Origin of the sequence: Caballeronia sp. LZ016 (genome assembly GCF_031450805.1) — a bacterium.
Classification (GTDB): Bacteria; Pseudomonadota; Gammaproteobacteria; order Burkholderiales; family Burkholderiaceae; genus Caballeronia.
In genome coordinates this window covers 226,839-284,509 of sequence record NZ_JARTVY010000002.1, presented here as the reverse complement: position 1 = coordinate 284,509, position 57,671 = coordinate 226,839, and the positions used below count along the sequence as shown (strand labels likewise).

The window sequence follows — 57,671 nt, the reverse complement described above, 5'->3', positions numbered from 1 at the left end:
ACTTCGGCGTTCACCGCGCCGCGCGTCACGCTTGCAACGGTTCCGCGCAACTGATTGCGCGCCGACAGCTTCGCCGGCGCGTCTTCCATCAGCATGACCCACGACGCCTTGATGAGCGCGAACGCATCGCCGCCTTCTGCGAGGCCGAGCGCCTCGGTGCTTTCATGCGTGACGACGGCGACGATCGTCTGCCCGCCCGGCAAGCCGAGCGCGATTTCGTCGTTGACCGCGCCTCGCGTGATCCTCGTGACCTTCCCCGCCAGCTGATTGCGTGCACTCGTTCTCAATCCCAGTCTCCCGATAAGTCGCCAATCGTCCTCGAAGCCTTCGATGGCTTCGCCCACTCGCCTGAGAAACTTGCGATGCTCGCGCTCGACGGCGAAGTACGTGTCGATGATCCGCAACGCCGATGCGGTGAGCCGCGTTCCGCCGCCGCCGCGCCCGCCGGTCGCGCTAGCCACGAGCGGCTCGCCGGCCAGGTTGTTCATCGTATCGATGGCGTCCCACGCCGCCTTGTAGCTCATGCCGACCGCCTTCGCCGCCGCAGTGATCGATCCGGTATCGCGAATGGCGGCCAAGAGCGCGATGCGCGACGCGCCGCCGAGCGTCTCGTCGCCGCTTTTCAGCCAGACGGAGCCGCCGAATTCGAGCGGATCGCGAGGCGCGGGCGGGGTCGTCTTGGTCATCGATCGTCACGTCACGGGTCGCTGGAAGTGCGGCCGATTATATCGGCGCGCTGACGACATCGATTCATACGAGATAACAAAGGCTTACGCGTTCACGAAACCGACACGCGCGCCGGCAAACATGGCCTTTTCCGCAATGCCTCAGGCTCAAGGACGCGCCATGAACCAGATTGTCTTTCCCAACACCCGGACAAGCCGCACGCCGGGGCAGCGACTCGCTTTCCTCGTGTTTCTGCTCGCCATCGGAGCGGGCGCGGTGTACTGCATCATGCATTTGCTCGAAGATCTGGCGCCCGTGCGCGAATCGTCCGCGTTCCCGTACATTCTGCTCGGCATCGCGCTGCTCATCGCGCTCGGATTCGAGTTCGTCAACGGCTTCCACGATACGGCGAACGCCGTCGCGACCGTCATTTACACGCACTCGCTGACGCCCAACCTCGCGGTCGTCTGGTCCGGCGCGTGGAACTTCATCGGCGTGCTGGTTTCGAGCGGCGCGGTCGCATTCGGCATCCTGCAACTGCTGCCGGTCGAACTGATCATCGGCGTCGGCAGCTCGCAGGGCTTCGCGATGGTCTTTGCGCTGCTCATCGCGGCGATCGTCTGGAACCTCGGCACGTGGGCGCTCGGCTTGCCGTCGTCCAGTTCTCATACGCTGATCGGCTCGGTGATCGGCGTCGGCCTGATGAATCAGATGCTGCACGGGACCAACGGCACGTCGGGCGTCGACTGGAGCCAGGCGGCCTCGGTCGGCAAGTCGCTGCTCTTTTCGCCGCTCATCGGCTTCGTGCTCGCCGGTTTCCTGCTCTACGTGTTGAAGCTCGTCGTGCGCGTGCCGGCGCTCTACAAGGAACCGAAGAACAACACGCCGCCGCCGTTCTGGATTCGCTGCCTGCTGATCCTGACGTGCACCGGCGTTTCGTTCGCGCACGGCTCCAACGACGGCCAGAAGGGGATGGGGCTCATCATGCTCATCCTGATCGGCACCGTGCCGACCGCCTACGCGCTGAACAAGGCCGTCACGTCGGGCGAGACGCAGACGTTTCTCGCGGTCAGCCATAGCGCATCCGAGGCGCTGCAGCGTTATAGCGGCAATGCCTCTCCCGGCGCCGATGCGCGTGCGCGCGTCGAGCGCTACGTGCAGACGAAGACGCTCGCCCCTGACAGCGTCGCCTCGCTGAAAGCGCTGATCGATTCCATCGACGCGCAGATCCGCCCGAGCGAGACGATCGCGGCCGTGCCGGAAGGCAATGTCCGCAACGTGCGCAACGAGATGTACATCGCGTCCGAAGCGTTGCGTGTGATGGAAAAGCAGAACGCCCCCGCCTTCGCGCCGAACGACCGCGCCGTGCTCGATAACTACAAGCATCAGCTCGATCACGCGACGAAGTTCATTCCGACGTGGGTGAAAGTCGCCGTGGCCGTTGCGCTCGGCCTGGGCACGATGGTCGGCTGGAAGCGCATCGTGGTAACGGTCGGCGAGCGCATCGGCAAGACGCACCTCACGTATGGGCAAGGCGCGTCGGCGGAACTGGTGGCGATGATCACCATCGGCGCCGCCGATGCCTACGGCCTGCCCGTCAGCACGACGCACGTGTTGTCGTCGGGCGTCGCCGGCACGATGGCCGCGAACGGCTCCGGGCTGCAATGGCGCACGGTGCGCAGCCTCGCGCTCGCCTGGGTGCTGACGCTGCCGGTATCGATCGCGCTGGCCGGCCTGCTGTTCTGGATTTTCCGCAATCTGTTCTGAATCGACGCAGTGCAATTCTTTCAAGGCGCCGGACCAACTCTTTCCTTTTGACAACCGGCGCGGTCCGCGCAAGCGTCGCCAGTGACGCGCCGGGCCTTGCTTCATCAGGCTTTCACGCCGATGGCACGGATGCTGCTCAACGCTCCTTGTCGATCGCAACACCGGACGGCCTGGCGGCATCCCGCCTCGCTTCCGACGTGCGGCTGCCTGGGAGGCCACGTCGAGCCGGATGGTCGCGCGGTCTTTTATAAGGAGAAGTCAAATGACGATCGGAACCATCCTGTTGATTGTGCTCATCCTGCTGTTGATCGGCGCCATTCCGTCGTGGCCGCACAGCCGTAGCTGGGGTTACGGACCGAGCGGGATTCTCGGCGTCGTGCTCGTCGTGGTGATCGTTCTGTTGCTGATGGGACGCCTATAAGCGCCCCGCCGCCGGTTCAAACAAAAAGGGGCGCCCCGATGGAGCGCCCCTTTTTCGTTCGTCCAGCAATACGTCACACGCGCATGACCTGTCCGTTCGGGTCGATCTTGCGTGGAATGACGGGCTCCGCCTGCTTCGGCGAGCCGCCCTTGCGCGGCGGCGCGGCGACCGGCTGATCGATGGAAGCCTTGTCGGCCACCTGCTTGACCGCCGATGCACTCTTGCGCTTCTTCTTTCCGGCCGTGCGCGATGCGCCATGCGCCTTGCTCTTGCCCTTCACTACGTGAACTTCGGGCGGATTCCAGACTTCCGTGTAATGCGGCGCCGCCACTACCGGCGACGAACCCAGCACGAAAGCCATCGTCAGGAATGCGAGTTTCAAGTCGTTTCGCTCCATCGATTTATGCCCCTGTTGCCCCTAATGGTCCTGGCGCGCGCTGCGCGAGAGGATGGCGTCGAGCGAGCGCTCGGACGTTTCGAGTTCGCGCAATGCGTCGTCCAGGCGCTGCTGCGAACGAGCCACCGACCGCACGCCGTGCTCGAACTGCGGCTCGCCTCGCGTGGCGTCGAACGCGGCGTTCACCGCGCGCGTCGCGCGCATGAAACGTTCGAGCGCGGCGGCTTCGAGCGAATCGTTGCGGGAAATCATCGGCAAACTCCTTGTTGCAGACAAGCTGTACGAATATACAGTAAGCCGGCCTGCCGGCAAACAAAGCGCGCCGCCCGTGGTGAAAATGCCGAAGGCGCACTTGACCGCATACGTTTGCCTCTAGGCAGGAAGACGTGGCGTATCGCCGCACGCCGACCCTCGTCGCGGACGATTAAGGGCGGCTTAATTCTGCACGGACACACTCGACGCGCGATCAGGCCCGCCCGCCGCCTTCGGTGCGGCGCAGTCCACCGGACGAACCGGGCCGCCAACGTGAGGAATGTGCCATGTCCCGCAACGCCGTAGCGCGTCCGCCGTTCGCCAATCTTGCCCGGGCGATGCGCAGCCACACCGCGCTCAAGCTGAGCCGCTGCCGCCTGTCCGCGCCGATCCAGCCGCCGTGGGGTCAAGCGTATCGGATGGTCGAGTGGTCGCTGAAGAGCGATCCGCATCTGCAGCGCTGCATCGTCCCGGCAGATTGCACGCCATCCGATATCGCCGATGCGCTGAATTCGCACGTACCCGGCCGTCGCTACGGTCCGCGTGAAGACGAGGACTGACGAGCGCATCTCACGCACGGGCGAAATATCGCTTGTATAAATCCATATATGGACTACCATGCGTTAAGAGTTCCTTTGGAGACTTAACGACATGCCCCATGCCGCACGCGCCGCCTCTGCGGCGGCCGGCCAGCCGGCGCCGCGTTCCACGCCGGATATCGGCGACTTGTCCGCTGCCGGCCTGCGCGCTTTCATCAACATCGCCCGCGACTGGGCGTTGTCGGCCGATGAGCAGATCAAGCTGCTCGGCTCGCCCGGCCGCTCCACGTACTTCAAGTGGAAGAACACGCCCGAATCGGCGCGGTTGCCGCGCGACACGCTGGAGCGCCTCTCGCTGATTCTCGGCATCTACAAGGCGCTGCAAATCCTGCTGCCCGAGCCGCACGCCGCCGATACATGGGTCAGGCGTCCGAACACCGCGCCGCCGTTCGGCGGCAGGCCGGCGCTCGACCGCATGCTGGCGGGCAATATCAGCGATCTCGTCGCCGTGCGCCAGTATCTCGACGCGATGCGAGGCGGATGGGCGTGAACGACAAGCAGGCTGAATCGAACTGGCGGGCGCGCTGGCCGCACGGCGAACTCGACTGGTCGCCGGCGTATCGCGTGATCCCGACGCGTTTCCCGGCGGTGAATCTCTTCGACCGCGTCGCGTCGCCACAGGATTTCGACGCTCTCTATGCGCTCGAAGCGATGACCAACGACCGCCTGCGCACCGAGATTGGCGAACTCGATCTCGTGCCGCCCGGCGAACGCTGTTTCGGGCCGGGGTGCGGGCCGATCATGGCCGCTTTCACGCATTTGAATCCGAGCGGCAGCCGCTTTTCGGACGGCAGCTTCGGCGTGTTCTATTGCGCCCGCGAGCGGCGCACGGCCATCGCGGAGACGCGTTATCACGCCGGCCTGTTCCTCGCCGCGACCCGGGAAGCGCCGCTGCGTCAGCAGATGCGACTCTATACGGTGATCGCGCACGGCGAGGTCGTGGATCTGCGGGACGACCGTATCGCGCTGGCGGGTCTCGATCCGCGCATTCTCGCGCCGGACGACTACGCGCCCGGCAAGGCTCTGGGCCGCGCAATCCGTGCGGCGGGCGCGCCGGGGATCGCGTATCCGTCGGTGCGCGATCCCCAGGGCGAATGCCTGGCCGCCTTGCGCACGACGATGCTGCGCGACTGCCATCACGCCGCGTATCTCGAATACAACTGGAACGGCGATGCGATCGATTACGTGTTCGAGCTGAATCAGGTCGGCTAGGCGATCATCGGATCGCCACCGCCGTCGATGTCCGCGTGCGCGACAGCTTCTTCGTCGCAGGGCGGGCGGCCTTCGGCGCGGTCTTGCGCGCGACGGTCTCGATTGCCTGCGTCGCCGCGTCCTTCGCGCTGCCCTTCAGCGCACCCCCGCGCGCCTTGCGGCTCGATTCGGCGAGCAGGCCGGTGAGCCGCGTATCGCTTGCCGCAGCGCCCTTGCGGTTCTTCCGCGCCGCCTCGCGCGCCCGGCGCTTCGCTTCTTTCTCGAGAAAGATGACGAGTGCAGCCTCGTCGGTCTTCAGTCCGTGGCGACGCGACGCGGGCAGCGCCTCTGCAAGTTCGCCCGCCTCGAACGCCTCGATCACGGCCGGATGCACGTAGCACTTGCGGCAGACGGCCGGCGTGTTGCGCAGCAGTTGCGACACTTCCTTGATGGTCCCGACAATATGCTTGCGCGCCTCGGTCACTGTCTCCCACTGCAGCTTTCGCAGCGCCGCGAGCGCGAACACGCTGCCCGCCCACGTCCGATAGTCCTTCGCAGTGAAATCCGCGCCAGTGATCTCCCGCAAATAGTCGTTGATGTCGGACGAAGTCACGCCGTGGCGCGTGCCGTCCGCATCGAGATACTGGAACAGGTCCTGGCCGGGCAGGTCCATGCAGCGCCTGACGATCCGGGCGACGCGCGCATCGCTCACGGCGACGTCGTGCTCGATGCCGCTCTTGCCGCGAAACTTGAAGCGCAGCGTTCCCGCCGACACTTTCAGGTGCCGCTTCCTGAGCGTCGTCAGCCCGTATGAGCGGTTCTCGCGCGCGTATTCCTCGCTTCCGACGCGGATCAGCGTCGTGTCGAGCAGCCGCACGACCGTGGCGAGCACCTTGTCGCGCGGCATGCCGTCGAGCGCGAGATCGCGCGTGACGCGAGCGCGCAGCTTCGGGAGCACCGCGCCGAACGCGAGCATGCGCTCGTACTTGTTCGCGTCGCGGGTCTCGCGCCATTGCGGATGATAACGATACTGCTTGCGCCCGCGCGCATCGCGGCCCGTCGCCTGCAGATGGCCGCGCGAATCGGGGCAAATCCAGACATCGGTATATGCGGGCGGGATGGCGAGCGCGTTGATGCGCCGGATCTCGGCCTCATCCTCGATGCGCTTGCCCTGAGTATTGAAATAGACGAACGCACCGTCGATCCACTCGCGGGTATAGCCGCGCCGCGAGTCGTCGACGTATCGGAGGCCGGGTGGCAGATCGTCGATGATGGCTGCCGCGTTCCCGTGCTGTGCACCGCTCGTACTGCCAGCCCCGTTGCTTTCGATCGTCGCCACTGCAAGCCTCGCCTGTTTGCTTTCGATACATGGCGAGGAATTGAGCAACGGCCGTGCCTTTATGGCAGCGCCAGCTCCCGCGCGCCTTCCGACGCGGCCCATCGTTCCTTGACGGACCATCGTTCGTCGGTGCCGGCTTCGACGATCGTGAGCCGCCCTTCCGAGGCGAACGCGCCCGTATCGATGAAAATCTGCGAACCGATCTGGCGCACGGCGCGCATCGGCGTATGGCCGCAATACGTCGGCGAGAGACCGCGCTGCAACCCGGGGTCCGCATTGCCGAGCGCAAGGCCGCGGCCCCACAACATCTGGCTGCGCGTTTCGTCCGCGAACTCGGCGGCGTCCAGATCGGCGTCGCTGCCGAAGAACTCCGCATGCAACACGTTGAAGCGCCGCGCGCCCTCGCCGACGATGCGCACCAGCGGCAGCCGCGCGAGCCGCGTGGCGAGCGCGTGGAGCTGTTCGTCGGCGAGCGTTTCGGCCCATGATCCGCCGATCGCGTACCACGCCTGCCGGCGCATCGCCCCGGTCGCGACCGCGATCAGCGAATCCTCGTGATTGCCGAGCACCGGATAGAACCACGGCTTGTCGATCAGCTCGATGGCCGCGAGAGAATCCGTGCCGCGATCGATCAGGTCGCCGACTGAGAACAGACGATCGCGCGAGCCGTCGAAGCCGATCTCGCGCAACAGATAACGCAGCGCATCGACGCAGCCGTGCAGATCGCCGACGACGAAATCGCGGCCGATCTCATTGGCTGGATGCCTGCAGACGACGGGATAGGTAGGATCATTCATGCGTCGATCTTATCGCCGGCTCAACGGCCGGTGTGCGTGCTGGGTCGCTTTTCGCTGCGTTTTCGGCGGCGAGCGGCGAGAGCGTTTCGAAATGGTCTCCAATGGCGATTGTCGCGCGAAAGCGGGCGCTGCGGCCATCGCTCGCAGCATCGCACTGTAAGGCGCGTCAGTGATAATCGCTGACTTGCACGTTTCCCCGTCGAGACGATGAACCTTCTTCCGCCCGTGTTGCGCACGCGTCCGCGCGCCCTGATCGCCCTCGTGATCGGTTTCGGCGTCACCGCGCTGCTGCCGGGGCACGTGCGGCCCATCGTGCGCGCGCTCATCGGCTGGGACTCGGCGGTGTGGCTGTACCTCGCGCTGATCTGGGTGCAGATGGCCACGGCGCATCAGAGCAACGTGCAGGCGCTCGCCGAACGCGAGGACGAAAACGCCGCCGCCGTGCTGATGATCGTGACTCTCGCGGCCGTCGCGAGCCTCGTTGCGATCGTCGTTGAACTGGCTGCAGCGAAAAGCCTCGGCGCGCACGCGTATCTGAACTACGCGCTGACCGGCGCGACGATGCTCGGCGCGTGGTTCCTCATCCCGACGATGTTCACGCTGCATTACGCGCGGCATTACTATCGCTCGCCATCGGGCGATACGGCGCTCCGGTTTCCCGATCGCCATCTCAAACCCGACTATTGGGATTTCCTGTACTTCTCGTTCACGATCGCGGTCGCCTCGCAGACCTCGGACGTCGTGCTCTGCTCCGGAGACGCACGCCGCACGGCGCTCGCGCAATCGGTGCTGTCGTTCTTCTTCAATCTCGCGGTGCTCGGGCTGTCGGTCAACATCGCGGCGAGCATGGTCGGCGGTTGACGCCGGAGCGAGGCGCGCAATGCGCCTGTCATAGCCACGCCATAAGCTCTTAACGCCCCGTGTAAAAACGCGACGCCTGCCGCTGTCAGTTTTACACGCGGCACGATCATGCGCTTTTCGATGTTCCCTGATGCGCGACAGCGGACCCTCGTCGAACATAAGTCCGAAATGATCGTGCGAGCCCGCACATACGGCAACGGGTCGTGGCATGCACATTGCTGCACTGCGCAAGCCAAAAAGAACCAACCCGATCAGCACCGGAATGCGCGGCCCGGCTGCTCCTCGTCACGCCGATAGACGTTGACGAGCGCATGGCCATCGCCCCGTGTTTGTCCGCACAGGAGTCCACTTTGCCTTTGAACGTATTGCTGGTCGCCTCCGAGGCCGTCCCGCTCGCCAAGACCGGCGGCCTCGGCGACATGGTCAGCGCATACGCCGCCGCCCTGCGCGCAGCCGGCGTCGACGCCACCATCCTCCTGCCCGCATATCCGAACGCCATCGCGATGGCGGAGGACGTCAGCAAGGTCTGCACCCTTCACGATCTGCCCGGCGGCGACGCCTCGCTCTTGCGCGGGCGCATGCCCGATACCGGCGTGCCCGTCCTTTTGCTGCGCTGCGATGCACTGTATGCGCGCACGGGGCTCTATCAGGATGCGCAGGGCCGCGACTATCCCGATAACGCCGTCCGCTTCGCGACGCTCTCGGCAGCCGCCGTGCGTGTCGCAGAAGGCGTGCGCGGCGTGAAGAAGCCGGATATCGTTCACGCGCACGACTGGCACAGCGGCCTCACGCCGCTGCTGATGAAGCACGCCGGCGTGCAGGCCAAGAGCGTCTTTACGATTCACAACCTCGCGTTCCAGGGCAACTACGCGCTGTCGCTCGGCCGCTCGCTCGGCGTGCCGGAGAAGTGGCTCGTGCACGCATTCAGCGATCCGCAGAGCATCGAGTTCTATGGCGCGCTGAGTCTGATGAAGGCGGGTATCGTTCACAGCGACCGCGTGACGACCGTCAGTGAGAACTACGCGCGCGAAATTCTCACCCCGCGCTTCGGGCACCTGATGGAAGGCGTGCTGCAAAGCTGCGCGGACAAGCTGTCGGGCGTCGTGAACGGCATCGACGAAGGCGTGTGGAATCCCGCCGTCGATCCTCTGATCGAGCGCAATTACTCGTTCGACGACATGCGCGGCAAGCACGCCTGCAAGCGCACGCTGCAGCGCATGTTCGGCCTGCCGGTCGATCCTTTCGCGCCGCTGATCGCCATCGGCAGCCGCATGACCGGCCAGAAGCTCGCCGATGTCGTGCTTCAGGCGCTCCCGCGTCTGCTGGAGAAGCATCCGCGCCTGCAGCTCGCCGTGATCGGTCAGGGCGAGGCGTACATCGAGAAGGGTTTTCGCAAGCTCGCGCAGGAATGGCCCGATCGCGTGGGCGTGCATATCGGTTATAGCGAGCGTCGCGCGCATGCGCTGCACGCAGGCGCGGACATGCTGCTGCATGGAAGCCGCTTCGAGCCGTGCGGCCTCACGCAGCTTTACGCGATGCGCTACGGCACCCTGCCGGTGGCATCGCGCGTGGGCGGACTGGCCGATACCATCGTCGACGCCGCCGAAGCCGACATCGCCTCGCGCGAAACCGTGTATATGCGCGACGGCACGCACGACGCTCCCATCGCGATGCAGCCCTCCTCGCGTGCGCCCACGGGCTTTCTGTTCGACGGGGAGACGCCCGACGATGTCGTTACCGCAGCGGGCCGCGCCCTCGATGCGTACATGCGTCCGCCTGTCTGGCGCACGATGCAGCGCAACGCGATGTCGTGCGATTTCGGCTGGGGCGAAGCGGTATCGAAGATGATCGCGCTGTATTCCGACCTCACCGGACTGCGCCCGAGCCGCACGGCCGTGCGCCTGCGCCGTCTGCCCGTGCGGGCCGGCGCGCACGCGCCGCTTCCCGATCACGCGCAGCAGACGGGCAAGCCGCTGGTCGCGAAGCGCGCATAGCGTCGAACGGCAACGAACGGGGGCGGCCCACATCCGCCCAGGCTTGCCGCATAGTATCGCTGTGACGCAGCGCCGCTTCGCGAGCCCTTGGGCGCGGCACGCAACGTGCTGTCAGGCGATGCAACGCCCGCTGGAAACCCATTGGACCGTGGCGGCAGCCGTGCCCGATCCATTCGCATCGCGAGACGCGACCCGGGCCTGCATCGTCGACGGCGCCGAGCTTGTCGCTTGGGTCCGCGAAGCGCGCGATGCGCCGAAAAACGTGTGGACCGGCCCTTCAGCCAGTTTGACCCGTGAGCGTGATCGCGATTTCGTTGCCCGCATCCCCGCCACCGCAGGACGACTCTGGAAAAGACGAACGATGGAAAACCATCAAGCTCATCATGCGTACGCGCCCCGTATCTACTTCATCGATCCTCTTCTCGTCGGCCCTCTCGCCAACTGGCCTGCCCAGTTCGAGCACGCGGCCGCGCTGGGCTTCGACCACGTCCTGATCGGCTCGCCGTTCGTGCCCGGCAGCAACGGGCACCGTGAAGCGGTCGCGGATCATCATCGCCTGCATCCTGTTTTCGAATCGAACGCGAGCGCCGCGGAGGACTTGCGCGAACTCGCCGATGCCGCGAAGCAGCACGGCATCACGCTGCTCGTCGATATCGTGATCGATCGCGTGAGCGCGGAAGGCGGGCTGTATCAGGACAACAAGCACTGGTTCAGGCCGTTCGAGACCGCCGATGCGCGGCTCGATCCGCGCCGCCCGCCGAGTCAGCGCGATGTCGCGCACGCCAACTTCAACGATGGCGAAGCCGCGCAGCAACTGACCACCTGGTGGGCGCGCGAACTCGGCGCGATCGCGGATGCGGGCGTCGGCGGATTCCGCTTCGGCTCGCCGCACGCGGTGCCGGCGCACGTCTGGCGCAGGCTCGGCGCAGCGGTGCGCGAGAAGCATCCCGAGACGCGCTGGCTCGCGTGGACCGTCGGCGTATCGCGCCACGACCTGCACGGCCTCGTCGATGCCGGCTTCGATGCCGTCTTCGCGTCGACGCGCTGGTGGGACTTCAAAAGCGCCTGGCTCGTCGACGAACACGCGGCGCTGTCACGCATCGCGCCGCCGATCACATTCCCCGAGGAGCCCTTCGGCTCGCGGCTGATCGCGGACCTGAGCGATACGAGCGACACCGCGCTCATCGAACGCGCCTACTGCCGCGCGCTCTTCACCGCCGCCGCGCTCGGCACCGGCCTGCTCGTGCCGATGGGTTTCGAGTACGGCGTCGGCTTGCCGATGTCGCAGCAATACGGCGTCGCGGCGGAGTATCAGCGTGCGAAGAAGGAAGCGCGCTTCGATCTGTGCGCGCAAGTCAAGCGCGCGAACGGTCTGCAAAGCGGAACGCAGACGCTGTCCGGCGTCGGCGAGCTGCGCGCGCTGACCGGCGCCGGCACCCCTTACGCGGCGCTGATTCGGGCGGCGGGCGGCGATTTGCGGCATAGCGAATCGGCGGTGCTCGTCGTCATCAATCCGGACCTGGTTGCGCCCGTGCAGGTCGATACGCGCCACCTGCTCGAAGGCGTCCCCGGCAACTACACGCGCTTTGCGCCCATCGACGATGCCGGCGCGAAACCCGAGCGCCTCGCGTCGCTGACGCTGAAAGCGGGCGACGTGCGCCTCTTCCGCGCGGAAGCCGAGCCGTTCGTGCTGCTCGCGCAGCCGCAAGTGAAACGCGGCGCGAAGGCGGCCGACAAGAAATCGGTGGCGGAGGCGATCGCCGCGCCGCGCGTATCGATCGAAAGCGTGACGCCTTCGGTCGATCACGGGCGCTTCCCGGCGAAACGCATCGTCGGCGAGGCGGTGGAGATTCAGGCCGCGATCTTCGCGGAAGGCCACGACAAGATCGCGGCCGCCGTGCAATGGCGCGCGGCCGACGAGACCGAATGGCACGAAACGCCTATGTCGCCGGTGCTGCCGCTCGGCCTCGATCTCTGGACCACGCGCATTCCGCTCGAACGCGTGGGCCGGCACGAGTTCGTGGTGATGGCGTGGCGCGACGATTACGCGTCGCTCGTCGATCACATGCAGAAGAAGCTGAAAGCCGGGCAGACCGTCGAACTCGAAGTCGAGGAAGCGAAACATCTGTTCGCGCTGATTCTCGCCGAAGTGAAGACCGTCGAAGATTCCGACAGCGCGCCGCTCGAGAAGATCGTGAAGGAATTCACGAAGGCCGACGACGCGCGCAAGCTCGAACTCGTCCTTGCGCCGGCGACGGCGCAAGCCGTGGCGGCGGCGCGGCATCGGCCGTTCCTGTCGCGCGACCCGGTGGTGTATCGCATCGACTCCGAACGCGCGGCTGCGCGCTTCGCGAGCTGGTACGAGATCTTCCCGCGTTCGATGAGCGACGACGAGAACCGGCACGGCACGTTCATCGATGTGATCGGCAAGATGCCGCGCATCCGCGAGATGGGCTTCGACGTGCTGTATTTCCCGCCGATCCATCCGATCGGGATGGCGAACCGCAAGGGCAGGAACAACTCGCTGACGGCCCAGCCCGGCGATGTCGGCAGCCCGTATGCAATCGGCGGAAAGGAAGGCGGGCATACCGCCGTGCATCCGGAACTCGGCAATCTCGACGACTTCAGGCGCATGCTCGATGCCGCACACGAACACGGGCTCGAGATCGCGCTCGACTTCGCGGTGCAATGCTCGCCCGACCATCCGTGGCTGAAGGAGCATCCGACGTGGTTCGCCTGGCGGCCCGACGGCACGCTGCGCTATGCGGAGAACCCGCCGAAGAAGTATCAGGACATCGTGAATCCGGACTTCTATGCGAAGGACGCGAAGCCCGATCTGTGGATCGCGCTGCGCGACGTGTTTCTGCACTGGATCGCGGCGGGCGTGCGCATCTTCCGCGTCGATAACCCGCATACGAAGCCGTTCCCGTTCTGGGAATGGGTGATCGGCGATATACGTGCGCGTCATCCCGACGTGATGTTCCTCGCTGAAGCCTTCACGCGGCCGCGCGTGATGAACCGTCTTGCGAAGCTCGGCTTCTCGCAGTCGTACACGTACTTCACGTGGCGCGAAACGAAGCGCGACTTCCTGGAGTACATGCACGACCTCACGCAGACCGATGCGAAGGATTACTTCCGCCCGAACTTCTTCGTCAACACGCCGGACATCAATCCGCGTTTTCTGCAAAGCTCGGGGCGTCCCGGCTTCGTGATTCGGGCGGCGCTCGCGGCGACCTTGTCAGGATTGTGGGGCGTCTATAGCGGGTTCGAATTGTGCGAGTCCGCTGCACTGCCCAACAGCGAGGAATATCTGGATTCCGAAAAGTATCAGCTGAGAGCGTGGGACTGGAACCGGCCGGGCAACATCGTCGGCGAGATCACGGCGTTGAACCGCATCCGCCGCGCGAATCCCGCGTTGCAGACGCATCTCGGCGTGAACTTTCTGCCCGCGCACAACGAGCACATTTTGTTCTTCGAGAAGGTGAACGCATCGGGCGATAACGTCGTGCTCGTCGCGATCAATCTCGATCCGTTCAACGAGCAGGGCGCGGATATCGAATTGCCGTGGAAGACGCTGGAACGCTGGGGCGTGCACGAAGGCGATGCGATCGCGGTCGAGGATCAGGTGACGGGCGACCGTTTCGAATGGCGCGGACGGCGCCAGCACGTGCGGCTCAATCCGCATTCGCTGCCCTTCGCGATCTGGCGCATCTCGCCGACATCGGGACTGCCGAAGCCTCAGCTCGCCGGGGAACAGTGAATGCGCACGCACCGAACGACGGTGAACCGATAACAGGGCACATGGCCTACTAAGAGCACTTGGAGCAAACCGTGGATACAAGGGTGAAGCGCAATAAAAAGACATCGCTGCTGAGCGATGATCCGCTCTGGTACAAGGACGCAATCATTTATCAGGTTCACATCAAGTCGTTCTTCGATGCGAACAACGACGGCATCGGCGATTTCGCGGGCCTGCTCGCGAAGCTCGATTACATCGCGGAGCTTGGCGTCGATGCAATCTGGCTGCTGCCGTTCTATCCGTCGCCACGCCGCGACGACGGCTACGATATCGCCGACTATCGCAACGTGCATCCGGACTACGGCACCCTCGCGGATGTCAAGCGCTTCATTCAGGAAGCCCATGCGCGCGGCATTCGCGTCATCACGGAACTGGTCATCAATCACACGTCGGACCAGCATCCGTGGTTTCAGCGTGCGCGGCGCGCAAAGCCGGGATCGAATCATCGCAACTACTACGTCTGGTCCGATACCGACAAGAAGTACGAAGAGACGCGCATCATCTTCATCGATTCAGAGCCTTCGAACTGGACCCACGATCCCGTTGCGGGGCAGTACTACTGGCACCGCTTCTATTCGCACCAGCCCGACCTGAACTTCGATAATCCCGCGGTCATCAAGGAAGTGCTGAGCGTGATGCGCTTCTGGCTCGACATGGGCATCGACGGTCTGCGGCTGGATGCGGTGCCGTATCTCGTCGAACGCGAAGGCACGAACAACGAGAACCTGCCGGAAACGCACGCTATCCTGAAGCAGATTCGCGCGACCATCGACGCCGAGTATCCGAACCGCATGCTGCTTGCGGAAGCGAATCAGTGGCCCGAGGACGTGAAAGAATATTTCGGCGACGAAGACGAATGCCACATGGCGTTCCACTTCCCGCTGATGCCGCGCATCTACATGTCGATTGCAAGCGAAGACCGCTTCCCGATCACGGACATCATGCGGCAGACGCCGGACCTCGCGGCCACGAATCAGTGGGCGATCTTCCTGCGCAATCACGATGAACTCACGCTCGAAATGGTGACGGACTCCGAGCGCGATTACCTCTGGAACACCTATGCCGCCGATCGCCGCGCGCGCCTGAACCTCGGCATTCGCCGCCGTCTCGCACCGCTGATGGAACGCGATCGCCGCCGCATCGAACTGATCAACTCGCTGCTGCTGTCGATGCCCGGCACGCCCGTCATTTATTACGGCGACGAGCTCGGCATGGGCGACAACATCCACCTCGGCGATCGCGATGGCGTGCGTACGCCGATGCAATGGTCGTCGGATCGCAATGGCGGCTTCTCGCGCGCCGATCCCGAACAGCTCGTGCTGCCGCCGGTGATGGGCTCGCTCTATGGCTATGACGCGGTCAATGTCGAATCGCAAAGCCGCGATCCGCATTCGCTTCTGAACTGGACGCGCAAGATGCTCGCGGTGCGCCGCTCGAAGCATGCGTTCGGGCGCGGGACGATCCGCTTCCTGAAGCCGAGCAACCGCAAGATTCTGGCGTATCTGCGCGAACTCGAAGGCGAGCCGCCGGTGCTGTGCGTAGCGAATCTCTCGCGTGCGCCGCAAGCGGTGGAACTCGATCTGTCGGAATTCGCGGGGTCGGTGCCGCTCGAAATGACGGCCGATTCGCCGTTCCCCGCCATCGGCCAGCTCACGTATCTGCTGACCTTCCCGCCCTATGGCTTCTTGTGGTTCCAGCTCTGCCCCGGCAACATGCGGCCCGCGTGGTCGCAGGCGCCGTCAGAGCAATTGCCGGAGTTCGTGACGATGGTCATTCGTGCGGGACAGACTGGACCGACGCCGGAGAACGTGCGTCTTCTGGAATCCGAAGTATTGCCGAGCTATTTGAGCAAGCGCCGCTGGTTCGCATCGAAGGATCAGAAGCTGCATGCGGTGCGCCTCGCCGCGCTGACGACGATCGAAGGCGCAGGCTTCGCGTTCACCGAAATCGAAGCGGACGTGGGCAAGCATACCGAGCGCTACGTGCTGCCGCTTTCGATCGCGTGGGGGACCGAGACCACGTCGCCGCTCTACATGCAGCTTGCGCTCGCTCGCGTGCGCCGTGGCCGCACCATCGGCCATATCACCGATGCGTTCGCCGTGCCGCAATTCACCTACGGCATCCTGCAGAAGCTCAAGCAGCGCGCCGTCGTGCCGACGGTGCAGAAGAGTGAGATCCGCTTCATTCCGACCGAGCGCTTCGACGAGCTCGACATGAGTCCGGCATCGCCGCCCGAGATTCGCTGGCTCGCGGCGGAGCAGAGCAACAGCTCGCTCGTGATCGGCGACAAGGTCGTGTTGAAGCTCGTGCGGCGCGTGGTCGGCGGCATCCATCCGGAAGCGGAGATGAGCCGCTATCTGACGAAGCTCGGCTATGCGAACACCGGCCCGCTGTATGGCGAAGTCGTGCGCGTCGATCCGCAAAACGTGCCGCACACGCTCGTGATTCTGCAAGGCTTCGTCGACAACCAGGGCGATGCGTGGAACTACGCGCTCGATTATCTGCGCCGTGTCGTCGACGAGCTCGCGGTCACCTGCGAAACCGACGAGACCAAGCCCGACCAGACCGCGCAGGCAGGTGGCTTCGAAGGCTACGGCAACATCGCGGGGATCATCGGCAAGCGGCTGGGTGAGTTGCATGTCGCGCTCGCCACGCCGACCGACGACGAAGCGTTCTCGCCGCGCCGCGCCACCGCGAAGGACGTGAAGGGCTGGGTCGACGGCACGCTGCAACTGCTTACGAGCGCGCTCGACATTCTCGGGCAGAAAGCGGCCAGCTTCAGCGAGCACGACCAGGCGCTCGCGCAAAGCCTGCTGGATCGTCGTGACATGCTGGTCGATGCGGTGAAGAAGCTCGTTCCTTCGGATGCCGATGCATTGTGCACGCGCATCCACGGCGACTTCCATCTCGGACAGGTGCTGATGGCGCAAGGCGATGCGTATCTGATCGACTTCGAAGGCGAACCCGCGCGCACGCTCGATGAGCGCCGCCGCAAGACCAGTCCGCTGCGCGACGTCGCGGGCTTGCTGCGTTCGCTGTCGTATGCGAGCGCCGCCGCTCAGCCGACGACCGAAAACGCGCCCGCACAGACGGCCGACCGCAAGCGCGCGCTGTTCGAGAAGATGCGCGCGTTCGCCGAAGACAAGTTCCTGCGGCAATACCGGCAGGCTATCGAGACATCGCCCGAGACGATTGCGGACGAGAGCGTGTTCACTTCGCTGCTCGATCTCTTCCTCATCGAGAAAGCCGCTTACGAGATCCGTTACGAAGCCGCGAACCGGCCGACGTGGATCGGGCTGCCGCTGCGCGGTCTCGCATCGCTCGCGAGCCGGCTGCTCGGCGACACCGGCGCGCCGCCCGCGCCCGGCACGCGTCACGTGACCGACGCCACCAAGGACAATCCGGATGGAACCCAACATGAATAACCGTAGCGATGCGGGACCGGACACGCGCGACCCGGCGCATGGCCTCAATCCGCTCGATATCGATGCGCTCGTGGAAGCGCGGCATCCCGATGCGTTCTCGATGCTCGGCCTGCATCAGACCGAGCACGGGCATGTCGTGCGCGCGTTCCTGCCGAACGCGTCCGGTGCGAGTGTCGTCGATGCATCGAGCGGTGAGCCGTTAGGCCAGCTGACGCGCATCCACGATGCCGGGCTTTTCGCGGGCTATGTCGAACGTCCCGCTGCATATCGGCTGGCGATCGACTGGCACGGCACGCCGCAGGAAACGCACGACACGTATTCGTTCGGCCCGGTGCTCTCCGACGACTGGCTCGAACGGCTATCGCACGCGGACCCGTATGCGGTGCTCGAATGTCTCGGCTCGCGGCCGATCACGCATGGCGGCGTGGCCGGCGTGCGCTTCGCGGTGTGGGCGCCGAATGCGCGGCGCGTATCGGTGGTCGGCGACTTCAATACGTGGGATGGCCGCCGTCATCCGATGCGTCTGCGTCATAACGCCGGCGTCTGGGAACTGTTCATTCCGGGCATCGGTGCGGGCACGCGCTACAAGTACGAGATCGTCACGCGCGAAGGGCACACGCTGCCGCTGAAGGCCGATCCCTGCTCGATGCAGAGCGAGAGGCCGCCCTCGACGGCATCGGTGGTGGCGGATGCGGACGCCATCGATCATTACGCATGGACCGACGACGAATGGATGAATTCGCGCGCCGCGAAGCAGACGCCGCAAGCGCCGATCGCCATTTACGAAGCGCATGCGGAATCTTGGCTGCGCGTGCCGGAAGAAGGCAATCGCGGCATGAACTGGCATGAGCTCGCGGAGCGACTGATTCCGTATGCGAAGACGATGGGGTTCACGCATATCGAATTCATGCCGGTGGCGGAGCATCCGTTCGGCGGGTCGTGGGGTTATCAGCCGCTCGGGCAGTTCGCGCCTTCTGCTCGCTTCGGCACGCCGGAGCAGTTCGCGGAGTTCGTGAATCGCGCGCATGAGGCGGGAATCGGCGTGATCATCGACTGGGTGCCTGCGCACTTTCCGAACGATGCGCATGGCCTCGTGCAGTTCGACGGCACGCCGCTTTACGAGCATGCCGACCCGCGCGAGGGGTATCACCAGGACTGGAACACGATGATCTACAACCTCGGCCGCAACGAGGTGAGCGCGTTCCTGATCGCGTCGGGTCTGGCGTGGCTGAAGCGTTACCACGTGGATGGCTTGCGCGTCGATGCGGTGGCTTCCATGCTGTATCGCGATTATTCGCGCAAGGCGGGCGAGTGGGTGCCGAACATCTATGGCGGCCGCGAGAATCTCGAATCGATTGCCTTTCTGAAGCGATTGAATCAGGAAGTGCGGCACATTCCGGGTGCGATCACGATTGCCGAAGAGTCGACGGCATGGCCGGGCGTGACGGCGAGCGTGGAGAGTGGCGGGCTGGGCTTCGACTTCAAGTGGAACATGGGGTGGATGCACGACACGTTGCATTACATGCAGGAAGACCCGGTGTATCGGCAGTATCACCATCACCTCTACACGTTCGGCATGGTGTATGCCTATTCCGAGCGATTCGTGCTGCCGCTTTCGCACGATGAGGTGGTGCATGGAAAGGGATCGCTGATTGGCAAGATGCCGGGGGACCGGTGGCAGAAGTTCGCCAACTTGCGGGCTTATCTTTCTTTCATGTGGACGCATCCGGGCAAGAAGTTGCTGTTCATGGGCGGCGAGTTCGGGCAGGTCGCGGAGTTCAACCATGACGAATCTCCGCACTGGCACTTGCTCGACGATCCTTTTCACGGCGGGCTGCAGAAGCTCGTGCGCGATCTGAATCTGCTTTATGTGGGTGAGCCTGCGTTGCACAAGCTCGATAGCGATCCGCGAGGGTTCGAATGGATCATTGGCGACGACAACGCCAACAGCGTGTTCGCTTATCGGCGTACCGACGCCGAGGGGCGGGAGCTGGTCGTTGTTTGCAACATGACGCCGGTGCCGCGCAATGGGTATCGCGTTGGATTGCCTCGCGGCGGGCGTTGGAGTGAGGTGCTCAACTCCGACGCTGCCATTTATGGCGGGTCTAATACGGGGAATGGTGGCGTTATTCATGCTGACGACGCGTTCAGTCATGGGCGGCAGCAGTCCGCTGCTTTGACCCTGCCTCCCCTGGCTACTATCGTTTTGCGGGCCGATTGATTTCTTATGGGCTTCGCATTTTCGCGTCGGTCTATTAGCGCGCCCCGGGGAGGGCCGCACCAATAGACCGACGCGAACAAAAGCCAACCACCAGAAGCGCCGCTAGCAGATAAAGAAAAGACCACAATGCCGAACGCACTCCCCGATAAATTACTCCCGGGCGCCCCCTACCCGCTAGGAGCCAACTGGGACGGCTTGGGCGTCAACTTTGCGGTATTCAGTTCGAATGCTCACCGCATCGAGGTGTGCCTCTTCGACAGTACCGGCCGCAAGGAACTGATGCGCTTCGACCTGCCCGAATGCACCGACGAGGTCTGGCACGGCTATCTGCCAGGCGCCCATCCCGGCACCGTCTACGGCTTCCGCGCACACGGCCCCTATCAGCCGCAGCAAGGGCATCGCTTCAATCCGCACAAGCTGCTGCTCGACCCCTACGCGAAAAAGCTCGTCGGCCCGTGGCGATGGTCCGACGCCCTCTTCGGCTATCGCGTGCATTCGAATCGCCTGGACATGTCGATGGATCGCCGCGACTCGGCCCCCGCCATGCCTAAATGCATCGTTACCGACGACGCCTTCGACTGGTCCCGCGACGTACGCCCCGACACGCCCTGGGGCGAAACCATCATCTACGAAACACACGTGCGGGGGGCATCGATGAACCGCAGCGATATCCGCCAGCACGAACGCGGCTCGTTCGCTGCGCTGTCGTCGCCGTGGTTCATCGAACACCTGCAAAAGCTCGGCATCACCGCCGTCGAATTCCTGCCAGTGCACGCGTTTCTCAACGACCGCTTTCTCGTCGAGCGCGGACTGCGCAATTACTGGGGCTATAACACCGCCGCCTTCTTCGCGCCCGAACCGTCGTATCTGTCGACGCATCGGCTCAACGAAATGCGCATCGCCGTGCGCCAGCTGCATGCGGCCGGCATCGAAGTCATTCTCGATGTCGTCTACAACCACACATGCGAAGGCAGCGAACTCGGGCCGACGCTCTCCTGGCGCGGGCTCGATAACGCCAGCTACTATCGCCTCATTCCCGGCGACGAACGCCATTACATCAACGAGACCGGCTGCGGAAACACCGTCAATCTTTCGCATCCGCGCGTGCTGCAGATGGTGATGGACTCGCTGCGCTACTGGTGCACCGCGTTCAATATCGACGGCTTCCGTTTCGATCTCGGCGTCACGCTCGGGCGTGAAGGCCACGGCTTCGACCCCGGCTCCGGCTTCTTCGATGCAATCCGCCAGGACCCGATTCTCTCGACGCGCAAGCTCATTTCCGAGCCGTGGGATATCGGTCCCGATGGCTATCAGGTCGGCAATCATCCGCCGGGCTTCGCCGAATGGAACGACAAGTTCCGCGACGGCGTGCGACGCTTCTGGCGCGGCGATGCGGGCATGCGCCCCGATCTCGCGGCGCGCCTGACCGGCTCGGCGGAACTGTTCAACCGGCGCTTCAGAAAACCGTGGGCGTCGGTGAACTTCGTCGCGTCGCACGACGGCTTCACGCTCGCCGATGTCACCGCGTACACGCACAAGCACAACGACGCCAATCAGGAAGGCAATAACGACGGCCACAACGAGAATTGCAGCGCGAACTGGGGCGTCGAAGGGCCGACCGACGATCCCGCGATCCTCGATGTCCGCGCGCGGCTCGCCCGCTCCATGCTCGCGACGACGCTGCTCTCGCTCGGCACCCCGATGATCCTCGGCGGCGACGAATTCCTTCGCACGCAGCAAGGCAACAACAATGCGTATTGCCAGGACAACGAGATATCCTGGATCGACTGGGACGCGGCTCACAGCCCGCGCGGCGTGGAGATGACCGAGTTCGTCGCGCGCGTCATCGCCCTGCGAAAAAAATATCCGGTGCTGCGCGAGACGCGTTTTCTCTACGGCGATCGCGAAGTGCTGCCCGGTCTCTACGATGTGAGCTGGTTCGACGAACGCGGCAACGCGCTTGCTATAGAAGCATGGCAAGACCCGGAAGGCCGCGCGCTGACCTTGCGTCGCGCGGGACCCGGAATCAACGGCGAAATCGATGTCATCCTGCTCATGATCAACGGCTCCGCACAGACGCTCACGTTCGCGCCGCCCGCGCCGCACTTGGAATGGAACGTGCTCCTGGATAGCGCGGAGCCCGACGCCGTCGAACGGCCGCTCGTCGGCAGCGCACTGGAACTGGCGGCGCACAGCATCGTCGTGCTGCTCGCACAGCCGACCGGTGAAGCAGACTGGCAAGCCGTATGGATGGCGGGTGCGCATCAGGGTCCGCGTCTTCTGACCGCGCTGCCGCCGGACCCCGGAACGCTTCCCTCGCATCAGGCCCCGGAATCCGATCCGACGCCGTAGCGAGCATCGCGTCACCTATCGAGGCTCGCGGCAGACATCACATCAAATGGCAATGCGGTAGCAACCAGGCACGAAATCATGTCCGAACGTCCGATCGATCCTCACAAGCACCAACACGCGCATTGCCTCCCCTTCGGCGCGCATCTCACCGGCGCGGAGCGCGAGCATCCGCGCACGCGCTTTCGCTTCTGGGCGCCGTCGCGCGACCAGGTGCAAGTCGAGGTTCAGCGACCCGGCAGCGCGACGCCCGAACTCGTCGACATGCAGGCGACCGGCGACGGCTGGTTCGAAGCCGAAGCCGATGCTGCGGCCGGCACGCTGTATCGCTATCGTCTCGACGAAGACCTCGCGGTGCCCGATCCGGCGTCGCGCTTTCAGCCGCAGGACGTGCATGGGCCGAGCGAAGTCGTCGATCCGCGCGCGTATCGCTGGACCAACACGGACTGGCACGGCCGGCCGTGGGAAGAAACCGTGCTCTATGAGCTGCACGTCGGCGCGATGGGCGGCTATGCCGGCGTCACCGCGCGCCTGCCGGAACTCGCGCAACTGGGCATCACGGCCATCGAACTGATGCCGCTCAACGATTTCTCCGGCACCCGCAACTGGGGTTATGACGGCGTGCTGCCTTATGCGCCCGATTCGGCGTATGGCCGTCCCGAAGAACTGAAGCAGCTCATCGACACCGCGCATGGCCTCGGCCTCATGGTGTTCCTCGATGTGGTCTACAACCACTTCGGCCCGGACGGCAATTATCTGCACGCCTATGCGAAGACGTTCTTCCGCGAAGGCGTGAATACGCCGTGGGGTCCCGCCATCGACTTCGAGCGTCCGCAAGTGCGCGACTTTTTCTTCGACAACGCGCTCTACTGGCTGAACGAATATCGCTTCGATGGCCTGCGCCTCGATGCGGTGCATGCGATCAACGACGACGAATGGCTGCGCGAACTCGCGGATCGCGTGCGCAGTTCCGTGGAAGCGGAGCGGCACGTGCATCTCGTGCTCGAAAACGAGCACAACACGGCGAACCTGCTGGAAAAGCACTACAACGCGCAGTGGAGCGACGATTCCCACAACACGCTGCACGTGCTGCTGACCGGCGAGAGCGAAAGTTATTACGGCGCTTACTCGGAGAAGCCCATCGAGAAGCTCGCGCGCGTGCTGTCCGAAGGCTTCGTGTATCAGGGCGATCCGTCGCCGATTCATGACGGCGCGCCGCGCGGCGAAAAGAGCGCGCATCTGCCGCCGACTGCGTTCGTGATGTTTCTGCAGAATCACGATCAGGTCGGCAATCGCGCGATGGGCGAACGCCTGCGCTCGCTCACCGACGATCAGTCGCTGTTCGCCGCGACCGGACTTTTGCTCATTTCCCCGCAAATTCCGATGCTTTTCATGGAAGAGCAATACGGCTCGAAGCAGCCGTTCCTCTTCTTCACCGACTATCACGACGAACTCGCGGACGCGGTTCGCGAAGGCCGCCGTCGCGAATTCGCGAAGTTCTCCGCCTTTGCCGACGAAACGCGCCGCGCGCAGATTCCCGATCCGAATGACAAGCGCACGTTCGAGATGTCGTCCCCGAACGTGGCGGACAAGAGCGATGAACTCGACCGCCTCGACTGGCTGCACTTCTATCGCTCGGCGCTGACGGTGCGGGCGAAGCTCATCACGCCGCGTCTGAAGGGCGCGAAGGCGCTGGGCGCATCGGTGCTTGGCGAGAAGGCAGTCGTCGCGCGATGGAAGCTGGGCGATGGCGAAACGCTGACCATCGCGCTCAATCTCGCGGATGCGCCCGTCGCCCTGTCCGATGCGCCGCAAGGCAAGGTCATCTTCGAGACGCCCGCGCGTGCGCAGGATCGCGCGAGCGAAGGGGAGTTGAGCGCGCGCACGTTCGTTGCGTGGATGACCGGCGACGTGAACGAATACGCGACTGCGCACGATGCGCGTCATCTGGAACCGATCGAAGGACAACGCACGTGAGCGCGAACCAGCAAAAGGATGCGCGTCCGCGCTCCGCCATCGAAACCCTCGCCGAACGCGCGGGCTTCGAAGTGGAGTGGCAGGACGCGCACAAAAACACGCAGCGTGTGCCGGAAAACACGTTGCGTATCCTGCTCGAGAAGCTCGGCCTGCCATGCGGCAACGCCACGCAGATCAGACAGAGCATGGCCGCCGTCGATGCCGAAGCGAGCGGCCGCAAGCTGCCGCCGCTCATCACGGCGGAAGTGGATCGCGGCATTGCGCTGCCGGTGTCGGTCGCGAAGTCGGGCGCGCGTTATCGCGTCGAGATGGAAAGCGGCGAAATTATCGACGGTCGCTTTACATCGCCCAAAGGCGAGACTGCGTTGCTCGCGCCGATTCCGGAGCCCGGCTATCACACGCTCGTCATCAACGACCATCGCACGACGCTGGCCGTCGCGCCCGCACGCTGCTACACGATCGACGATGCCTGGCGCTCCCTCGACGACGACGCGAAAGAAGCGCCGCCGCTCTTCGGCATCGCGGCTCAGGTGTATGGCTTGCGCCGCAATGGCGACGGCGGCATCGGCGACTTCACGGCGCTGGCATCGCTTGCGACCAAGGCGGCGAAGCACGGCAGTCACGCGCTCGCTATCAGTCCCATGCACGCGATGTTCAGCGCGGAGCCGAACAAGTACAGCCCGTATTCGCCATCGTCGAGGCTTTTCTTCAACATCGCGCATGTCGATCCCGCCGCAGTGCTCGGCGCACCGGCCGCGCGCGCAGCGATCGAAAAAGCAGGCGTCGCCGATGAACTCGTCGAACTGGAACGCACGCCGCTGATCGACTGGCCGCGTGCGATGAAGGCGCGCATCGCGGTCTTGCGTGCGCTGTTCGATGCGTTCTCGGAGGACAGCGAATCGGCATTCGCGAAAGACTTTGCATCGTTCGTCGAGGAAGGCGGACGTCCGCTCGAAGACCACGCACGATTCGAAGCGCTGCAAGCCGAACAGATCGCGCAGAACGGCGAAGGTCACTGGCGCAACTGGCCGGAAGCGTTGCGCGATCCGCGCAGCGACGCGGTCGCCGCCTTCGCGGAAGCGCACCGGCGCGAAGTGGACTTCTTCCTCTTCACGCAATGGCTCGCCGCCAAAGGTCTGATGCATGCGCAGCACGCCGCGCGCGATGCGGGCATGGCCGTCGGTCTCGTTGCGGACCTGGCTGTCGGATGCGATAGCGCGGGCAGTCACGCATGGTCGTATCGCGACGAGATGCTGACGGGCGTGTCGGTCGGTGCGCCGCCCGATCTCTTCAATCAGGCGGGGCAATCGTGGGGACTCACGACGTTCTCGCCCCGCGCGATGCGTATGCAGGGCTTCTCCGCGTTCATCGACATGTTGCGCTGCTCGTTCGCGCAGGCAGGCGGCATCCGTATCGATCACATTCTCGGCTTGCGGCGGCTGTGGCTCGTGCCCGAAGGCGAGAGCGCGAAGGACGGCGCGTATCTGCGCTATCCGTTCGACGACCTGCTGCGACTGATTGCGCTGGAATCGTGGCGGCATCGCGCGATCGTCGTCGGCGAGGACCTCGGCACCGTGCCGCCCGGCTTTAGCGAACGTCTGCAGGAGCACGGCTTGCTGGGTATCCGGGTGCTATGGTTCGAACGTGCTGAGGATGGCGAAGGATTCAAGCCGCCTCGCGAATGGAGCAACGGCGTGACCGCGACGACGACGACCCACGACCTGCCCACTGTCACCGGATGGTGGCGCGGGGAGGATATCGAGTGGCGCTCGAAGATCGGCCAGACGATGGCGCGCGAGGATGGCCGCGATCCCGTCGAGGCCGCGATGGAAGAGCGCGGCGAGGATCGTGCGCATCTGTGGCGCGCGTTTCAGGAAGCGGGCGTCGCGCCTGCCGATGTCGATGCGCCGCCGGTCGATAACGCGCCGGTGGACGAGGCGCTTGCCTTCGTCGGCATGACGCCTGCCCCGCTCGTCACGTATCCGCTCGAAGATTTGCTCGGCCTCGCAGAGCAGCCGAATCTGCCCGGTTCGATCGACGAGCACCCGAACTGGCGGCGCCGACTTGCGCTGCCGGTCGATGAACTGTTTCTCGACGATGCCTTCTGCGATCGCCTTCTCGCCGTGGATTCAGCCCGCAAGCGCGCCGTTCACCCCGATAACTCAGACACCCCAACGCCCGAATCGCCATGACCGTACCGCGCTCCACGCTGAGGCTTCAGCTTCACAAGGACTTCACGTTCGACGACGCCGCCGCGCAAGTGGACTATTTCGCGTCGCTCGGCGTGAGCCATGCGTATGCATCGCCGATCACGACTGCAACATCCGGCTCCACCCACGGTTATGACACCGTGGACTACACGAAGGTCAATCCCGAGCTCGGCGGCGAAGAAGGCCTGCGCCGCTTCGTCGACAAGCTGCGCGCGCACGACATGGGCCTGATCGTCGATGTCGTGCCCAATCATATGGGGGTCGGTGGATCGGAGAATGCGTGGTGGCAGGACATTCTCGAATGGGGCCGCCATGCGGCTCATGCGCGCTTCTTCGATGTCGACTGGCATTCGCCCGACCCGGCTTTGCGCGGCAAGGTGCTCGCACCGTTTCTCGGCGCGGCTTATGGCGAAGAATTGCAGGGCGGCAAGATCAAGCTCGCCTATCGTGCGGATGAAGGGCGTTTCGTCATCGAGTATTACTCCCATGTGTTTCCTGTGTGCCCGGTCGATTACCCTTCCGTGCTTCAGGAAGCGCCCGAACTTGCGCAGCGCTTCAACGGCCTGACGACGCAGCCCGTCGATCAGCCGCGCGCCGCCGAAGCGCGCACGGCCCTCGTGACCATCGCGCAGACCGAGGGCGGCCAGGCCGCGATTGCCGCGGTGCTGGCAGCGCATTCGCCGGAGACGCAGGCGGGACGCGAGCGGCTGCATCGACTTCTCGAACGGCAGCATTACCGGCTGGCGTGGTGGCGCACCGCTGCGGACGAAGTGAACTGGCGGCGCTTCTTCGATGTGAGCACGCTCGGCGGTGTGCGCGTGGAGCGGCCCGAGGTGTTCGAGGCATCGCATGCGCTGATTTTCCGGCTCTTTACCGAAGGCTTGATTGATGGCGTTCGCATCGATCACGTCGATGGTCTCGCGGAGCCGCGCGAGTATTGCCAGCGTCTGCGTGCGCGGCTCGAGGAGCTGTCCACTGAACGTCCGGAGGCGTTGCGCAACGGCGATGGCCATACTTATTTCGTAGTCGAGAAGATTCTTGCGCGTGGTGAACCGCTGCGCCGTGACTGGCAAGTGGATGGCACCACCGGCTACGACTTCATGAACGATGTCGGCGCGTTGCTGCACGATCCGGCGGGCGCGGAGCCGCTGGCCACGTTGTGGGCCGAGATCACCGGCAAGAGCAGTGAATTTGCCGATGAAGCGCTGATCGCGCGGCGCAAGATACTCGCCGAGAACCTGGCGGCGGAACTGGATCGTGTGACGCGTGCGTTGCATCGCATTGCGCGCGATGCGCAGACCACGCGCGACTTCACGTTCACGTCGATTCGACGCGTCGTCGCGGAGCTGGTCGTGCATTTTCCGGTGTATCGAATCTATCCGGTCGGCGGCGTGCGCAGCGCCGACGACGAGCGTTATTTCTCGCAGGCGCTGGAGAAAGCGCGGGCATCGCTCGCTCATGCGGATCACGTGATTCTGGATCAGGTTGCACAATGGCTCGGCGGCAAGCTGTCCGACGATGCCGCGGCGGCCGAGCGTAACGAGCGGAACGACCGGCAGCGCGAGCGTGCTGCGGAGCGCGGTCGCGATCGCGATCGTGATCGCAATCAGGCGCAGGCGGGACAGAATCCGCAGGCATCGACCGGCTCGCAGCGTCGCGCGGCACAGACCTTGTTCTCGCAACTGACGTCGCCTGTGGCGGCGAAGGCGGTCGAGGATACGGCGTGTTATCGCTATGGACGGCTCATTTCGCGCAATGAAGTGGGCGCCGATCCGGGGGAGTTTGCGTTATCGGTCGAGGAGTTTCACAAGGGCAATCGCGAGCGTCTTGCCGACTTTCCGCATGCGATGCTTTGCACCGCGACGCACGATCACAAGCGCGGTGAGGACGTGCGTGCGCGCATTGCTGCATTGAGTGAGATTCCCGGTGAATGGGCCGCGACGCTCAGGGCATGGTCGACGTTGAACACGCCGTTGCGGCGCGGTACGGATGGCGGGCAGGACTGGGCGCCCGGTCCTGCCGCCGAAGCGATGCTGTATCAGACGCTGGTGGGCTGCTGGCCGCTCACGCTTGCCCCGGACGATGAAGCGGGCGTTCAGGAGCTTGCCGAGCGCGTGGCGCAGTGGCAATTGAAGGCTTTGCGAGAGGGCAAGTTGCGCACGAGCTGGTTTGCGCCGGACGAGGCGTATGAGCAGGCGTGCCGTGATTTCCTGTTCGATATTGTTTCGCCGCAGCGGCGTAATGGGTTCTTGCAGGAGTTGTCGGCGTTCGTTGCGCGGATCGGGCCGGTCGGTGCGATCGATAGTTTTCAGCAGACGCTGCTGCGTCTTACGGCGCCTGGAGTGCCGGACCTTTATCAAGGTACGGAGCTTTGGGACTTCAGTCTCGTGGATCCGGACAATCGCCGGCCGGTGGATTATGCGTTGCGTCGGCGGTGGCTTGAAGAGATCGATGAGAAAGGTCCGCCTTCGGAGCAGATGTCCAATTGGCGCGATGGCCGCGTGAAGCTGGGGCTCGTGAGGCGGGCGCTGGCTTTGCGCAAGCATTGTGAGTCGCTGTTTGCTCAAGGGGAGTATTTGCCGCTTGCTGTTCAGGGGGAACATGCGAAGCATGTGATTGCTTATGCGCGGCATGCGGGCAGTGCTTATGCGATTGTCATCGCTACTCGGCTTTCTGCTTCGTTGCTCGGGGGAGCGGTTGAGCGACCGCTCGTGGAGCCTTCTGCTTGGGGCGATACGTGTGTTGTACTGCCTGAGGCGCTGCATTCGCGCGCTTTGTTCGATTGGCTCAGTCCTAATGCGCCTAAGGCCGATGGCGAGCGGCTTTTCTTGCGCGATGCACTTGGTGTTATGCCTGTGGCTTTGCTGGTCGAAGAAGGTGTGCCGGGGTGTGGGTGTGGTTGAGGTTTTTTAGGGCTTCGTATTTCCGTGTCGGTCTATTAGTGCGCCCCTCCCCGGGGCGGGGGTCACTTTCTTTGCTGCTGCAAAGAAAGTAACCAAAGAAAGCAGCTTTTCTTCGAACCGCCCAATGCACAGACTTGCCTGACCACTTCGTAGAAGATCGGTGGCACTCAGCTTGACAAAGCCTTGAATCACCTTCCACGCCCACTGACGACTAACGTCCTCCGAGCCCCTTGGCTCGTCAACACCGACGTACGTCACGTGTCCCGCTCTTAACGTAACCATAACAGCGCGACCGTGCCGGCATGAAGGTAACTGCGACTCGCTTTCAAACTTACTCACTACCGCGATGCGGAAAACAGTCATCCCTGTCAGGCCATAGTACTTTGCGCCCCACTGGTGTTGTCGAGCCAAGGGGCTCGGAGGACGTTAATAGTCATTGAGCGTGGAAGGTGATTCAGGGCTCTGTCAAGCTGAGTGCCGCCGATGTTCTACGAAGTGGTTATGCGTACTGTGCTTTGGGCCCGAAAAGCTGCTTTCTTTGGTTACTTTCTTTGCAGCGGCAAAGAAAGTGACCCCCGCCCCGGGGAGGGGCGAGCTAATAGACCGACACGAACACAAGTTTCCAACGCAACGCAACACAACGCAACGCAACGCAACGCAAGCCTGAACCGCAAGAATCAAAGTGCCGACTCAAACAAGAGCCTCCTCCTCCCGAGGATAAACCCGCACGAGCACGATCCGAGGCCCATTCATTTTCTTGACGACGATATCGAACCGATCGAACGCCACGCGTTGCCCTTCCGACGGCAAGTCGCCAAGCGCATTAATGACGAGCCCCCCGACCGACTCCGCGCGTCCTTCATCGATATCGATCCCCAGCGCGCGCTCCAGCGAAACCACCGGCAACGAACCCTTGCCCATCAACGTTCCATCGTCCATGCGCGACCAGTCCGCATCGCCCTGACGGAATTCATCGTGGATCTGGCCCACCAGCGCGCCCAGCAAGTTATCGAGCGTGATGAAGCCAATCGGCTTCGCCCCCTTTCTCCCGACGATCGCGAAATGCGGCGCACCCTTGCGAAAGCGCCTGAACAACTCCAGCGCCGACAGGTTCGGCGCAACATACTGCACAGGCCGCACATGGCGCGACAGCTTCTCCAGCTTCTCGCCATCCTTGCTGAAGCTGAAGCTGAAGGTCTTGCTCCCGGCATCGCGGGCAAGCAATAAATCCTTCAAGTGAATCATGCCGATGACCCGCTCCCCCGACGCGTCCGCAAACAACGGATAACGGCTAAAGCGATGCCGCGCAATCACCGCGAGATTCTCACGCACCGGTAAATCATTGCGCAGACCGACAAGCTCATGCCCCGGCCGCATCAAATCGGAAACCGTCATGCGGCTGAAATCGAGCGAATGAGCAATGGTGTTCCACTCGTCCGCGTTATACGACGATGCCCCGCCAAGCCGGCGCCCTCGCAAAATCAGCTTGAGTTCGTCAGTCGAGTAATGCGCATCGTGACCATGCTCCGCCGATATGCCAAAAAGCCGCAAAACCAGATTCGCACTGGAATTCAGCACCCAGATGAACGGATACATCAGCCAGTAAAAGCCGTAGAGCGGCGTGGCAAGCCAGAGGCCAACCTGTTCAGCGCGACGGATGGCCCACGACTTAGGGGCAAGCTCGCCAACGACGATATGCAGAAAGGAAATGACCGAGAACGCGAAGAACAGCGAGATGGATTCGACAAGCCGCTCCGATTCCACACCGAGCAGCGTAACGAGCGGATGCAGCAGCGAGGCGAAAGCCGGCTCTCCAATCCATCCGAGCCCGAGCGATGCCAGCGTAATGCCGAGCTGACACGCAGAAAGATAGGCGTCGAGCTGCCCGTGAACCTTCGCGAGCAGCCGGCCCGGCAAGCCGTTGGTTCGGGCAATGGCCTTGACGCGCGTCGCCCTTAACTTAACGAGCCCGAATTCCGCCGCGACGAAAAAACCATTCAGGGCGACGAGCAACAATGCGCCGATCAGCGCGACAACCTGAGCCAAAGCAACTCTCTTCGAAAGTGGAAAGCGTCAGTATATGGGCGACAGGCAATCGAAAGTGAAATTACATCCCGGCAACCGCGATACGCGCCGACAGCACCACCTCCGCGCCATCGACGATATTCGCATGTTCGAACGCGCCGCCATGCGCTTCCGTCACGCGCTTGCATAGCGCGAACGCCCACGCAATGCGCCCGCCCTCGCGCGGCTCGAGCGCCTGCCGTCGCGCGAACGCTTCGAGTGCGTGCGGCAACGATGCATCCGTAAGCGCCTTCGCCGATGCCGTGAATCGCACGTCCGTGCGCCACATGTTGCCCTCGATCGCACTCGACACTTGAACACTCGCATCGCGTGCACTGGCTTCGACGGCGAACGCCATCATGAGCCACAGCATCTGCGTCAGACGTTCGGCATCGCCTTCGACCTGCTCTTCAGCAAGCGGCGATTCGAGCGCGATCGCGACGCCACGCTGACGCGCAATGCTGCCTTTCGCAAGCGACACGCCTTTATCGAGCAATGGGCGGACCGCCACCGGCGCAAGCGACAACGCGAGAGCCTTCGTTTCGGCACGGGTCGTATCGACGGATTGTTCGATCAGCTTCACTTGTTGCTCGACACCCGAACGGATGCCCGCAAGCGCACGTTGCGCCGCGGGGTCCTTAGCGTCGACCTTTCGTTCGAGCACGTAACCCCAGCTATGTATCGCATTGAGCGGTCCACGCAAGTCATGCGACACGACGGACAAGACATGATCTCGCATGAAAAGCGATGCCTCAGCCCGCAAATGCGCAAAGCGCTCGGCCTTCTCCTGCGCCTGGGATGCACCCGTGCACGGCGAAACGATCAGCGTGACGGATTCATTCGAAGGCAGCGCAAGAATCGCGAAGCTGCGCGTCGCCTCGTCCTCGTCGATGGACACCTGTGCACGCCGAATGGCGTTGCCCGCGAGCGCGGCATCCGCAGCTTCGGCAAGCGCGGCTGCAAGCGGCTTGGGTAAGGGCGTTTCGTTCAGCGCGCGGCCAGTCAGTGCGCCGGAGCCGATATCGAAGATATGTGCAAAGGAGGCGTCGGCAGAGAGGCAACGCTGGGCGGCATCGAGCACGAGCACGCCATCGTTTCCTGAAGCGGCCGGATCATTTTGCTGCGCGCCTCCGGGCTCGACCGTACTTGAAAAAGACGTGGTCACGGTTGTTGGTCCTTGCGTATATCGATGTTGCGGTTCATGTCGCCAAGAAACAAAGGCATGGTCAAAGCCCGACCAGATCAATTATATGTGAGCGCCTCACGCGTTTGCGAAGCGTAAAACGCTTGATGCATCGAGTCAGCAAGCACCATGCGTGCCGCCGTGAAGCGCTGTCGCCTCTCGTCTATGCGGTCTAAGACACGAAGCGGCCGATGACGCGCCCGGGCATCGTGCGTCGTCGAACACTTTGTGCTTACAAATGACTATAAGCTGCTTCCCAAGATAGCGCACTGGTCGGCCGGACCTGCAGACAGCATGGCCGCGACGGGGAGTCGTACTCCGATCAGCAAACGCCGCTCTCGGCCACGGTAAGCCTCAATTCAAAAACACCAACCGGTGACACGAGTCCATGAAACGCGCCCGCAGCGTCACGCCGACATTGCTGTCGGTGATCATTCCCGCCTATAACGTCGAGCATTTCATCGCCGCTTCACTCGAGTCGGCACTATCGCAACCGCGCGCGAACGAGATCGAAATCATCGTCATCGACGACGGTTCGACAGACTGCACGCTGGAACGCATCCTCGAAATTCAACGCAGCGAACGCGGGCGAAACATCCAGGTCATTCACCAGGAAAACCGCGGCGTGTCCGCTGCTCGCAATCGAGCGATCGCGCTGGCGTCATCGCCGTTTATCGGCTTTCTCGATTCCGACGATGTCTGGTCCGCCGATTTCACCGCGAAGATCATGCCACTGCTCGACAGGAACGTGGCGGACATCATCGAGTTCAATGTCGGCATCATCAATTCGAATGGCAAGGTCATCGAGCATCTCGAGTTGATTCATCCCGCGACCACCGGCCCGCGCACCTGCGACCTGAACGCGCTGCTAGATTTCGCGCGCGTATATCAGGTCTTTCCTGTGGCGCGCGTCTATAGGCGTGAGTTGTGGAACGGCATCGAGTTTCCCGCAGGCCGCGTGTACGAAGATGCTGCCGCGATTCCGCTCGTCTATTCGCGTGCGCAAACGCTCTACCGCCTGGCCGACGACCTCTATTTTTATCGCCGCCGCGCGGGCAGCATCACGACGAAAGCGTCGCCCTTTACGGTGATGAGTCTCACCACATGCGCCGAAGAAACGCTCGCGCGCTGCAACGGCGGTCCGCAAGATCCTTTCTGGCTCGCGATGTTCCATAAGGTCTTTGCCTATGCCTGCCATGAGGCTGCACGCGTCGATGCACGCGCCTTCGCCGAATCGATGCGAATGATGGAAGCGACTGCGGCGCGCTATCGCGTGTTTGCCGGCAATCGCAGGGATACGCCTTCGGCGCTTCGCTTCCATGCGCGGATCGTCGCGGACCGGCGCTGGTTCCAGACCAAGCGCATGGTGAAGCGCGTACTCGGCAAGGAATTGCGAGCGCCGTCACCGGCGCCGCGCGCCGTCGCCGCCGGCAGCCAATGACAAGAACGAATAACAAAGGACAATACGAGGGCGTGACATGCAGATCTATCCGATAAGGCCCGGCTTCACGGCGGGCGACTGGTTCGAGCTCGCGGTGCAACCAGGCTCGCGCTTTTCCATCGCCATTTATCAGCAGGGCAACGATGAAGACCTGACGAGCATCGGCGGTGTCGCCGTGCAACCGGGCGGCAGCGTGCGTGCCGAGATGAAGAACGGCAGGATCGTGTTTCAATCGCCGGGCGATCTCAGGCCCGTGCGTTTCGATGAGGACTGGCGCTGGCCCGTCGTCACCATCAAGCCGAACCAGGACGCACTCGAAAGCGGCGCGTATGTCGCCATCGCCTATGAAGTCGATGCAAGCGGCGAGCCGCTGACCGATCTCGGACGTCGCGTCGCCGCACACAGGCCCGTTTTTGCAGGCCCGCCCGATAGCGACAGCATGGCGCTCATCATCGCGAGACCACGCAAGCCTTCTGCGGACATCGCGTATATCGTGCCGATCAACACGTACCACGCCTATAACTCGATGGGCGGAGGCTGCTATTACGGCGATCCCATTCATCGCACGCGCGCCCAAACGCGGGTAAGCGTCTTGCGCCCGGGCGGCGGTCTCGGCGCTCAGCTCGGCGAGCCGGCCGACCCGTACGACATGCGTTCGCCGCGTCAGCAATTCACGCACTGGGATGCGAAATTCATTCGCTGGCTGCGCGCTGAAGGCATTGCGTGCGACTTCTATACGGACCACGACCTGCATCGCGGCTCGGACCTCAAGCTCGACGCCTATCGCTGCATGCTGAGCGTCGGACATCACGAGTACTGGAGCAAGGAAATGCGCGAGCGTGTCGCGCGTTTCATCGCCGATGGCGGCAATCTTGCGATCTTCAGCGGCAATACATGCTTTCGCCCGATCGACTATGCTAACGCGCCCATCGACGGCGATTACGCGGTGATGAATCGGCTGGGCGAACAATGGCCGGGGCATGACGAATCCGATCTCATCGGTCTCTCATACGGGTACGGCGGCGGCAAATACGGCGTGTGGAAGCGCTTGCGCGGCGGATGGATCAAGCGCGAACGCGAAGCAATCGGCTTTACCGTGCGCAATGCGGACCACTGGGTCTTCGCAGGCACGGGCTTGCGCAATGGACAAACCTTCGGCGCGGTGGACCGGCTCGTCGGCTATGAAGTCGATGGCGTGCCGCCCAAGTCCAACGGTTTCGTCACGCTCGCGGACACGGTGAGGCTCGAGGGCTGGGACATCGGCGGCATGGGCGCGATGGGCGTATATCGTCCGCCGGGCAACGGCAGCGCGAAACAAGGGCTCGTCTTCAATGGCGGCACGACCGACTGGGCCCGCGTGCTGATGGACAAACACGCCGAAAGCCGGCTCATCGTCGATCAAATCACGCGCAACGTCGTACGCAAGTTCGTCGGCCTGCCGCCGCATTACATCAAGCGTGAGGACGCGATCATCGAGGGCACGCAACGCGCGACACCCAAGATAGCCGACAGCGCGTCGGCCTGAGCGATCGTCCGCGGAGCCGCCCTGCTCCGCGGTCGTTTTTCCCGCACAGCACATCGCGCGGCGAATTTGCGTGTGCCAACCCACTGAAGATTTATTTTTTCTCGGGTTTAATGCTCGCTGCGGACGCGTCGCGTCATCTCCGGCGCCTCAAATTGGCCCGCACTGGCGCGCAGTCAGTCCAGCGTTGCATCACCTCTCGCAATGCCCTTATCGCGCATCCGCTGTCAGGCCAAGGCACGGACGCTTTACCCTCCCTGGCCTTGCGCCTCTGTCATGCCGAGATAACGCTTGACGAAACTATTCGTCGCGGGCGTTGTCATGGAATTGCCCGGCTAAAGGGCAAACATGCAGAAGGCAGCATTTTTTGCGTCATCGACATCAGGGCAGCACTTCAAGTCGGGAAAAACCGCTCAATGGCATCTTTTCGAAAGAACTTCACCATTCTGATGACGTTGCAGGTATCGACCTACCTTGCACCGCTTTTGACGCTGCCGTGGCTGGCACGCGTCCTCGGCCCGAGCGAATATGGACGGCTCTCGTTTGCCATGGCTTTTACGGCGTATTTCATCACGCTGACCAACTACAGCTTCTCGCTCACTGCCACACCCAAGATTTCGATCAACCGTGATAACCGCGCGCTTCGCTCAAAGATGTTCTGGGAGACGATGTACGCGCAGATAGCACTGTCGGTCGCCGGCTTCATCGTGCTGCTGCTGCTCACGTTCATCGTGCCGATGCTTGCGGAGAACAGGTCGCTTCTGCTTGTCGGCTTCGGCATGGCGATCGGCTCGATGCTCATTCCTACGTGGTATTTCCAGGGCGTCGAAGACCTGGGTGTCATTAGTGCAATCGTGTTCGTGGGCCGCGCGCTCAGCATTCCCGCGATGTATCTCTTCGTGCGCCATCACGACGACGTCAACAACGCAATGCTGGTCAATACGCTCGTGCCGCTCTTGTCGGGCATCGCGATCTGCGTCTATCTGTATTTCCGGCGCGAGCTCGATTTCGTTCATGTGTCGTTCAAGACCATCATCGAACGGCTGAAGGACGGCTGGAGCGTCTTTATGGCGACATCGCTCGTCGATATCTACGCGTCGAGCAACATCGTCTTGCTGACCTTCATCGCGGGCAATGTGGCGGGCGGATACTTCGCCGCCGGCGACAAGCTGATTCGCGCGGCGCTGAACATGCTGCGGCCGCTCAAGACAGCCGCTTATCCGCGTGTGAGCTTTTTGATGCACCATGCACGCGATGATGCATTCGCGTTCCTGCGAAAGATGTTCGTGGTGCAAGGCGCGATCGTATCGATCATCTCCGTGTGCATTTTCTTCGGCGCACCGCTCGCGGTGAAGCTGCTTTACGGGCCGCAATTCGGACCCACGGTGGATGTCCTTCGGTGGATGGCCTTCGTTCCGCTGATGTCCGGCCTTGCCGATCTCTTCGGCGTTCAGACGATGCTTCCGCTGGGCATGAAATCGCACTTCAGCCGCGTGCTGATTGGCTCCGCGATCCTCAACTTCGCATTGCTCGCGGTGTTGGCGACGCTCTTTCACGAGCAAGGTGCAGCGGCGACAGTGCTGATCGTCGAAACGGCTATCGCGGCAGCAATGGCTTTCACGCTGCATCTCGAAGGCGTGCCGTTGCTCAAGCGTCAGCGTCCGATCACGGAAGGCGCCAATTGAAGACCTCTGGCGCGTTTCGTGCTGCTGGACGTACAGACGTACTCTCTTCGCGCTCCGACGCCGTTCGGAACGTCCGTGCATAAAGCCCTCAAATCGAATACGGCCGCTCTTTAGCAGCGGCCTTGGCGCGTCTGCTTGCTTCGCTACTCCCGAAGTCGCAGCCGTGTATGTGTGGTGGCGCACGGACGGGCCATGGTTCGGGGTTTATGGTACTAGGTAAGAATACTTATTGTGAGCTGCGGCATGAAACCAGACGACCTATCATTTGAACGTGTGCAGAAGCTGGTCGAGCGCGCAGAGAACCTGCGCATGCAATCGGCTGCCATTCCGGTCAAGGATTTGAGGGTGCTCCTCGAAGTGTGCGAGGTCGCCTTCTCGCAACAGGCGAACGCCAAGACCGAACCCGAAGTCAACTGACTTCGTCGGCACGGCCAGAGCACAGCGTCGATCTTGCCGCGCATGTCGGCTTGAGGCGCAACGGCAAGTCACATGTATGGACTTTCAGTGCCGGCTCTCGTCACGCGAATAGGTGCGCTCGTCGAAGCACGCGCTGTCTCTCGACAGGATGGCGCGGGCTTTCATCGCCCGGCCGAATGTCCGGTCTCTTCCGGACTGATCGACGCACCGCGCCATAGTCAATCAAGCGGCAAATACGAGACGTGTTAATCGAACGATAGACATCGCTTTCGATTAATGATGCTGCGCGTCCGCTCTAATTCCTTGTGTTCTGCTTTCAACGTGTATTCGCGCACAGTCCCGCCAGGCTTAGCTCGGGGATATGTGTGCTACCAACTATTGACAGGACCGGCCCGCGCCTATTCTCCATTGCGAGTGCAACGGGGTGCACGGCAATACACTAAAAGAAGAGTCCGGGAATGAAAGAGATCGTCCACATAACCGAGGCGTTCGGTGGCGGGGTGCTGTCCATGCTGACGCAACTGTCGAACCGCGCAGCGGCAGCAGGAATCAGTGTGACGATCCTTCATTCGATCCGTCCGGAAAGTCCCGCGAATTTCGCAAGGCTCTTTCATCCGGCAGTCCAGCTCGTGCACGTGAACATGTGCCGCGAAGTGCACCCCGCGAAGGACTGGGCGGGACTATGGAATCTCGTGCGCGCGCTTCGTCGTTGCAATCCCTCCGTGGTGCATCTTCATTCATCGAAGGCAGGCGTGCTGGGCCGCGCGGCGGCACGCATCGCGACGCCGGATGCGCGCGTGTTCTATTCCCCTCATGGCCTGTCCTTCCTGCGGCGCGATGTGTCGTCCGCCAGGCAGTTGGCTTACCTGAACTTCGAACGTATCGCAGCGCGCATGGGCGGCACTATCGTTGCGTGTTCGGCGAGTGAGTTGCAGGAAATTGAAAGCAAGGTCAATCCACGCAGTGCAATGTTAATCGAGAACGGCGTCGACGTACCGGAGATACCGACGCGCATCGAGAAGGCCGACGATCGCATCGTGATCGGCATGAGCGGGCGCGCGTCGTATCAGAAGAACCACGAAGCATTCGCTACGCTTGCCGCAGACTTACGAACACACTCTGCCAGCTTCTCGTGGATAGGCGGCAATCCCGACGAATTGCCCCAGGAAACGCGCCGCGCGGTTGCATGCAGCGGATGGGTCACGCGCGATCGTGCGCTTGAACTGACTGCGCAGCTCGATGTCTATGTGCAGACATCGCGCTGGGAAGGCATGCCCATCGCGCTCATCGAAGCACAGGTCGCCGGCATTCCCGCTGTCGTCACGGATGTCGTCGGCAATCGCGATGTCGTGAGGCATGGCGTGACGGGCTTCGTTGCGAAGAGCATCGAAGAGATGCGGACATACATCGCCCGTCTGCGCGACGATGCCGCATTGCGTGCGCGCATGGGCGCTGCCGCGCGGCACTCTGCAATTACGCGCTTCTCGATGGATACGATCTTCCGTCAATGGCTTGCGATCTACGAAACAGGCTACGAAGCGGAATCCGACAAGCCCGTGCGCGAACCACTCGGCGCAAACGAAGTCGCATCGTATGAAGCCCGGCCGGACTCACAGTTTTAATCCGCAATCCATGGATACTTCAATCGCAACCAGCAAGCTCGTCTACAACGGGCGATTCACGAGCCAGAAGACGACAGGCGTGCAACGTGTCGCGCGCGAACTCGTCGCTGCGCTCATGAAGCTGCCGGAAGGGGCGCATGTGACGCTCGCCGTGCCTCCGCAGTCCGGACTGATGCCGGTCGACGGCGTGCCTACCGTGAAGCTCGGATTCGGCAAGGGCGTGGTGTGGGAGCAGTTCGTGCTGCCGCTCTTCGCGGGGCGTTCGCGCATCGTCAACCTGAGTAACTCGGGCTCGATCTTCCGCTCCAACCAGATCATCTACATGCACGATGCCGCGGTGTTCGACACACCCGCGCATTTCTCGTGGAAGTTCCGCATGTGGTATCGCGTGATGTTCTGGATTCTTGCGCGCACGTCGAGCTGCGTGCTGACGAACTCGAAGTTCTCGCGCGACCGGCTTGCGCATCATGTGGGCGTGAAGCCCGAGCGCATCGGTGTGGTCCCGCTTGCTGCGGATCATCTCGATCATGTCGTGCCCGATGTCTCGGTTATCGGGGAATTAAATCTCAAGGTCAATCGTTACGTCCTTGCAGTAAGCAGTATGAATCCGACAAAGAATTTCAAGCGGCTGGTCGAGGCGTTCATGCGTCTGAACGATCCTTCAATCGACCTTGTCATCGTCGGTATGAAGAATGCAGCGATCTTCGGCAAGGCACACGACCTGTCGAGCGCGCCCAACATCAAGGAAGCGGGTTATGTGAGCGACGAAAAACTCAAGGCGCTGTATCAGCATGCCGCGTGTTTTCTGTATCCGTCCATCTATGAAGGCTTCGGCATTCCTCCGCTGGAGGCAATGCGCAACGGATGCCCCACGCTGGTCGGACGCGCTGCGGCGCTTCCGGAAGCATGCGGCGACGCGTCGATCTATTGCGATCCATATTCGGTCGATGACATGGCAACAAAGCTGCGCGAACTGCTCGATTCGCCTAAGCTAAGCGAAGAACTCAGGCGCCGTGGACTCGCGCACGCCGAGCGCTATCGCTGGACGGAAAGTGCGCGGCTGCTGATGCAATTCATCAACAAGCAGTGAATACGCGCACGGCGCGCGCTGTTAGGGGAGAAAGCCGGTGAACGTTGGAATCTATTGCGACTCGGGCATCAATGGTGGGCATGAAGAAATGCTCAAGCGATTCATGCTCGCGCTCATCACGAGCGGAAATGTACAAACGCTGCACATCCTCGTGCCGAGGAGCAATGCGGCGCTGCATCGCTATGTGAGCGATCTGGCTCGCCACAATGCGAAGGTGCGCATGGTGAGCCTGTCCTACACCGCTGAATCGATACGCGGCGATCTGTTCGCGCTGTTCCGCGCGATCCGTTCGACGGCTGCGACGCTGCGCACGCTGCAACTCTCGAAGCTGTTGATCGCGCAGGGCACGATCGTATCGGGCATCGCAGGGCTGTTCGCCGCGCGTTATGCGCGTGTGCGTGCATTGAGCTACCTGCCGCTCGTCGATGACGGCCCGGCCAGCGAGAGCGCAACCGAGAAGGTCAAGTGGCTCGTGAAGCGCGTGATGTATCGGATGCCTGATGAATTCGTGACGCTCAACGAACATCTGCGTGGCAAACTGCGCACGCTCGCGCCCCATGCGCGAACGATGATTCTCGAGAACTATGTCGATGACCGCTTCAGCCGCTCGATGCTCACGAAGTCAGCGGCGCGCGCATCGCTCGGCTTGCCCGATGATGGCACCACGGTCATCGCGCATATCGGCCGTATCAACTTCAAGCAGAAGCGTCAGGACTTCCTGCTCGAAGCGATCGAGCGCCATCCGCAAGCGTTCAAGCGGACCATCGTGCTGATCGTCGGTGAAGGCGCGGATGCGTCGAGGCTCGCGGCCATGGTCGATGCAAGTCCGACGCTGACTGCGTGCGTGCGCATCGTCGGCCCGAAGAGCGACGTGCTGCCGTATATCGTTGCAAGCGATACGCTCGTGCTGCCTTCGGCTTTCGAAGGCGTGCCGCTCGTCATGATCGAAGCGGTGCTGGCGGAGCGGCCGATCGTCGTGTCGCGCATTTGCGGGCTCGATTCGTATCTGCCCGATGCGCTGCTTTTTCCGCCCGGCGATCACGACGCTTTCGTCGAGCGTATCTTCGCGGCGCGCGATGTGCCGATGACTGCGCTCACCGGCGACTTCCGCCGCCGCTTCTCGCGCGAAGTCTTCGACGCACAGGCGCAGAACGTGATGATGTCGACGACGCCATCGCGGGGCGCGTACGATCCGGGATCGCCGCAACCTTCGGATCTGCTCGCGAAGTAAGTTCATGCGCCACGCGAGCGGCGATGCTTGCGTGGGGCATCGGCAGACGCCTCATCCTCTTTCCCGCTCCGTTCTACAATGCTGGTTTCGACCATCGGCAACACGCCGTGCAACCAGGGAGCAAACATGTCGACAGTCACGACCGATTCCGGTCTCAAGTATGAAGACGTCACCGTCGGCGAAGGCGCCGAAGCCGTCGCGGGAAAGACGGTCAGCGTGCATTACACCGGCTGGCTGACCGACGGCCAGAAGTTCGATTCGAGCAAGGACCGCAACGAACCCTTCGCATTCGTGCTCGGCGGCGGCATGGTCATCAAGGGCTGGGATGAAGGCGTGCAGGGCATGAAGGTCGGCGGCGTGCGCCGTCTCACCATCCCGCCGCAACTCGGCTATGGCGTGCGCGGCGCAGGCGGCGTGATCCCGCCGAACGCCACGCTCGTCTTCGAAGTGGAACTGCTCGACGTCTGAGGCGCACGTGAGCGCGCCGCTGCCCTCCTCGACGCCCACCGTCTCGCTGCGCCGCTATGAAGCGGTGCAGGCGTCGGACGAGCACGACTTCCATCAGATCGTGCTCGGCTTCGACGGCTCGATGGGCATGGCGGTGGAAGGCAGCGAATCGCAGATCGACCGTCATCGCGCGTGGATCATTCCGGCCGGCGCGCGTCACGAATACTGGGCCGAAGGCGCGAATCGCCAGCTCGTGCTGGACTTGCCCGCGGCGTCGGTAGCGGTGCCGGCGCGCTTCTTCGAACGCGCTCGCACCATCGAGCTCGACGCCCGCATCACGCAGCTCGTCGCGCACGTGGCGACGAGTGCGAACATCGACGACATCACGCTGCCGCGGCGCTTAGCATGGCAAGCGGCCACGCGTCTATGCGGCGCGTTGATGGCCGATGCCGGCGCTTCGCTCGCCGATGAACTGCGCGGACTCGACTTCGCCCGCATCGACCGATGGCTGCGCGCGCATCTTTCCGAGCCGCTGCGCGTGGCCGATCTCGCCGCGCATTGCGGCTTCGGCATGCGGCGCTTTCATCAACTGTTCAACGAAGCGTTCGGCGAGACGCCGCATCGCTATCTGCTTCGCTTGCGGCTCGATACCGCGCTCGCGCTACTTGCCGATCCGCGCATCGCACTGAGCGATATCGCGCTCGATGTCGGCTTCGCCGATCAAAGCGCATTCACGCATGCGTTCTCGAAACGCTTCGGCATTGCGCCGGGACAATGGCGCAACAGCGGGCTCGTGCGCGCGCAATAGATACAACCGACGCAAACGACGCAACCGACCCGACAGACGCAAAAAAGCCCGCTCGTCTCATCGACGCAGCGGGCTTCATCGAAGCCGCCAGCAGCTTACTCCACCGACAGTTGCAAGTGCAGTTGCGAGCGCGCCGCACCGCCTTCGAGCGCTTCGCCCGCGATATCGCGATCCGTTTGCTCTTGCGGCGCAAGACGCGCGGTCTCGATGCGATCAAGGTAATCGGTCGTGACATCGCCGGTGATGTAATTGCCGTCGAAGCACGACGCCTCGAACTCCTTCAACGCCGGATTGATATCGCGCACGGCGCTCTTCAGGTCTTCAACGTCCTGATACACGAGATAGTCCGCGCCGATCATGCGCGCCACTTCTTCGTCGCTGCGGCCATGCGCGACGAGTTCGCCGCGCGTCGGCATGTCGATGCCGTACACGTTCGGGAACTTCACCGGCGGCGCAGCGGACGCGAAAATGACCTTGTTCGCGCCGGCATCGCGCGCCATCTGCACGATTTCATGCGATGTCGTGCCGCGCACGATCGAATCGTCGACGATCAGCACGTTCTTGCCCTTGAACTCGATGCCCATTGCGTTCAGCTTCTGGCGCACCGACTTCTTGCGCACCGCCTGACCGGGCATGATGAACGTGCGCCCCACGTAGCGGTTCTTGAAGAAACCTTCGCGATACTCGACGCCGAGCTTGGCCGCCACCTGCATCGCGGCGGGGCGCGACGAATCGGGAATCGGCATGACGACGTCGATCGGCACGTCGGGCAGGACGCGCTTGATCTTCTCGGCGAGATAGTCGCCCATGCGCAGACGCGCGTTATAGACCGGTACGCCATCGAGGCACGAATCCGGACGCGCGAGATAGACCAGTTCGAAGATGCAGGGATTCAGCACCGGCTTTTCAGCGCACTGGTGGCTGTGCAGATTGCCTTCGGCGTCGATGAAAATCGCTTCGCCCGGCTCGATATCGCGCACGAATTCGAAGCCGATACCCTCGATCGCCACCGACTCCGACGCCACCATCCACTCGACGCCCGTCGACGTTTCCAGCTTGCCGAGCACGAGCGGGCGAATGCCGAACGGATCGCGGAACGCGACGAGGCCGTAACCCGCGATCAGCGAAACGATCGCATACGAGCCCTTCACGCGGCGATGCACGCCCGCGACCGCTTTCCACAACGCGGCGGCGTCGAGCTGCAGGCCGGAACTCGCCAGTTGCAGTTCGTGCGCGAAGACGTTGAGCAGCACTTCGGTATCGGATGCGGTGTTGATGTGCCGGCGATCGATCCGGAACATCTCGTCCTTCAACTGCATCCAGTTCGTCAGATTGCCGTTGTGCGCGAGGATGATGCCGAACGGCGCGTTGACGTAGAACGGCTGCGCTTCTTCCTCGTTCGACGCCGAACCGGCCGTCGGATAGCGCACCTGACCGATGCCGACCGTGCCCGGCAGGCTGCGCATGTTGCGCGTGCGGAACACGTCGCGCACCATGCCGTTGGCCTTGTGCATGTGGAAGTTGTTGCCGTTGGCCGTGGCGATGCCCGCCGCGTCCTGACCGCGATGCTGCAACAGCAGCAAGGCGTCATAGATGACCTGATTGACAGGGCTCTGGGAAACTACACCTACGATGCCGCACATGGCATGGTCCTTCAAAGAGTCGAAACGGGGTCGAAAGGCGTGCCGCCTGCGCGCATCGCCCCGATTCGTGCAAGCCGAATCAGCGGCGACGCAGCCTGGCGTCGCGCGTTCCTCGTGTAGCCAGCCGTTCGTCTATTGTGCGGCGTTTCGCGCCGGATCGCCCGAATCGGGGGCGACGTGCACATACGCGGCGAGCGTATCGGGAAGCAGCGGTTTCAGTTCACGCACGCCCTGCTCGACCGTCGGCCGGAGCAGCGCGTTGCGCCAGAATTCCTTCTGCGGCAATTCGGTCAAGCCGGCAAGGGCGACCAGAATCACCACGAGTATCGCGCCTCTGGCGAGGCCGAACAGCAAGCCCAGCGAGCGGTCCACGCCGCGCAGGCCGGTGACCTCCGTGATGCGCGTCAGGAGCGCCGACAGGACACTCGACAGCAGCAGCACCGCGCCCACCACCAGCAGAAACGCGATAAGCCATTGCGTCAGCGCGCCGCCGGGCCATGTCGACGGGATATACGGCACGACCACGCCGACGAAGCGGCTCGCGATCAGTATCGCAGCGATCCACCCCACCAGTCCAAACGCCTCGGCGAGCAAGCCGCGCCACATGCCGCGCAGGGCCGACAAGCCGATCACCGCCATTACCGCGTAGTCGAAGCTCGTGAACATCGGCGCTTAGTTCGACGCCGGCCGCTTGCCGCCGGCGAGTCCCGCCTGGCGCACCTTCACCAGCGCAGCCGACGCCGCCGCGCGATCCGGAAACGGTCCCGCGCGCAGCAGCGAGCGCGACGATCCGTCCGGCTGCTGGCGATGCTCGACATATGCGGGCACGCCCGCGGCTTTCAACTTGTGGACCCAGTTCTGCGCGGCGGTTTCATCATCGAATGTGCCGATCTGCAGCACGAAGCGGCTGCCTGCAGGAGACGACGGCGTGTTCGCGGCAGCGGATGCAGTACTCGACGTGCTGTCCGTATCCGCTGCCTGCTCGGCGGCGTGCGGCTTCACGGCCGGCTTTGCGGCCACGGCGGGCGCCGATTCCGGCCGTGCCTCCGGCTTCGCTTCGGGCCTGGCCTGCGCAACGGGCGCGGACGCCTGCGTCTGCGTCTGCGTCTTTTGCGCCTGCGCTGCCGCTGGCGCGGAGTCCGTAGCCGGGCCGTCATGTGCGACGCCCGCCTGGGTATCGGCGTCTTGCGCGTCGCGCGATGGCTTCGCGGCCGGCGCGGCACGGCTCGGGATGTCGATGGAAATGTCGTCGGTGACGGGCTTCGGGCGCGAATCCAGCACCATCGGCAGGACGATGACCGCCGCGAGCACCAGCGCGATCGCGCCGACCAGCCGGCGACGCGCGCGCTGTTTCTCAGGCAGGGTCGGGTCGAGCATCATCGCGTCGGCGTCCGTACGCTCGGAGCGGCGCGTGCGGCGTTCCGTGCGCACGGTGTGACGTGAGCCGCGCGGGGAATCGGAGTATGCGTCGCTCGCCGCGCGTGCGTCGTCTTTCTTGCCGAACGAGAAAAGTCCCATGTATGGCTTGGTGCGTGATGCTTGGACGCCGGCCTGGCCGACCGTCTCAGTGATGCTGCGATTTGCGGTAGGCCATGACGCCAGCCACCGTATAGAAACTGCCGAAAACGACGATTCTATCATTTTCGGACGCCCGGCTTAACGCATCTCGAAAAGCGTCGGCAGGGGTATCGAAGCGTGCAACGCTGCTGTCGGGACCTTCGCTGACACCGGCCTCGCGCAGCGCCGCTTCGAGCCGCTCCGCCGATGCCGCGCGCGGCGTCGGCAAGGCGGTCACGTTCCAGTGGTCGATCTCGCCCCGGAACTGGCGGATGACGCCGTCGATATCCTTGTCGTTCATCGCGCCGAAGACCGCGTAGGTGTACGGGAAGTAGCCCATGTTGCCGAGGTTTTGCGCGAGCACGGCGGCGGCGTGCGGATTGTGGGCGACATCGAGGATGATCTGCGGCTTGCCCGGCAGCACCTGGAATCGTCCGGGCAATTCGACGTTCGCGAGTCCGAGGCGAATGTCCTGCGCCGACACCGGCAGCCGGTCGCGCAACGCTTCGAGCGCGGCCAGCGCCGCCGACGTGTTGATGAGCTGATTCGCGCCACGCAGCGCCGGATAGGCGAGCGCCGCGCGCCGCTGCGTGCGCCCGATATAGCTCCATTGCTGCCGTTCGTTGCCCGGCTGAGCCTCGTAGCGAAAATCGCGGCCGACGAGCCACAAGTCCGCGCCGATGGACTCGGCGTGATCGATCAGCGTCTGCGGCGGCGAGGGATCGCCGCACACCGCAGGTTTGCCGGAACGGAAGATGCCCGCTTTCTCGAACGCGATCTTCTCGCGCGTATCGCCGAGATAGTCCGTATGGTCGATGTCGATGCTCGTAATCACCGCGCAATCCGTATCGACGATATTGACCGCGTCCAGCCGTCCGCCGAGCCCGACTTCGAGAATCACCGCATCCAGCCCCCGCGACGCGAAGAGATGCAGGATCGCGAGCGTCGTGAATTCGAAGTAGGTCAGCGAAACCGGCTCGGGCAGGCTCGCCCGTGCTTTCTCGACGGCTTCGAAATGCTCGAGCAGTTCGGCGTCGCCGGCCTCGGCGCCGTCGATCCGCGCGCGCTCGTTGAACGCGAGCAGATGCGGCGACGTATGGCAGCCCACGCGATACCCCGCGCGCAGCAGGATGGTTTCGAGGATCGCGCAGGTCGAGCCCTTGCCGTTCGTGCCGCCCACGGTAATGACCGGGCAGTCGAACGTGAGCCCGAGCGCGTCCTTGACAAAGCCGATCCGCGTCAGACCCATGTCGATTCCGACAGGATGCGCCGCCTCCAGATGGGCGAGCCACGCGTCGAGTGTGGGGAAAGTGTTCATTTTCGAGATGGAGAAAGCAAAAACGCCGCGCGGAACCTCGCGGGTTCACGCGCGGCGCGGCGCTGAACGAAAGCGGCCTCAGGCGACGGAATCGGCGGGCTGCCGCGTCATCAGCGCCATCAACTGCGCAATTTCTTCACGCATCTTCCGGCGATCGATGATCATGTCGACCGCGCCCTTCTGCAACAGGAATTCGGCGCGCTGGAAGCCTTCCGGCAGCTTCTCGCGCACGGTCTGCTCGATCACGCGCGGGCCCGCGAAGCCGATCAGCGCCTTCGGCTCGGCGATTACCACATCGCCCAGGAACGCGAAGCTCGCGGACACGCCGCCCATCGTCGGATCGGTCAGGACGGAGATGAACGGCAGCCTGGCCTCGGACAGCTTGGTCAGCAGGGCGGTGGTCTTCGCCATCTGCATCAGCGAGAGCAGGCTTTCCTGCATGCGCGCGCCGCCCGACGCCGTGAAGCAGATGAACGGCACGTTCTGCTCGAGCGCATTGCGCGCGCCACGCACGAAGCGCTCGCCGACGACCGAGCCCATCGAGCCGCCCATGAACGAGAATTCGAAGCACGCGACCACGCACGGCAGCGTATGGATGGCGCCGCCCATGACGACCATCGCGTCGGTTTCGTCGGTGTCTTCCATCGCCTCTTTCAGGCGATCCGGGTACTTGCGGCTGTCCTTGAACTTGAGGGCGTCGACCGGAACGACTTCCTGGCCGATTTCGTAGCGGCCTTCCGGGTCGAGCAGGCGGTCGAGCCGCTCGCGCGCGCCGATACGCATGTGATGACTGCACTTCGGGCAAACATGCAGATTCGCCTCGACGTCGTTGCGGTACAGCACCGCCTCGCACGACGGACACTTCACCCAGAGGCCCTCTGGAATGCCCTTGCGGCTCTTGGGGTCGGTTTGCTTGATCTTGGGCGGCAGCAGTTTGTCGAGCCAGCTCATCGTTTTTCCTTGACTGTTCGGGGGCCGCGGCGCGCGAGTCGCGCGCGCGGCGGCGAAAATTACCTGGCGGAGTCGAGCGCCGTGCGGATGTCCGCGATGAAGCTCGTCAGCGAGCCCGCGGCCGTTTCGGGCGACGCCTCTTCGAGCAACTGCACGAGCCGGCTGCCGATGACGACGGCATCCGCGACTTCGGCCACGGCGCGGGCGGTCTGGGCGTCGCGAATGCCGAAACCGACGCCGATCGGCAGGGGCACATGCGACTTGATGGCCGGGATTTTACTCGCGATGCGGGAAACGTCCAGATTTGCTGCGCCGGTCACGCCGGTGAGCGACACGTAGTAGACGTAGCCGCTCGCAATTTTGCCGACCGCCGCGATGCGCTCGTCCGTCGACGTGGGCGCGAGCAGGAAGATCGGATCGATGCCGGCGGCGCGCATCGTCGCGCTGAAGTCTTCCGATTCCTCGGGCGGATAATCGACGACCAGCACGCCGTCCACGCCCGCCTGTTTGGCGGCTTGCGCGAACGCTTCGGCGCCCATGCGCTCGATCGGGTTCGCATAGCCCATCAGCACGACGGGCGTCGTGTCGTCGGTTTCGCGAAAGCGCGCGACGTCGGCGAGCACGCGCTTCAGCGTCACGCCGCGCGCCAGTGCGCGCTCAGACGAACGCTGGATAACGGGGCCATCGGCCATCGGGTCGGAGAACGGTACGCCCAGTTCGATGACGTCCGCGCCGCCCTTCGCGAGCGCGTGCATGAACTCGACGGTCTGTTCCGGGTTCGGATCGCCCGCGGTGATGAACGGGATCAGCCCTTTCCTGCCTTGCGCGGCAAGCGCCGCGAACGTGTTCTTGATACGGGACATGGGAATTCTCGAAGTCGTATTCGGTAGGCGTCGATGGACGCAGTCAGCGACGTTATTCGGCGGCTGGCGCTTCGGCGGCAAGCGCAACGGCAGCGGGCTGGACGGGCACCGCGCGCGCCTGCGCGATGCGGGCGTCCGCGATCGCGCAGTAATCGGCGTTGATTTCGTAACCCGTGAAGAGGCGTCCGTGGCGCGCGCACGCAACTGCCGTCGTGCCGCTGCCCATGAACGGATCGAGCACGCGGCCGCCCGGCGGACAACTCGCCAGCACCATGCGTTCGACGATTTCCAGCGGCTTTTGCGTCGGATGATCGACGCGCTCCGCATGCTGCCGGTGCAGCCGCGATACCGACCAGACGTCCTTCGGGTTATAGCCCAGCTCGAGCCATTTGCTGCCTTCGAAGATCTTGCGCGAGCGCGCCTTCTTCGTCACTGCGTCGTAAGGGATGCGCACCGGATCGAGATCGAAGTAATAGTCCCTCGATACCGCGAAATAACCGATGTTGTCGTGCACCGACGTGTACTTGCGCGTGGTCCCGCCCATGCTCGGCACGCGCCGGTCCCAGACGATCTCGTTGACCATCGTCATCCGGCGCTTCAGGAACACGAACAGTTCCGGCGAGTATTGCCAGGTGCAGAAGATATAAAGCGAGCCGCTCTTCTTGAGCTTCGGAATCGCCATGTCCAGCCAGCGATACGTCCACTCCAGAAAGGCGTCGCCCGACAACATGTCCGAGTCGTTCCCGTAATCCTTGCCCAGTCCGTAGGGCGGATCGGCGACGATCAGATCGATCGACGCATCGGGAATGCTCGCGGCATCGGCCAGGAAATCGCGGTTGCGAATGTCGATGCCGGCGCCTTGCAGCGCGCCGGCGGACAACGGTTCGTCGATGACAGTGCGCATCTGCGGCTTAGAACTGAATGCCCGATCGCTCCGCGACCGTGTGCATGTCCTTGTCGCCGCGGCCGGACAGGTTGACGAGCAGCACCTTGTCGCGCGGCAGCGTCTTCGCGAGCTTCGCGCCGTAGGCAAGCGCGTGGCTCGATTCCAGCGCCGGAATGATGCCCTCGATACGGCAGCAGTCGTGGAACGCCTTTAGCGCTTCGTCGTCCGTGATGCCGACGTACTCGGCGCGGCCCGCATCCTTGAGCCACGCGTGCTCGGGACCGACGCCCGGATAATCCAGCCCCGCCGACACCGAATGCGTCTCGATGATCTGGCCGTTGTCGTCCTGCAGCAGGTAGGTGCGGTTGCCGTGCAGGACGCCGGGACTGCCGCCCATCAACGAGGCCGCGTGACGGCCCGTGTCGATGCCGTCGCCCGCCGCCTCGACGCCGATCAGCCGCACGTCCTTGTCTTCGATATACGGATAGAAGATGCCCATCGCGTTCGATCCGCCGCCCACGCACGCGATCACCGCGTCCGGCTGACGGCCCGCCATCTCGGGCATCTGCACGCGGCATTCGTCGCCGATCACGCGCTGGAAGTCGCGCACCATCATCGGATAAGGATGCGGTCCCGCCACCGTGCCGATGATGTAAAACGTGTTTTCGACGTTCGTGACCCAGTCGCGCATGGCTTCGTTGAGCGCGTCCTTCAGCGTGCGCGAGCCGGACTCGACCGGCACGACGGTCGCGCCCAGCAGCTTCATGCGATAGACGTTCGCCGCTTGCCGCCGCACGTCTTCCGCGCCCATATAGACGACACATTCCATCCCGAAACGCGCCGCGATGGTCGCTGTCGCGACGCCGTGCTGGCCCGCGCCGGTCTCGGCGATCACGCGCGGCTTGCCCATCTTGCGCGCGAGCAGCGCCTGGCCGATCACGTTGTTGACCTTGTGCGCGCCCGTGTGATTCAGGTCTTCCCGCTTCAGATAAAGCTGCGCGCCGCCAAGCATGTCGCTCCAGCGTTTTGCGTGATAGATCGGGGAAGGACGGCCGACGTAATGCTTCAGTTCGTAGTCGTATTCGGCCTGGAACTCGGGGTCCTGGCGGGCCGCGTCATAGGCGCGGCGCAGTTCGTCGAGTGCATGAATGAGCGTTTCGGAAACGAATACGCCGCCATACTGGCCGAAATGGCCTCTTTCGTCAGGCAAGTTGTACATTGCGTCACTCTCTCGGTGGCGGGCCGACAGTTCGGGTCAGCGCCGCGTTCGGAATCAGCCGGCGTCCGCTTCGCGCACCGCGCGCACGAACGCCGTCATTCGGGCGGGATCTTTCACGCCCTTCGCGCCCGGCACTTCGATGCCGCTGGAGACATCGACCGCGAACGGGCGCACGCGCCGGATGGCGTCACTGACGTTTTGCGTGTTCAACCCACCACTCAAAACGGCCCGATGCCCGAGATCTGTTGGGATAAGTGACCAATCGAATACCTTTCCGCCGCCGCCGAAGCCCTCGACGAGCGCGTCGAGCAGAATGCCGCCTGCGGCTGCATATTTAAGCGACGATTCTACCAAATCGCTTGCGGCCGCATCAGGCCCGACACGCACTGCGCGCCAATAGGGCAAACCCGCAATCGCGGCGAGTTCGGCGCATCGTTCCGGCGTTTCGTCGCCGTGAAACTGCAGGAGCGAAAGCGGCACGCTGGATGTGACTTCCTCGATCCATTCTGGCGTCGCGTTGACGAACAGGCCGACTGCGGCCACTAGCGGCGGCACGTGCCGCGCGAGATCGACGGCCTGCGAAACGCTCACCGAACGGGGGCTCGGCGGGTAGAAGACGAAACCCACCGCGTCCGCGCCGAGCGCGACGGCGTGCTTCACGTCGTCCGCGCGCGAAAGCCCGCAGAGCTTGACTCTCGTTCTATGCAAATCCTGGTTACTCATGTCTGATCGGCCCAGATGGCGCTCCACGGCATGCTCGCGGTATGCGGCGGCGGCACTCCGAAGCGTTCGGGATAGCCGACTGCCGCCAGATAAAGCCCGTCGGGCATGAAAGTCGGTGCGGCGGCGCGACGGTCGCGGGCGGCGAGAACGTCGGCCATCCACGAAACGGGGTGCCGGCCGCGTCCGATCGCGACGAAGCATCCCATCAGGTTGCGCACCATGTGATGCAGGAACGCGTTGGCGCGAAAGCGGAAGTGGACGAAATTCCCCTGTTCGCGCACATCGATGCAATACACGTGCTTGACCGGCGTCTTCGACTGGCAGTCGGCCGCGCGAAACGACGAGAAATCGTGCTCGCCGACGAGGCACGCGGCGGCGTCGCGCATTGCGGCAACGTCGAGCGGCGTGTGCACCCAGCCCGCGCGTTTCGCGAGCATGGGTGAACGCACCGGGTTGACGTACAACACGTAATAGTAGGTGCGCTCGAAGGCCGCGAAACGCGCGTGAAAATCGTCGGGCATCGGCTTGGCCCACTGCACCGCGACCGTTTCCGGCAGAAACGCGTTGGTGCCGCGCACCCAGGAGAATTCGGCGCGATCGAGCTCCGTATCGAAGTGGACGACTTGACCGAGCCCGTGCACGCCCGTATCCGTTCGTCCCGCGACGACCGTCTGCAGCGGCCGCTGTGCAAATTCCGCGAGCGCGCGTTCAAGTTCGTTCTGCACCGTGTTGCCGTGCGGTTGCGATTGCCACCCGCTGAACGCGGCGCCGTCGTACTGAATGCCTAACGCGATGCGCATGTCAGGAATGCGGCGCGAGCGTCGAGAGCAGCGCGGCGGCTTGCTGGCGCGTGGCCGTATCGTTCGATGCGATGACTTCCTGCAGCAACGTGCGCGCGCCGCCGAGATCGCCCAGTTCGATATATTCGACGGCCAGCTCCAGCTTGTTGCGCGCAATCGTCGCGAGTTGCGCCGGGGTCAGCGACGGCAGCGGCTCGCTGTGGCTCGACGGCAAATCCAGGTTGAAATCCAGGCTGAGCGGTCCGAACTGCGTCGCGCCAAGTCCCGCCACGGACGCAGGGCCGGCCGTGCCCGCTTCGATCTGCGCGGCGGCGGACAGCGGCTCCGCTTTCGGCGGATGCGCGATATCCGTCTCGGCGACCGGCTGCGGCACGAAGGGCACCGGTTCGATCGGCGTCTGCCGGTCTTGCAGCGCAGGCTCCGCATCGGCAACGGCGGGCGTCGCGAGCGTCAGTTCCATGCGCGGCGGCAAACCGAGGTCGAGCGAATCCAGCGCCTCGACCGCCTCGGTCGGAAATTTGGGCATCGGGAAACGATCGCCGGGCGCCGGTTCGCCGTCTTCCGCGGGTTCTTCCTGATGCGCGTCGCGATGCGCCGCGTGTTCGGCCTGCGCCTGTGCATCCCGCAATTCGGCCTCGCGCGCGATGATCTCCCGCGCTGCGGCCTCTCGGGCCTGCTGCGCCTGCGCTTCCTGTTCGGCGGCTTCGCGGGCGTCGCCTTCGCGGCGCGCTATTTCAGCGGCGAGCGCATCCCGCGCCGCTGCTTCGCGTGCGCGAATTTCGCGTTCTTCGGCCTCCTGCGTCGCGGCTTGCAGGGCCGCCGCCTGGCGTTCTTCAGCTTCCCATTTTTCGGCCTCGCGTGCCGCGGCTTCGCGCGCGGCGATTTCGCGGTCGTGGGCTTCACGTTCCTGTTCGTCCTCCGAAGCCGCGTGTGGCGGCGGCACGAAGCCGGCGTGAAGCGCGGCGGGCGGCGACGGCACGAACGGCGCGGACGGCGCGGCGGGTTGGGTTCCCGTTTCGACGGACGGGGCGGCATTGTCGTCGGATGGCGCGGCGAACGACTGAGCCGCCTCATAGCTTTCGATGCTCGCCGCCACCGCGTTCAGTTCCGACTCGTCGCGCTGGACCGCCTTGCCTTCGAGATCGGCAGCGCCCGTGTCCGCGAGTCGTGCAGGAAAAGCGGGCGTGACCGTCGGGCGCTGACGACGCTTCGCGTCGGCCTCGGCTTGCGCATTTGCCCGCCGACGCCGCGCGCTGCGCCACATCATCAGGAGGAACAGCAGCACGAGTACCGCGATCGCGAGACCCAGCAGCATCGGATCGAGACCGACACGGCGCGCAGGCGTGGTTTCGGCGATCGCTGCGCTAGCCGCCGGTTCGACGGCCGGCGCGGTCTGTGGCTCCGACGCCGGCTCAACGGCGGAAGCCGGCTCGACGCCCGCTGCCGCCGGCGCAACGTCGGACGCCGCTTCAGCCGTCACTTCCGGCGCAGACGTCGCGGGCGCTGTGGGAGCGGCCACAGGCGCACTGGACTGATCCGTGCCGACAGGACCCTGCGGCGCCGATGCCCCGCCCGTATCGCTCGCCGGAACGTTCAGCACTGCGCCGAGCTTGAGCCTGTTGATGTCGTGGCCCGCGAACGCGTTCGGATTCGCATCGAAGAGCGCACGCGCCATCTTCTCCCTGACGGCGCGCTCTTTGGAACCGGTGAGTTCGCCGGCAACGTCGCTGAGCGACTGTCCGGGCTTGACCGTGTACCGCTGGCCGGGCGCGACGGCCACCGAGGCGTTGTCCGCGGCTGCACCGCTTGCCTGCGCGAGCGCCGCGCCGGGGTTCGTCCAGAGCAGCGTGCAGATGGCGACGCTTGCCGCGGCGAGCGCCGCACGCGATGACGGGATGAAGGACCGGCGGGGTCGTCGAATCATTGAAACTCCAAGGTACGGCAAAAAATTGAAACAGGAACGCAGAACGAGAGCCGAAACCGGTGGCGTCCGGCGTCCGCACGCAGTCGCAAGAACGGGCCGCAGAAAACAAAAAAGCGCCGCGATTAACGCGACGCTTTTTCTTCGAGTCCGCGCTTTCTGGCGCGTAGTTTACTTTACTTGTCCAACAGAATGCGAAGCATGCGGCGCAGTGGCTCGGCAGCGCCCCACAGAAGCTGGTCGCCGACCGTGAACGCCGACAGATACTCCCCGCCCATCGCGAGCTTGCGCAGACGGCCCACCGGCACCGTCAGCGTGCCTGTGACCACGGCGGGCGACAGATCGCGCATCGACGCTTCGCGCTCGTTGGGCACGACCTTCACCCAGTCGTTCGCGGAAGCGAGAATGCCGTTGATTTCGTCGAGCGGCACGTCCTTGTTCAGTTTGATGGTCAGAGCCTGCGAGTGGCAACGCATTGCGCCGATCCGCACGCAGAGGCCATCGACGGGAATCGAACCCGGCTCGCCCATGGCAGGCTTGCCCAGAATCTTGTTGGTTTCCGCGCCGCCCTTCCACTCTTCCTTCGACATGCCGTTGCCGAGATCCTTGTCGATCCACGGAATCAGCGAGCCGGCGAGCGGCACGCCGAAATGCTCGGTCGGCATGGCGTCACTGTTCATGGTCGACAGAACCTTGCGGTCAATGTCCAGAATGGCCGACGACGGATTCGCGAGATCGCCCGCCACGGACGCGTTCAGCGCGCCCATTTGCGACAGCAGTTCGCGCATGTTCTGCGCACCCGCGCCCGACGCGGCCTGATAGGTCATGGCCGTCATCCAGTCGACGAGGTTCTCGCGGAACAGGCCGCCCAGCGCCATCAGCATCAGGCTGACCGTGCAGTTGCCGCCGACGAAATCGCGCCCGCCCTTGACGAGCGAATCCTTGATGACGTTCAGGTTGACCGGATCGAGAATGATGACCGCGTCGTCCTTCATGCGCAGCGCCGACGCCGCGTCGATCCAGTAGCCCTTCCAGCCCGCCGCGCGCAGCTTCGGATACACGTCGTTGGTGTAGTCGCCGCCCTGGCAGGTGATGATGGCGTCGCACTTCTTCAGGTCGTCGATGCTCGTTGCGTCCTTGAGCTTCGTCTCGTTTTTGGCGAACGACGGCGCGTTGCCGCCCGCATTGCTGGTGCTGAAAAACACCGGTTCGATCAGGTCGAAATCGCCTTCCTGCTGCATGCGCTGCATCAGGACGCTGCCGACCATACCGCGCCAACCAACGAGACCTACGTTCATGACTAACCTTATGTGTGGATTCTTCCCCGCATCCTTGCCCGGCGTGGCCGCGCGGGGAAGACGCTCGGACACGAGGGACGATCAGCGAATCGTGATCGCTTTGATGGAGATTTTCGTAATGCGCGTTTTCGACGTGGCAATGACGTCGATGCGCTTGACGATGGCGAGACCCGTCGCGCGAGCGTCGATGCCGCGACCGATGGAATCCGTAGAGAATTGAGAGTGCTTCGCCATGGCCAAACAATATACACGATATGCGGTGCGTTCGTCCGCAGTTACGCCATGCGTCCCGAATCGATTCGGATAACGCGTCAATGCTACCGATTCGGCCGCCCTGAAAGAAACGGCCGATCGTTTCAGCAAGCGATTACAGCGCGGCGAGCACTGCCTCGCCCATTTCCTTCGTGCCGACGGTCTTGCCGTCCTGCGTCGCGATATCGCCGGTGCGGTAGCCCTGCTCCAGCACCTTCTTCACCGCGCTTTCGATGCGGTCCGCCTGCTCGGCTTTCCCGAGCGAATAGCGGAGCATCATGGCCGCCGACAGGATGGTCGCCAGCGGATTGGCCACGCCCTTGCCCGCGATATCGGGCGCGGAACCGTGCGACGGCTCGTACAGGCCCTTGTTGTTCTTGTCGAGCGACGCGGACGGCAGCATGCCGATCGAGCCGGTCAGCATCGCGGCTTCGTCCGAGAGGATGTCGCCGAACATGTTGCCGGTCACGACGACGTCGAACGCCTTCGGCGCCTTGACGAGCTGCATCGCCGCATTATCGACATACATATGCGACAGCTCGACGTCCGGGTATTCCTTCGCGACGTCGATCATCGTGTCGCGCCACAGTTGCGAGGTTTCCAGCACGTTGGCCTTGTCGACGCTCGTCAGCTTCTTCTGGCGCTTCTGCGCGGCGGCGAACGCCACGTGCGCGATGCGGCGCACTTCCGGCTCCGAATAGCGCATCGTGTCGAAGCCTTCGCGCGCGCCTTCGAACGGGCCGTCCGGAGCCTGACGCACCCCGCGCGGCTGGCCGAAGTAGATGTCGCCGTTCAGTTCGCGCACGATCAGAATGTCGAGTCCCGACACGATCTCCGGCTTAAGCGACGAAGCGGCCGTCAATTGCGGATAGCAGATAGCCGGGCGGAAGTTCGCGAACAGTTGCAGATGCTTGCGCAGTCCGAGGATGGCCTGTTCGGGACGCAGCGCGCGCTCGAGCGTGTCGTACTTCCAGTCGCCGACTGCGCCGAAGAGGATTGCATCGGCTTCTTTCGCGAGCGCAAGCGTCGATTCCGGCAGCGGATGTCCATGGGCTTCATAACCCGCGCCGCCGACGGGCGCTTCTTCCAGCTCGAACTTTTCGCCGAGCGCGTTCAGGACTTTGACCGCTTCGGCCATGATTTCGGGGCCGATCCCGTCGCCGGGGAGCACTGCAATTTTCATCGTCTCTTCCTTCAACGTGTGCGCGCGCCGATTATCCGATCACGCGATTATTCAACCACGGCTGCTTCGCGAGCCGCTCCGCTTCGAACGCCTTGATCTTGTCCGCATGACGCAGCGTCAGACCGATATCGTCGAAACCGTTCAGCAGACAGAATTTGCGGAAGCCGGGGACTTCGAACGGATATTCGGCGCCGTCGCCGGTTCGCACGACTTGGGCTTCGAGATCGATCGTCAGCTTGAAGCCGACGAACGCATACGTCTCGTTGAAAAGTTTGTCCACCTGCTGCTCCGACAGCACGACCGGCAACAGGCCGTTCTTGAAGCAGTTGTTATAGAAAATGTCCGCGAAACTCGGGGCGATGATCGCGCGAAAACCGTA

45 protein-coding genes (2 of these 45 cut by a window edge) are annotated in these 57,671 nt (G+C 63.6%); 23 read left to right on the top strand and 22 right to left on the bottom strand.

The features are described from left to right. Window positions 1-686, bottom strand: partial view of a TOBE domain-containing protein gene (locus P9220_RS14760; RefSeq protein ID WP_309765744.1) — the 5' portion only. Its footprint begins 139 nt before the window's first position; 686 of the gene's 825 nt are visible here — the first part of the coding sequence; its start codon is at window positions 684-686; its stop codon lies beyond the left edge, outside the window. 160 nt (window positions 687-846) lie between these two features. Here P9220_RS14760 and P9220_RS14755 point away from each other — a divergent pair, with 160 nt between their 5' ends. Continuing rightward, window positions 847-2,433: an inorganic phosphate transporter gene (locus P9220_RS14755; protein ID WP_309765743.1), complete on the top strand. Its 1,587-nt coding sequence runs from the start codon at window positions 847-849 to the stop codon at window positions 2,431-2,433. A 262-nt stretch (window positions 2,434-2,695) separates the two neighbouring features. After that, window positions 2,696-2,854 (top strand): DUF3309 family protein, encoded by a 159-nt coding sequence (locus tag P9220_RS14750; RefSeq protein WP_035966072.1) that lies wholly within the window; start codon window positions 2,696-2,698, stop codon window positions 2,852-2,854. Between the two features lie 73 nt (window positions 2,855-2,927). Here P9220_RS14750 and P9220_RS14745 read toward each other — a convergent pair whose 3' ends face one another. Together P9220_RS14745 and P9220_RS14740 are read right to left on the bottom strand one after the other, a co-directional pair. Beyond that, complete coding sequence (locus tag P9220_RS14745; protein WP_309765742.1) at window positions 2,928-3,236, bottom strand: hypothetical protein; 309 nt, start codon at window positions 3,234-3,236, stop codon at window positions 2,928-2,930. Window positions 3,237-3,272: 36 nt separating this feature from the next. Beyond that, a complete protein-coding gene (locus tag P9220_RS14740) occupies window positions 3,273-3,503 on the bottom strand; it encodes a hypothetical protein (protein ID WP_309765741.1) in 231 nt (76 codons plus the stop codon). 287 nt (window positions 3,504-3,790) lie between these two features. Here P9220_RS14740 and P9220_RS14735 point away from each other — a divergent pair, with 287 nt between their 5' ends. The 3 genes from P9220_RS14735 to P9220_RS14725 all read left to right on the top strand — a co-directional run bounded on the left by P9220_RS14735 (window position 3,791) and on the right by P9220_RS14725 (window position 5,314). After that, the gene (locus P9220_RS14735; protein ID WP_309765740.1) at window positions 3,791-4,063 is read left to right on the top strand and encodes a DUF2866 domain-containing protein; all 273 of its coding nucleotides are present in this window, start codon (window positions 3,791-3,793) and stop codon (window positions 4,061-4,063) included. 91 nt (window positions 4,064-4,154) lie between these two features. After that, complete coding sequence (locus P9220_RS14730; protein WP_309765739.1) at window positions 4,155-4,592, top strand: MbcA/ParS/Xre antitoxin family protein; 438 nt, start codon at window positions 4,155-4,157, stop codon at window positions 4,590-4,592. After that, window positions 4,589-5,314: an RES family NAD+ phosphorylase gene (locus P9220_RS14725; RefSeq protein ID WP_309765738.1), complete on the top strand. Its 726-nt coding sequence runs from the start codon at window positions 4,589-4,591 to the stop codon at window positions 5,312-5,314. The genes P9220_RS14730 and P9220_RS14725 overlap by 4 nt, the downstream gene beginning before the upstream one ends. 4 nt (window positions 5,315-5,318) lie before the next feature. On the opposite strand, the gene P9220_RS14720 is transcribed toward P9220_RS14725, so the two are convergent. Together P9220_RS14720 and P9220_RS14715 are read right to left on the bottom strand one after the other, a co-directional pair. After that, entirely contained in the window at window positions 5,319-6,632 is a 1,314-nt protein-coding gene (locus P9220_RS14720) for a DNA topoisomerase IB (protein ID WP_404980254.1), read from the bottom strand. Between the two features lie 59 nt (window positions 6,633-6,691). Next, complete coding sequence (locus tag P9220_RS14715) at window positions 6,692-7,429, bottom strand: metallophosphoesterase (RefSeq protein WP_309765737.1); 738 nt, start codon at window positions 7,427-7,429, stop codon at window positions 6,692-6,694. A gap of 207 nt (window positions 7,430-7,636) precedes the next feature. Here P9220_RS14715 and P9220_RS14710 point away from each other — a divergent pair, with 207 nt between their 5' ends. The 9 genes from P9220_RS14710 (at window position 7,637) to treY (ending at window position 29,168) form a co-directional block, all read left to right on the top strand. Continuing rightward, window positions 7,637-8,290, top strand: coding sequence for a DUF1345 domain-containing protein (locus tag P9220_RS14710; protein WP_309765736.1), 654 nt, complete (start codon window positions 7,637-7,639; stop codon window positions 8,288-8,290). Between the two features lie 350 nt (window positions 8,291-8,640). Further along, window positions 8,641-10,284, top strand: a complete 1,644-nt coding sequence (glgA, locus tag P9220_RS14705; protein WP_309765735.1) for a glycogen synthase GlgA — start codon at window positions 8,641-8,643, stop codon at window positions 10,282-10,284. 361 nt (window positions 10,285-10,645) lie between these two features. Then, the gene (locus tag P9220_RS14700; RefSeq protein WP_309765734.1) at window positions 10,646-14,044 is read left to right on the top strand and encodes a maltotransferase domain-containing protein; all 3,399 of its coding nucleotides are present in this window, start codon (window positions 10,646-10,648) and stop codon (window positions 14,042-14,044) included. 83 nt (window positions 14,045-14,127) lie between these two features. Further along, a complete protein-coding gene (gene treS, locus P9220_RS14695) occupies window positions 14,128-17,508 on the top strand; it encodes a maltose alpha-D-glucosyltransferase (protein ID WP_309765733.1) in 3,381 nt (1,126 codons plus the stop codon). Further along, the gene (glgB, locus tag P9220_RS14690) at window positions 17,501-19,729 is read left to right on the top strand and encodes a 1,4-alpha-glucan branching protein GlgB (RefSeq protein WP_309765732.1); all 2,229 of its coding nucleotides are present in this window, start codon (window positions 17,501-17,503) and stop codon (window positions 19,727-19,729) included. The genes treS and glgB overlap by 8 nt, the downstream gene beginning before the upstream one ends. A gap of 126 nt (window positions 19,730-19,855) precedes the next feature. Then, window positions 19,856-22,081 carry a glycogen debranching protein GlgX gene (glgX, locus tag P9220_RS14685; protein ID WP_309765731.1) on the top strand — a complete coding sequence of 742 codons (2,226 nt, stop codon included), beginning with the start codon at window positions 19,856-19,858 and terminating at the stop codon, window positions 22,079-22,081. 78 nt (window positions 22,082-22,159) lie between these two features. Further along, complete coding sequence (treZ, locus tag P9220_RS14680) at window positions 22,160-24,055, top strand: malto-oligosyltrehalose trehalohydrolase (RefSeq protein WP_309765730.1); 1,896 nt, start codon at window positions 22,160-22,162, stop codon at window positions 24,053-24,055. Continuing rightward, the gene (gene malQ, locus P9220_RS14675; RefSeq protein WP_309765728.1) at window positions 24,052-26,247 is read left to right on the top strand and encodes a 4-alpha-glucanotransferase; all 2,196 of its coding nucleotides are present in this window, start codon (window positions 24,052-24,054) and stop codon (window positions 26,245-26,247) included. Before treZ ends, malQ begins: the two co-directional genes overlap by 4 nt. Further along, a complete protein-coding gene (gene treY / locus P9220_RS14670) occupies window positions 26,244-29,168 on the top strand; it encodes a malto-oligosyltrehalose synthase (protein WP_309765727.1) in 2,925 nt (974 codons plus the stop codon). The genes malQ and treY overlap by 4 nt, the downstream gene beginning before the upstream one ends. A 690-nt stretch (window positions 29,169-29,858) precedes the next feature. Here treY and P9220_RS14665 read toward each other — a convergent pair. Next, on the bottom strand, window positions 29,859-31,214 hold the full coding sequence (locus P9220_RS14665; protein WP_309765726.1) for a hemolysin family protein: 1,356 nt from the start codon (window positions 31,212-31,214) through the stop codon (window positions 29,859-29,861). 61 nt (window positions 31,215-31,275) lie between these two features. Beyond that, complete coding sequence (locus P9220_RS14660) at window positions 31,276-32,397, bottom strand: HAMP domain-containing sensor histidine kinase (protein ID WP_309765725.1); 1,122 nt, start codon at window positions 32,395-32,397, stop codon at window positions 31,276-31,278. 406 nt (window positions 32,398-32,803) lie between these two features. On the opposite strand from P9220_RS14660, the gene P9220_RS14655 reads away from it, so the two are divergent. The 9 genes from P9220_RS14655 (at window position 32,804) to P9220_RS14615 (ending at window position 42,678) form a co-directional block, all read left to right on the top strand. Then, window positions 32,804-33,856, top strand: a complete 1,053-nt coding sequence (locus tag P9220_RS14655) for a glycosyltransferase family 2 protein (RefSeq protein ID WP_309765724.1) — start codon at window positions 32,804-32,806, stop codon at window positions 33,854-33,856. A 37-nt stretch (window positions 33,857-33,893) separates the two neighbouring features. Further along, entirely contained in the window at window positions 33,894-35,381 is a 1,488-nt protein-coding gene (locus P9220_RS14650; RefSeq protein WP_309765723.1) for a N,N-dimethylformamidase beta subunit family domain-containing protein, read from the top strand. Window positions 35,382-35,794: 413 nt separating this feature from the next. Continuing rightward, entirely contained in the window at window positions 35,795-37,063 is a 1,269-nt protein-coding gene (locus P9220_RS14645) for a flippase (RefSeq protein WP_309765722.1), read from the top strand. Window positions 37,064-37,306: 243 nt separating this feature from the next. Beyond that, entirely contained in the window at window positions 37,307-37,480 is a 174-nt protein-coding gene (locus P9220_RS14640) for a hypothetical protein (RefSeq protein ID WP_309765721.1), read from the top strand. A 458-nt stretch (window positions 37,481-37,938) separates the two neighbouring features. Then, on the top strand, window positions 37,939-39,102 hold the full coding sequence (locus P9220_RS14635) for a glycosyltransferase (RefSeq protein WP_309765720.1): 1,164 nt from the start codon (window positions 37,939-37,941) through the stop codon (window positions 39,100-39,102). Between the two features lie 10 nt (window positions 39,103-39,112). Continuing rightward, window positions 39,113-40,192, top strand: a complete 1,080-nt coding sequence (locus tag P9220_RS14630) for a glycosyltransferase family 1 protein (protein ID WP_309765719.1) — start codon at window positions 39,113-39,115, stop codon at window positions 40,190-40,192. 37 nt (window positions 40,193-40,229) lie between these two features. Next, the gene (locus tag P9220_RS14625; RefSeq protein ID WP_309765718.1) at window positions 40,230-41,423 is read left to right on the top strand and encodes a glycosyltransferase; all 1,194 of its coding nucleotides are present in this window, start codon (window positions 40,230-40,232) and stop codon (window positions 41,421-41,423) included. A 126-nt stretch (window positions 41,424-41,549) separates the two neighbouring features. Beyond that, window positions 41,550-41,891, top strand: coding sequence for an FKBP-type peptidyl-prolyl cis-trans isomerase (locus P9220_RS14620; protein ID WP_309765717.1), 342 nt, complete (start codon window positions 41,550-41,552; stop codon window positions 41,889-41,891). 7 nt (window positions 41,892-41,898) lie between these two features. Next, window positions 41,899-42,678, top strand: coding sequence for an AraC family transcriptional regulator (locus P9220_RS14615; RefSeq protein ID WP_309765716.1), 780 nt, complete (start codon window positions 41,899-41,901; stop codon window positions 42,676-42,678). A 95-nt stretch (window positions 42,679-42,773) separates the two neighbouring features. Here P9220_RS14615 and purF read toward each other — a convergent pair whose 3' ends face one another. The 15 genes from purF to leuD form a co-directional block, all read right to left on the bottom strand. Next, window positions 42,774-44,321 carry an amidophosphoribosyltransferase gene (gene purF / locus P9220_RS14610; protein ID WP_309765715.1) on the bottom strand — a complete coding sequence of 516 codons (1,548 nt, stop codon included), beginning with the start codon at window positions 44,319-44,321 and terminating at the stop codon, window positions 42,774-42,776. Between the two features lie 132 nt (window positions 44,322-44,453). Continuing rightward, a complete protein-coding gene (locus P9220_RS14605) occupies window positions 44,454-44,987 on the bottom strand; it encodes a CvpA family protein (RefSeq protein WP_309765714.1) in 534 nt (177 codons plus the stop codon). A gap of 6 nt (window positions 44,988-44,993) precedes the next feature. Continuing rightward, the gene (locus P9220_RS14600; RefSeq protein WP_309765713.1) at window positions 44,994-45,839 is read right to left on the bottom strand and encodes an SPOR domain-containing protein; all 846 of its coding nucleotides are present in this window, start codon (window positions 45,837-45,839) and stop codon (window positions 44,994-44,996) included. Between the two features lie 46 nt (window positions 45,840-45,885). Next, the gene (gene folC, locus P9220_RS14595) at window positions 45,886-47,196 is read right to left on the bottom strand and encodes a bifunctional tetrahydrofolate synthase/dihydrofolate synthase (protein ID WP_309765712.1); all 1,311 of its coding nucleotides are present in this window, start codon (window positions 47,194-47,196) and stop codon (window positions 45,886-45,888) included. A 78-nt stretch (window positions 47,197-47,274) separates the two neighbouring features. Then, a complete protein-coding gene (gene accD, locus P9220_RS14590; RefSeq protein WP_309765711.1) occupies window positions 47,275-48,147 on the bottom strand; it encodes an acetyl-CoA carboxylase, carboxyltransferase subunit beta in 873 nt (290 codons plus the stop codon). Between the two features lie 59 nt (window positions 48,148-48,206). After that, window positions 48,207-49,010, bottom strand: coding sequence for a tryptophan synthase subunit alpha (gene trpA, locus P9220_RS14585; RefSeq protein ID WP_309765710.1), 804 nt, complete (start codon window positions 49,008-49,010; stop codon window positions 48,207-48,209). Window positions 49,011-49,062: 52 nt separating this feature from the next. Beyond that, window positions 49,063-49,914 carry a site-specific DNA-methyltransferase gene (locus tag P9220_RS14580; RefSeq protein ID WP_309765709.1) on the bottom strand — a complete coding sequence of 284 codons (852 nt, stop codon included), beginning with the start codon at window positions 49,912-49,914 and terminating at the stop codon, window positions 49,063-49,065. 7 nt (window positions 49,915-49,921) lie between these two features. Then, on the bottom strand, window positions 49,922-51,115 hold the full coding sequence (gene trpB / locus P9220_RS14575) for a tryptophan synthase subunit beta (RefSeq protein ID WP_309765708.1): 1,194 nt from the start codon (window positions 51,113-51,115) through the stop codon (window positions 49,922-49,924). Window positions 51,116-51,169: 54 nt separating this feature from the next. Continuing rightward, complete coding sequence (locus P9220_RS14570) at window positions 51,170-51,838, bottom strand: phosphoribosylanthranilate isomerase (RefSeq protein ID WP_309765707.1); 669 nt, start codon at window positions 51,836-51,838, stop codon at window positions 51,170-51,172. After that, window positions 51,835-52,638, bottom strand: coding sequence for a tRNA pseudouridine(38-40) synthase TruA (truA, locus tag P9220_RS14565; RefSeq protein WP_309765706.1), 804 nt, complete (start codon window positions 52,636-52,638; stop codon window positions 51,835-51,837). Before truA ends, P9220_RS14570 begins: the two co-directional genes overlap by 4 nt. Window position 52,639: 1 nt before the next feature. Further along, the gene (locus P9220_RS14560) at window positions 52,640-54,562 is read right to left on the bottom strand and encodes a FimV/HubP family polar landmark protein (RefSeq protein WP_309765705.1); all 1,923 of its coding nucleotides are present in this window, start codon (window positions 54,560-54,562) and stop codon (window positions 52,640-52,642) included. Window positions 54,563-54,735: 173 nt separating this feature from the next. After that, window positions 54,736-55,857: an aspartate-semialdehyde dehydrogenase gene (asd, locus tag P9220_RS14555; protein WP_309765704.1), complete on the bottom strand. Its 1,122-nt coding sequence runs from the start codon at window positions 55,855-55,857 to the stop codon at window positions 54,736-54,738. Between the two features lie 81 nt (window positions 55,858-55,938). Further along, window positions 55,939-56,091, bottom strand: coding sequence for a hypothetical protein (locus P9220_RS14550; protein ID WP_309765703.1), 153 nt, complete (start codon window positions 56,089-56,091; stop codon window positions 55,939-55,941). Window positions 56,092-56,224: 133 nt separating this feature from the next. After that, complete coding sequence (leuB, locus tag P9220_RS14545) at window positions 56,225-57,292, bottom strand: 3-isopropylmalate dehydrogenase (RefSeq protein ID WP_309765702.1); 1,068 nt, start codon at window positions 57,290-57,292, stop codon at window positions 56,225-56,227. 31 nt (window positions 57,293-57,323) lie between these two features. Then, a protein-coding gene (leuD, locus tag P9220_RS14540; RefSeq protein ID WP_309765701.1) for a 3-isopropylmalate dehydratase small subunit crosses the window boundary here: on the bottom strand, window positions 57,324-57,671 show its 3' portion. It continues 303 nt past the right edge of the window; only the last 348 of its 651 coding nucleotides appear in the window; its start codon lies beyond the right edge, outside the window — the gene reads right to left on this strand; the stop codon is at window positions 57,324-57,326.

Excerpts from the sequence above, each read along its gene's own strand:
- P9220_RS14755 (WP_309765743.1), top strand. The coding sequence starts at position 847 with ATGAACCAGATTGTCTTTCCCAACACCCGGACAAGCCGCACGCCGGGG.
- P9220_RS14750 (WP_035966072.1), top strand. The coding sequence starts at position 2,696 with ATGACGATCGGAACCATCCTGTTGATTGTGCTCATCCTGCTGTTGATC.
- P9220_RS14740 (WP_309765741.1), bottom strand. The coding sequence starts at position 3,503 with ATGATTTCCCGCAACGATTCGCTCGAAGCCGCCGCGCTCGAACGTTTC.
- P9220_RS14735 (WP_309765740.1), top strand. The coding sequence starts at position 3,791 with ATGTCCCGCAACGCCGTAGCGCGTCCGCCGTTCGCCAATCTTGCCCGG.
- P9220_RS14730 (WP_309765739.1), top strand. The coding sequence starts at position 4,155 with ATGCCCCATGCCGCACGCGCCGCCTCTGCGGCGGCCGGCCAGCCGGCG.
- P9220_RS14715 (WP_309765737.1), bottom strand. The coding sequence starts at position 7,429 with ATGAATGATCCTACCTATCCCGTCGTCTGCAGGCATCCAGCCAATGAG.
- P9220_RS14710 (WP_309765736.1), top strand. The coding sequence starts at position 7,637 with ATGAACCTTCTTCCGCCCGTGTTGCGCACGCGTCCGCGCGCCCTGATC.
- P9220_RS14700 (WP_309765734.1), top strand. The coding sequence starts at position 10,646 with ATGGAAAACCATCAAGCTCATCATGCGTACGCGCCCCGTATCTACTTC.
- glgB (WP_309765732.1), top strand. The coding sequence starts at position 17,501 with ATGAATAACCGTAGCGATGCGGGACCGGACACGCGCGACCCGGCGCAT.
- glgX (WP_309765731.1), top strand. The coding sequence starts at position 19,856 with ATGCCGAACGCACTCCCCGATAAATTACTCCCGGGCGCCCCCTACCCG.
- treZ (WP_309765730.1), top strand. The coding sequence starts at position 22,160 with ATGTCCGAACGTCCGATCGATCCTCACAAGCACCAACACGCGCATTGC.
- treY (WP_309765727.1), top strand. The coding sequence starts at position 26,244 with ATGACCGTACCGCGCTCCACGCTGAGGCTTCAGCTTCACAAGGACTTC.
- P9220_RS14655 (WP_309765724.1), top strand. The coding sequence starts at position 32,804 with ATGAAACGCGCCCGCAGCGTCACGCCGACATTGCTGTCGGTGATCATT.
- P9220_RS14650 (WP_309765723.1), top strand. The coding sequence starts at position 33,894 with ATGCAGATCTATCCGATAAGGCCCGGCTTCACGGCGGGCGACTGGTTC.
- P9220_RS14645 (WP_309765722.1), top strand. The coding sequence starts at position 35,795 with ATGGCATCTTTTCGAAAGAACTTCACCATTCTGATGACGTTGCAGGTA.
- P9220_RS14640 (WP_309765721.1), top strand. The coding sequence starts at position 37,307 with ATGAAACCAGACGACCTATCATTTGAACGTGTGCAGAAGCTGGTCGAG.
- P9220_RS14635 (WP_309765720.1), top strand. The coding sequence starts at position 37,939 with ATGAAAGAGATCGTCCACATAACCGAGGCGTTCGGTGGCGGGGTGCTG.
- P9220_RS14630 (WP_309765719.1), top strand. The coding sequence starts at position 39,113 with ATGGATACTTCAATCGCAACCAGCAAGCTCGTCTACAACGGGCGATTC.
- P9220_RS14620 (WP_309765717.1), top strand. The coding sequence starts at position 41,550 with ATGTCGACAGTCACGACCGATTCCGGTCTCAAGTATGAAGACGTCACC.
- purF (WP_309765715.1), bottom strand. The coding sequence starts at position 44,321 with ATGTGCGGCATCGTAGGTGTAGTTTCCCAGAGCCCTGTCAATCAGGTC.
- P9220_RS14605 (WP_309765714.1), bottom strand. The coding sequence starts at position 44,987 with ATGTTCACGAGCTTCGACTACGCGGTAATGGCGGTGATCGGCTTGTCG.
- P9220_RS14600 (WP_309765713.1), bottom strand. The coding sequence starts at position 45,839 with ATGGGACTTTTCTCGTTCGGCAAGAAAGACGACGCACGCGCGGCGAGC.
- folC (WP_309765712.1), bottom strand. The coding sequence starts at position 47,196 with ATGAACACTTTCCCCACACTCGACGCGTGGCTCGCCCATCTGGAGGCG.
- accD (WP_309765711.1), bottom strand. The coding sequence starts at position 48,147 with ATGAGCTGGCTCGACAAACTGCTGCCGCCCAAGATCAAGCAAACCGAC.
- trpA (WP_309765710.1), bottom strand. The coding sequence starts at position 49,010 with ATGTCCCGTATCAAGAACACGTTCGCGGCGCTTGCCGCGCAAGGCAGG.
- P9220_RS14580 (WP_309765709.1), bottom strand. The coding sequence starts at position 49,914 with ATGCGCACTGTCATCGACGAACCGTTGTCCGCCGGCGCGCTGCAAGGC.
- trpB (WP_309765708.1), bottom strand. The coding sequence starts at position 51,115 with ATGTACAACTTGCCTGACGAAAGAGGCCATTTCGGCCAGTATGGCGGC.
- P9220_RS14570 (WP_309765707.1), bottom strand. The coding sequence starts at position 51,838 with ATGAGTAACCAGGATTTGCATAGAACGAGAGTCAAGCTCTGCGGGCTT.
- truA (WP_309765706.1), bottom strand. The coding sequence starts at position 52,638 with ATGCGCATCGCGTTAGGCATTCAGTACGACGGCGCCGCGTTCAGCGGG.
- P9220_RS14560 (WP_309765705.1), bottom strand. The coding sequence starts at position 54,562 with ATGATTCGACGACCCCGCCGGTCCTTCATCCCGTCATCGCGTGCGGCG.
- asd (WP_309765704.1), bottom strand. The coding sequence starts at position 55,857 with ATGAACGTAGGTCTCGTTGGTTGGCGCGGTATGGTCGGCAGCGTCCTG.
- P9220_RS14550 (WP_309765703.1), bottom strand. The coding sequence starts at position 56,091 with ATGGCGAAGCACTCTCAATTCTCTACGGATTCCATCGGTCGCGGCATC.
- leuB (WP_309765702.1), bottom strand. The coding sequence starts at position 57,292 with ATGAAAATTGCAGTGCTCCCCGGCGACGGGATCGGCCCCGAAATCATG.